This window comes from Chryseobacterium subflavum, assembly GCF_055762745.1.
Window position 1 is genome coordinate 113,660 of sequence record NZ_JBVTMR010000004.1, and the last position, 57,671, is coordinate 171,330.

At 36.2% G+C, this 57,671-nt stretch carries 57 protein-coding genes and 1 tRNA gene (2 of these 58 running past the window's edge); 33 read left to right on the forward strand and 25 right to left on the reverse strand.

What is annotated here, in order from left to right; translation table 11 throughout:
• From AC0INN_RS17875 to AC0INN_RS17885, 3 genes are all read left to right on the forward strand, one after another.
• Positions 1–458, forward strand: the 3' portion of a protein-coding gene (locus tag AC0INN_RS17875; RefSeq protein ID WP_172283973.1) for an LURP-one-related family protein. 148 nt of this gene lie to the left of the window's left edge; the window shows 458 of its 606 coding nt (coding positions 149–606); the start codon falls outside the window, past its left edge; the stop codon is at positions 456–458.
• Positions 459–478: 20 nt separating this feature from the next.
• On the forward strand, positions 479–967 hold the full coding sequence (locus AC0INN_RS17880) for a hypothetical protein (protein WP_306614387.1): 489 nt from the start codon (positions 479–481) through the stop codon (positions 965–967).
• 108 nt (positions 968–1,075) lie between these two features.
• Positions 1,076–2,521 (forward strand): aminoacyl-histidine dipeptidase, encoded by a 1,446-nt coding sequence (locus tag AC0INN_RS17885; RefSeq protein ID WP_273650807.1) that lies wholly within the window; start codon positions 1,076–1,078, stop codon positions 2,519–2,521.
• Positions 2,522–2,700: 179 nt separating this feature from the next.
• On the opposite strand, the gene AC0INN_RS17890 is transcribed toward AC0INN_RS17885, so the two are convergent.
• Both AC0INN_RS17890 and AC0INN_RS17895 read right to left on the reverse strand, forming a co-directional pair.
• Entirely contained in the window at positions 2,701–3,030 is a 330-nt protein-coding gene (locus AC0INN_RS17890) for a 2Fe-2S iron-sulfur cluster-binding family protein (RefSeq protein WP_172283967.1), read from the reverse strand.
• Positions 3,031–3,042: 12 nt separating this feature from the next.
• Positions 3,043–4,098 carry an NAD(P)/FAD-dependent oxidoreductase gene (locus AC0INN_RS17895; protein WP_306614389.1) on the reverse strand — a complete coding sequence of 352 codons (1,056 nt, stop codon included), beginning with the start codon at positions 4,096–4,098 and terminating at the stop codon, positions 3,043–3,045.
• 150 nt (positions 4,099–4,248) lie between these two features.
• On the opposite strand from AC0INN_RS17895, the gene AC0INN_RS17900 reads away from it, so the two are divergent.
• Entirely contained in the window at positions 4,249–5,019 is a 771-nt protein-coding gene (locus AC0INN_RS17900) for a DUF3108 domain-containing protein (RefSeq protein ID WP_306614391.1), read from the forward strand.
• Between the two features lie 45 nt (positions 5,020–5,064).
• Here the strand turns inward: AC0INN_RS17900 and pheS are convergent, their stop codons facing one another.
• Both pheS and AC0INN_RS17910 read right to left on the reverse strand, forming a co-directional pair.
• A complete protein-coding gene (gene pheS, locus AC0INN_RS17905) occupies positions 5,065–6,075 on the reverse strand; it encodes a phenylalanine--tRNA ligase subunit alpha (protein WP_306614393.1) in 1,011 nt (336 codons plus the stop codon).
• A 131-nt stretch (positions 6,076–6,206) separates the two neighbouring features.
• Complete coding sequence (locus AC0INN_RS17910) at positions 6,207–6,866, reverse strand: YceI family protein (RefSeq protein WP_172283961.1); 660 nt, start codon at positions 6,864–6,866, stop codon at positions 6,207–6,209.
• A 75-nt stretch (positions 6,867–6,941) separates the two neighbouring features.
• On the opposite strand from AC0INN_RS17910, the gene AC0INN_RS17915 reads away from it, so the two are divergent.
• Complete coding sequence (locus AC0INN_RS17915) at positions 6,942–7,877, forward strand: sulfate/molybdate ABC transporter ATP-binding protein (RefSeq protein ID WP_306614395.1); 936 nt, start codon at positions 6,942–6,944, stop codon at positions 7,875–7,877.
• A gap of 367 nt (positions 7,878–8,244) precedes the next feature.
• Here the strand turns inward: AC0INN_RS17915 and AC0INN_RS17920 are convergent, their stop codons facing one another.
• Positions 8,245–8,589: a zinc ribbon domain-containing protein YjdM gene (locus AC0INN_RS17920; RefSeq protein WP_273650805.1), complete on the reverse strand. Its 345-nt coding sequence runs from the start codon at positions 8,587–8,589 to the stop codon at positions 8,245–8,247.
• Between the two features lie 219 nt (positions 8,590–8,808).
• On the opposite strand from AC0INN_RS17920, the gene AC0INN_RS17925 reads away from it, so the two are divergent.
• The 18 genes from AC0INN_RS17925 to AC0INN_RS18010 all read left to right on the forward strand — a co-directional run bounded on the left by AC0INN_RS17925 (position 8,809) and on the right by AC0INN_RS18010 (position 26,253).
• Positions 8,809–10,014, forward strand: coding sequence for an RsmB/NOP family class I SAM-dependent RNA methyltransferase (locus tag AC0INN_RS17925; protein WP_306614593.1), 1,206 nt, complete (start codon positions 8,809–8,811; stop codon positions 10,012–10,014).
• Between the two features lie 193 nt (positions 10,015–10,207).
• A complete protein-coding gene (locus tag AC0INN_RS17930; RefSeq protein WP_306614397.1) occupies positions 10,208–11,872 on the forward strand; it encodes a GLPGLI family protein in 1,665 nt (554 codons plus the stop codon).
• A 322-nt stretch (positions 11,873–12,194) separates the two neighbouring features.
• Positions 12,195–13,868, forward strand: a complete 1,674-nt coding sequence (gene asnB / locus AC0INN_RS17935; RefSeq protein WP_306614399.1) for an asparagine synthase B — start codon at positions 12,195–12,197, stop codon at positions 13,866–13,868.
• A 216-nt stretch (positions 13,869–14,084) separates the two neighbouring features.
• A complete protein-coding gene (locus AC0INN_RS17940; protein ID WP_172283951.1) occupies positions 14,085–14,894 on the forward strand; it encodes a hypothetical protein in 810 nt (269 codons plus the stop codon).
• 236 nt (positions 14,895–15,130) lie between these two features.
• A complete protein-coding gene (locus AC0INN_RS17945) occupies positions 15,131–16,531 on the forward strand; it encodes an MFS transporter (RefSeq protein WP_172283949.1) in 1,401 nt (466 codons plus the stop codon).
• Between the two features lie 117 nt (positions 16,532–16,648).
• Positions 16,649–17,524, forward strand: a complete 876-nt coding sequence (locus AC0INN_RS17950) for a pirin family protein (protein WP_172284185.1) — start codon at positions 16,649–16,651, stop codon at positions 17,522–17,524.
• Positions 17,525–17,646: 122 nt separating this feature from the next.
• Positions 17,647–17,964 (forward strand): GNAT family N-acetyltransferase, encoded by a 318-nt coding sequence (locus AC0INN_RS17955; protein ID WP_172283947.1) that lies wholly within the window; start codon positions 17,647–17,649, stop codon positions 17,962–17,964.
• 62 nt (positions 17,965–18,026) lie between these two features.
• Positions 18,027–18,926: a pirin family protein gene (locus AC0INN_RS17960; protein ID WP_306614403.1), complete on the forward strand. Its 900-nt coding sequence runs from the start codon at positions 18,027–18,029 to the stop codon at positions 18,924–18,926.
• Positions 18,927–18,959: 33 nt separating this feature from the next.
• Entirely contained in the window at positions 18,960–19,493 is a 534-nt protein-coding gene (locus tag AC0INN_RS17965; RefSeq protein ID WP_306614405.1) for an NADPH-dependent FMN reductase, read from the forward strand.
• Complete coding sequence (locus AC0INN_RS17970; protein ID WP_306614406.1) at positions 19,493–20,071, forward strand: TMEM175 family protein; 579 nt, start codon at positions 19,493–19,495, stop codon at positions 20,069–20,071. The genes AC0INN_RS17965 and AC0INN_RS17970 overlap by 1 nt, the downstream gene beginning before the upstream one ends.
• Complete coding sequence (locus AC0INN_RS17975; RefSeq protein WP_273650800.1) at positions 20,071–20,289, forward strand: (4Fe-4S)-binding protein; 219 nt, start codon at positions 20,071–20,073, stop codon at positions 20,287–20,289. Before AC0INN_RS17970 ends, AC0INN_RS17975 begins: the two co-directional genes overlap by 1 nt.
• Positions 20,289–20,687, forward strand: coding sequence for an OsmC family protein (locus tag AC0INN_RS17980; protein ID WP_172283938.1), 399 nt, complete (start codon positions 20,289–20,291; stop codon positions 20,685–20,687). The genes AC0INN_RS17975 and AC0INN_RS17980 overlap by 1 nt, the downstream gene beginning before the upstream one ends.
• A 1-nt stretch (position 20,688) precedes the next feature.
• Positions 20,689–20,973: a GNAT family N-acetyltransferase gene (locus AC0INN_RS17985; RefSeq protein WP_306614409.1), complete on the forward strand. Its 285-nt coding sequence runs from the start codon at positions 20,689–20,691 to the stop codon at positions 20,971–20,973.
• Positions 20,974–21,082: 109 nt separating this feature from the next.
• On the forward strand, positions 21,083–22,582 hold the full coding sequence (locus tag AC0INN_RS17990) for a sodium:solute symporter (protein ID WP_306614411.1): 1,500 nt from the start codon (positions 21,083–21,085) through the stop codon (positions 22,580–22,582).
• Between the two features lie 36 nt (positions 22,583–22,618).
• A complete protein-coding gene (locus AC0INN_RS17995) occupies positions 22,619–23,140 on the forward strand; it encodes a hypothetical protein (RefSeq protein WP_172283933.1) in 522 nt (173 codons plus the stop codon).
• A gap of 104 nt (positions 23,141–23,244) precedes the next feature.
• Positions 23,245–24,099 (forward strand): transketolase, encoded by an 855-nt coding sequence (locus tag AC0INN_RS18000; RefSeq protein ID WP_273651083.1) that lies wholly within the window; start codon positions 23,245–23,247, stop codon positions 24,097–24,099.
• Between the two features lie 32 nt (positions 24,100–24,131).
• Positions 24,132–25,295: a hypothetical protein gene (locus AC0INN_RS18005; protein ID WP_306614418.1), complete on the forward strand. Its 1,164-nt coding sequence runs from the start codon at positions 24,132–24,134 to the stop codon at positions 25,293–25,295.
• A 10-nt stretch (positions 25,296–25,305) separates the two neighbouring features.
• Positions 25,306–26,253: a transketolase family protein gene (locus AC0INN_RS18010; protein WP_172283927.1), complete on the forward strand. Its 948-nt coding sequence runs from the start codon at positions 25,306–25,308 to the stop codon at positions 26,251–26,253.
• 81 nt (positions 26,254–26,334) lie between these two features.
• Here the strand turns inward: AC0INN_RS18010 and AC0INN_RS18015 are convergent, their stop codons facing one another.
• The 5 genes from AC0INN_RS18015 to AC0INN_RS18035 all read right to left on the reverse strand — a co-directional run bounded on the left by AC0INN_RS18015 (position 26,335) and on the right by AC0INN_RS18035 (position 33,240).
• The gene (locus AC0INN_RS18015; protein WP_172283926.1) at positions 26,335–26,748 is read right to left on the reverse strand and encodes a nuclear transport factor 2 family protein; all 414 of its coding nucleotides are present in this window, start codon (positions 26,746–26,748) and stop codon (positions 26,335–26,337) included.
• Positions 26,749–26,750: 2 nt separating this feature from the next.
• The gene (locus AC0INN_RS18020; RefSeq protein ID WP_306614419.1) at positions 26,751–27,278 is read right to left on the reverse strand and encodes a TetR/AcrR family transcriptional regulator; all 528 of its coding nucleotides are present in this window, start codon (positions 27,276–27,278) and stop codon (positions 26,751–26,753) included.
• Positions 27,279–27,386: 108 nt separating this feature from the next.
• Positions 27,387–27,794, reverse strand: a complete 408-nt coding sequence (locus AC0INN_RS18025; RefSeq protein WP_306614421.1) for a hypothetical protein — start codon at positions 27,792–27,794, stop codon at positions 27,387–27,389.
• A gap of 38 nt (positions 27,795–27,832) precedes the next feature.
• Entirely contained in the window at positions 27,833–28,303 is a 471-nt protein-coding gene (locus tag AC0INN_RS18030) for an Lrp/AsnC family transcriptional regulator (protein WP_089029148.1), read from the reverse strand.
• A 134-nt stretch (positions 28,304–28,437) separates the two neighbouring features.
• Positions 28,438–33,240 carry a translocation/assembly module TamB domain-containing protein gene (locus tag AC0INN_RS18035; RefSeq protein WP_306614424.1) on the reverse strand — a complete coding sequence of 1,601 codons (4,803 nt, stop codon included), beginning with the start codon at positions 33,238–33,240 and terminating at the stop codon, positions 28,438–28,440.
• 4 nt (positions 33,241–33,244) lie between these two features.
• On the opposite strand from AC0INN_RS18035, the gene tsaD reads away from it, so the two are divergent.
• From tsaD to AC0INN_RS18050, 3 genes are read left to right on the forward strand one after another with little or no spacing between them, the layout of a single operon-like run.
• Positions 33,245–34,261 (forward strand): tRNA (adenosine(37)-N6)-threonylcarbamoyltransferase complex transferase subunit TsaD, encoded by a 1,017-nt coding sequence (gene tsaD, locus AC0INN_RS18040; RefSeq protein ID WP_172283920.1) that lies wholly within the window; start codon positions 33,245–33,247, stop codon positions 34,259–34,261.
• Between the two features lie 44 nt (positions 34,262–34,305).
• Positions 34,306–34,671, forward strand: a complete 366-nt coding sequence (locus tag AC0INN_RS18045; protein WP_306614426.1) for a four helix bundle protein — start codon at positions 34,306–34,308, stop codon at positions 34,669–34,671.
• Positions 34,672–34,709: 38 nt separating this feature from the next.
• On the forward strand, positions 34,710–35,405 hold the full coding sequence (locus AC0INN_RS18050; protein ID WP_306614428.1) for an RsmE family RNA methyltransferase: 696 nt from the start codon (positions 34,710–34,712) through the stop codon (positions 35,403–35,405).
• A 27-nt stretch (positions 35,406–35,432) separates the two neighbouring features.
• Here AC0INN_RS18050 and AC0INN_RS18055 read toward each other — a convergent pair whose 3' ends face one another.
• From AC0INN_RS18055 to AC0INN_RS18065, 3 genes are read right to left on the reverse strand one after another with little or no spacing between them, the layout of a single operon-like run.
• Positions 35,433–36,281, reverse strand: a complete 849-nt coding sequence (locus AC0INN_RS18055) for a hypothetical protein (protein WP_306614430.1) — start codon at positions 36,279–36,281, stop codon at positions 35,433–35,435.
• Positions 36,278–36,709, reverse strand: a complete 432-nt coding sequence (locus AC0INN_RS18060; protein ID WP_306614433.1) for a hypothetical protein — start codon at positions 36,707–36,709, stop codon at positions 36,278–36,280. The genes AC0INN_RS18055 and AC0INN_RS18060 overlap by 4 nt, the downstream gene beginning before the upstream one ends.
• A gap of 17 nt (positions 36,710–36,726) precedes the next feature.
• Positions 36,727–37,383: a TrmH family RNA methyltransferase gene (locus AC0INN_RS18065; protein ID WP_306614435.1), complete on the reverse strand. Its 657-nt coding sequence runs from the start codon at positions 37,381–37,383 to the stop codon at positions 36,727–36,729.
• A 166-nt stretch (positions 37,384–37,549) separates the two neighbouring features.
• Here AC0INN_RS18065 and AC0INN_RS18070 point away from each other — a divergent pair, with 166 nt between their 5' ends.
• Both AC0INN_RS18070 and AC0INN_RS18075 read left to right on the forward strand, forming a co-directional pair.
• On the forward strand, positions 37,550–38,566 hold the full coding sequence (locus AC0INN_RS18070; protein ID WP_306614437.1) for an asparaginase: 1,017 nt from the start codon (positions 37,550–37,552) through the stop codon (positions 38,564–38,566).
• A 54-nt stretch (positions 38,567–38,620) separates the two neighbouring features.
• A tRNA-Ser gene (locus AC0INN_RS18075) sits at positions 38,621–38,707 on the forward strand.
• A 495-nt stretch (positions 38,708–39,202) separates the two neighbouring features.
• Here the strand turns inward: AC0INN_RS18075 and AC0INN_RS18080 are convergent.
• From AC0INN_RS18080 to AC0INN_RS18090, 3 genes are all read right to left on the reverse strand, one after another.
• A complete protein-coding gene (locus AC0INN_RS18080; protein ID WP_306614439.1) occupies positions 39,203–39,502 on the reverse strand; it encodes a hypothetical protein in 300 nt (99 codons plus the stop codon).
• Between the two features lie 204 nt (positions 39,503–39,706).
• Positions 39,707–40,441 carry a hypothetical protein gene (locus AC0INN_RS18085; RefSeq protein WP_306614441.1) on the reverse strand — a complete coding sequence of 245 codons (735 nt, stop codon included), beginning with the start codon at positions 40,439–40,441 and terminating at the stop codon, positions 39,707–39,709.
• 401 nt (positions 40,442–40,842) lie between these two features.
• Positions 40,843–41,574 (reverse strand): hypothetical protein, encoded by a 732-nt coding sequence (locus AC0INN_RS18090; RefSeq protein ID WP_273650787.1) that lies wholly within the window; start codon positions 41,572–41,574, stop codon positions 40,843–40,845.
• 309 nt (positions 41,575–41,883) lie between these two features.
• Between AC0INN_RS18090 and AC0INN_RS18095 the strand changes: the two genes are divergently transcribed.
• On the forward strand, positions 41,884–43,074 hold the full coding sequence (locus tag AC0INN_RS18095) for a glycoside hydrolase family 88 protein (RefSeq protein WP_306614443.1): 1,191 nt from the start codon (positions 41,884–41,886) through the stop codon (positions 43,072–43,074).
• Between the two features lie 11 nt (positions 43,075–43,085).
• Positions 43,086–44,189, forward strand: coding sequence for a DUF4861 family protein (locus tag AC0INN_RS18100; RefSeq protein ID WP_306614445.1), 1,104 nt, complete (start codon positions 43,086–43,088; stop codon positions 44,187–44,189).
• Positions 44,190–44,298: 109 nt separating this feature from the next.
• Here the strand turns inward: AC0INN_RS18100 and AC0INN_RS18105 are convergent, their stop codons facing one another.
• The 3 genes from AC0INN_RS18105 to AC0INN_RS18115 form a co-directional block, all read right to left on the reverse strand.
• On the reverse strand, positions 44,299–44,997 hold the full coding sequence (locus AC0INN_RS18105) for a hypothetical protein (protein WP_306614447.1): 699 nt from the start codon (positions 44,995–44,997) through the stop codon (positions 44,299–44,301).
• A gap of 121 nt (positions 44,998–45,118) precedes the next feature.
• On the reverse strand, positions 45,119–46,651 hold the full coding sequence (locus tag AC0INN_RS18110; protein WP_306614449.1) for a M20/M25/M40 family metallo-hydrolase: 1,533 nt from the start codon (positions 46,649–46,651) through the stop codon (positions 45,119–45,121).
• Positions 46,652–46,748: 97 nt separating this feature from the next.
• Complete coding sequence (locus AC0INN_RS18115) at positions 46,749–48,479, reverse strand: helix-turn-helix domain-containing protein (protein WP_306614451.1); 1,731 nt, start codon at positions 48,477–48,479, stop codon at positions 46,749–46,751.
• Positions 48,480–48,762: 283 nt separating this feature from the next.
• Here AC0INN_RS18115 and AC0INN_RS18120 point away from each other — a divergent pair, with 283 nt between their 5' ends.
• The gene (locus tag AC0INN_RS18120) at positions 48,763–48,993 is read left to right on the forward strand and encodes a hypothetical protein (protein ID WP_172283897.1); all 231 of its coding nucleotides are present in this window, start codon (positions 48,763–48,765) and stop codon (positions 48,991–48,993) included.
• A 205-nt stretch (positions 48,994–49,198) separates the two neighbouring features.
• Here AC0INN_RS18120 and AC0INN_RS18125 read toward each other — a convergent pair whose 3' ends face one another.
• From AC0INN_RS18125 to AC0INN_RS18140, 4 genes are all read right to left on the reverse strand, one after another.
• Positions 49,199–50,656, reverse strand: a complete 1,458-nt coding sequence (locus tag AC0INN_RS18125; RefSeq protein ID WP_172283896.1) for a TolC family protein — start codon at positions 50,654–50,656, stop codon at positions 49,199–49,201.
• Positions 50,628–53,819, reverse strand: coding sequence for an efflux RND transporter permease subunit (locus tag AC0INN_RS18130; RefSeq protein WP_273650782.1), 3,192 nt, complete (start codon positions 53,817–53,819; stop codon positions 50,628–50,630). The genes AC0INN_RS18125 and AC0INN_RS18130 overlap by 29 nt, the downstream gene beginning before the upstream one ends.
• A gap of 22 nt (positions 53,820–53,841) precedes the next feature.
• The gene (locus tag AC0INN_RS18135) at positions 53,842–54,924 is read right to left on the reverse strand and encodes an efflux RND transporter periplasmic adaptor subunit (RefSeq protein WP_172283892.1); all 1,083 of its coding nucleotides are present in this window, start codon (positions 54,922–54,924) and stop codon (positions 53,842–53,844) included.
• A 143-nt stretch (positions 54,925–55,067) separates the two neighbouring features.
• The gene (locus tag AC0INN_RS18140) at positions 55,068–55,451 is read right to left on the reverse strand and encodes a hypothetical protein (protein ID WP_172283890.1); all 384 of its coding nucleotides are present in this window, start codon (positions 55,449–55,451) and stop codon (positions 55,068–55,070) included.
• 377 nt (positions 55,452–55,828) lie between these two features.
• On the opposite strand from AC0INN_RS18140, the gene AC0INN_RS18145 reads away from it, so the two are divergent.
• Together AC0INN_RS18145 and AC0INN_RS18150 are read left to right on the forward strand one after the other, a co-directional pair.
• The gene (locus AC0INN_RS18145; protein WP_172283888.1) at positions 55,829–56,221 is read left to right on the forward strand and encodes a hypothetical protein; all 393 of its coding nucleotides are present in this window, start codon (positions 55,829–55,831) and stop codon (positions 56,219–56,221) included.
• Between the two features lie 45 nt (positions 56,222–56,266).
• The gene (locus tag AC0INN_RS18150; protein WP_273650781.1) at positions 56,267–56,701 is read left to right on the forward strand and encodes an META domain-containing protein; all 435 of its coding nucleotides are present in this window, start codon (positions 56,267–56,269) and stop codon (positions 56,699–56,701) included.
• 47 nt (positions 56,702–56,748) lie between these two features.
• On the opposite strand, the gene AC0INN_RS18155 is transcribed toward AC0INN_RS18150, so the two are convergent.
• Together AC0INN_RS18155 and AC0INN_RS18160 are read right to left on the reverse strand one after the other, a co-directional pair.
• Positions 56,749–57,006, reverse strand: a complete 258-nt coding sequence (locus AC0INN_RS18155; protein ID WP_172283885.1) for a SemiSWEET transporter — start codon at positions 57,004–57,006, stop codon at positions 56,749–56,751.
• A 66-nt stretch (positions 57,007–57,072) separates the two neighbouring features.
• Positions 57,073–57,671 carry the 3' portion of an NAD(P)/FAD-dependent oxidoreductase gene (locus tag AC0INN_RS18160; RefSeq protein ID WP_306614457.1) on the reverse strand. It continues 436 nt past the right edge of the window, so only the last 599 of its 1,035 coding nucleotides appear in the window; the start codon falls outside the window, past its right edge; its stop codon occupies positions 57,073–57,075.

Sequence of the window (57,671 nt, forward strand, 5' to 3'; positions counted from 1 at the left end):
TTAATGATGAAAGCAAATCTAAGGAGCTTTTCAGGATACAGGCCAATAAGTGGATCGATTTTAATGCATCCTACTCTTTAAATGATCTTGTTGATAAAAAAAACTTCGGAAGGCTGGCAAGAAAAGGAATGCGTTCACTCTGGAAGTCAACTTATAATATCCTGGACGCAAATGATCAGCCTAAATTTACAGTAACGGAAGATAATGCATGGACAAAATTCTTCGACGGGATGGTAAGTGAAATTCCGATCATCGGTATGTTTACCGGATATTTCTTAAATCCTGCTTACACGGTAAGAGGCGTGGATGGAAAAGAATATTTTAAATTAAAAAAGATGCCTTCATTTTTTGGCAGAAGATTCCAGCTAGACAGAATGATCGATATCGATGATGAGGACGAAAGTCTGGTTATACTTTCTTTATTAATGATGGTTCTGCTTGAAAGAGCCAGAGGATAAATGCATTAAAACCACAAACAATGAAATACCTTATCGTTATCTTTTCAGCACTCTTGGTAGTAGCTTGTAAAAAAGAACAACCAAACGTTTTAACAACCACTCCCAAAGATTCACTGAATATTGTTCAGGATTCTGCAAAAGTGGAGAGTTCAGGAAAAATCCTGGTTGAAACGATAGCCTTCCCGCAGGAGATTAAAGAATGCTCATGTTACTTTGCAAAAAGCAAAGCTGATTTCGAAGCGGAAAAGTACATCTATGCTGATGATGCAGGAAAAACAGCTTACATGAAACTGGACGGAAAAAGATTAGCCATGAACCTGATCTCATCCAGCGATATGGAAGCTGATGAACTTCTAACCAAAGAAATAGAAAATGACGATTATAAAATATCCGTAAAAGGTAAAAAAATCAAAGGGGAAGAAGCTCTATTATTTGAAGGGACCATAACCATTGAAAAACCTGACGGAACTGTCATCACATTGCCTATTTATGGAGAATGTGGATGCTAATCATCCTGCAATTACGCTTTTCAAAAATTTTCCTCTCCAAAATAAAAAAGACTGCTCCCGAATTTACGGGAGCATTTTTTATTCGTAATTTTGATAAAAATAAATTTTATGGAATTATCCAATATAGAACCGCAGATTATCTGGAAGAATTTCTCCAAATTAAATGCTGTTCCAAGACCTTCAAAAAAAGAAGAAAAAGTAATCGCATTTATTAAAGGATTTGGTGAAAGTCTGGGATTACCCACAACAGTAGATGAAGTAGGAAATGTTATTATTAAAAAACCTGCAACAGCAGGAATGGAAAACCGTAAATCGATTGTATTACAATCACATTTGGATATGGTTTGTCAGAAAAACAGTGATGTTAATTTTGATTTTGATACAGAAGGTATCAAAATGGAAGTTGACGGAGACTGGGTAAGAGCAAAAGGAACTACATTAGGAGCAGATAATGGTTTAGGTGTAGCTACGATCATGTCTATTTTAGAAAGTTCAGACATTCCGCATCCGGATTTAGAAGCACTTTTTACCATTGATGAAGAAACAGGAATGACCGGAGCTCTTGGGTTAAAGCCAGGACAGCTTACCGGACAGATCCTATTGAATCTTGACACCGAGGAAGATGATGAGATTGATATCGGCTGTGCAGGAGGAATAGATGTTACTATCACTCAAAACTATGAGCTTGAAGCAGCGAAAGGACAAATTGTAAGAATTGAAATCAAAGGACTACAGGGAGGTCACTCGGGAATGGATATCCATAAAGGTTTCGGGAATTCCAATATTATTTTGGGAAGATTGCTTTACAGCGGTTTACCAAAAGAAAATGTACAATTAATTTCAATTGATGGTGGTGGTTTAAGGAATGCGATCCCAAGAGAAGCAGTAGCTATTATCTCTGTAAGAAATGCCAATGAATTTATTGAGGAGCTAACCAATGGTCTTAAAAAAGAAATTTTAGAAGAATTTGCAACTGTTGAGCCAGGTCTTCAGATCAATATAGAAAATTCAACAAGCTCTGATAAAGCCCTGTCTGAAGAAGATTCTAAAAAGGTTATTTTAGTCCTAAAATCTCTTCACAATGGTGTTTACAGAATGAGTCCGGATGTAAAAGATCTTGTAGAAACGTCCAACAATGTGGCAAGAGTAGAACTTAAAGGTGGAAATTTAAAAATATTAAACCTGTCAAGATCTTCAGTTGACTCAACTAAATATGCTGTGGCAGAACAGTTAAAATCAGTTTCTGAACTGGCAGGAATGCAGGTAGAATTCAGTGGCTCTTATCCCGGATGGAAACCAAAACCCGGATCTGAAATCGTTCAGCTCATGGAAAAGATCTATACCGAAAAATTCACTGAAAAGCCTCATGTAGTAGCTTGCCATGCAGGTCTGGAATGTGGGATCATCGGTGCTAACTATCCGGAAATGGAAATGGTAAGCTTTGGACCTACCATCAGAGGAGCCCACTCTCCTGATGAGAAGGCCAATATCCCTTCAACACAAAAATTCTGGAGTTTCCTGAAAGAAATTTTAGCGAATATTCCTCAGAAATAATTATTCAAAGTAATAATCAGTCATGTGGAGTCCATAGGTTCCACATGATTTCATCAGCAGGAAAATACAATTCAAAGATACAGTATACGTATGCTATCCGGGAATTCTAAATTTTCCAATACATAAAAAAAGTCCTGAAAAAAAATTTCAGGACTTTTATATTTTAAGTTAAAAATTTTCTAAGGATAAGGAGCAATCTCTACTTCCAGCCCTTCCATGTCTTCCACGATGTGCAGCTGACATCCTAATCTGCTGTTTTCCTTCACATGGAAAGCTTCAGCTAACATAGCATCTTCTTCATCTCCCATTTCAGTTAAGCCCGGATCATTGATCACATACACCTGGCAGGAAGCACACATAGCCATTCCTCCACAAACACCGATTGTTCCTTCTTCTGCTAATTCATAAGAACGGATAACTTCCATTAAATTCATAGACATATCCGTTGGCGCAATAACATCGTGCGTTACACCTTCCCTATCGGTAATTTTTATATTGATATCTGACATAATTTTGCAAAATTAGTCAATTTTTTTCACAACTGCTTTTTCTGCTTCTTTACGGCTTCCGTCGAACCCGTCTACTCCACTCACAGTAGTATATTTAAGAACATATTTTTTCCCAGGGTTCAATCTGTTATAAACACTTTGACACATTAATGTTGCTTCATGGAAACCACATAAGATCAATTTTAATTTACCCGGATATGTATTAATATCACCAATAGCGTAAACTCCGTCAATATTTGTCTGATAATCCAGAGCATTGTTTACAACGATGGCATTCTTTTCAATATTCAGTCCCCAGTTGGCAATATCTCCTAACTTTGGAGTTAAACCGAATAAAGGAATAAAATAATCTGTTTCAATATCATGAGCTTCTTCACCATCTACCTGAACGGTGATCGCTGAAACTTTTCCTTCTCCTTTTATTGCAGTAACCTCGGCAGGGGTAATTAATTTTATTTTTCCCTGGTTCTTTAAATCCTGAACTTTTTCTACGGAATCCAAAGCTCCCCTAAACTCATTTCTTCTATGGATCAAAGTCACTTCACTGGCAACATTAGATAAGAAAATACTCCAATCCAATGCTGAATCTCCACCTCCTGCAATAACCACTTTTTTATTTCTGAAGTGTTCAGGCTCTTTAACAAAATATTCAACACCTTTTTCTTCGTAGTCTGCAATATTTTCGATGGTAGGCTTCCTTGGCTCAAAAGTTCCTAATCCACCGGCAATAGCAATCGCTTTTGCTCTGTGAACCGTTCCTTTATTCGTAACAACCTCAAACCATTCCTCATCTACTTTTGTAAGCGTAACCGCCGTTTCGCCTAAAGTAAACCCAGGTTGAAACTGCTTGATCTGCTCCATTAAATTATCTACCAGATCACCGGCATTTACCGAAGGATACCCCGGAATATCGAAAATAGGCTTTTTAGGATAAAGCTCGGCAAGCTGACCTCCCGGCTGTGGAAGTGCATCTATAATATGGCATTTCATTTTAAGCAAACCTGCTTCAAACACTGCGAAAAGTCCAGTTGGTCCGGCTCCTATAATCAATATGTCGGTAGTAATCATAATAAAATTTAATTTTACATATAACTGCAAATTTACTAATTTTAACGCGAAGCTGATTTAATTGAGTCTAAATAAAAACCTGAGATTTATCAAATAACGGGTAAAATAGAAAAATTTTAATTTTGGCAGCGTTTTTGTAAAAACCATATTATGAAGAAAATTGTCAATATCATTGCATTATTCGCATTCTTTCTCGGTTTTGGCCAGATTGATAATATAGCAGATGGCGAATCTATTACTTTCAGGATCCATTACGGAATACTAACAGCCGGAAATGCAACGCTTACAACTCAAAAAACAACTTACAAAGGAGCTCCCCACCTCTATGTAAAAGGAACTGGACAAACCTCCGGTGCTGTAAAAGCTTTTTTTAAAGTGGATGATCTTTATGAGAGTTTCATTGATATACAGACGGGACTTCCCAGTTTCTACGTTCGAAATGTAAAAGAAGGAAGCTATCGCCAACATTTTGAAACTGTGTTCAACCATGACAACAATACACTAATCCTGACGGATAAAAAAACACCGGCTAACGGCTCAAAAGTAATCAAATCTGTAAAAGGAATACAGGATATGCTTTCCTGTTTTTATTATCTCAGAAGCCAAAGCCAGACGGAGCTTAAAGTGGGTACGGTAATTAATATGAATGTTTGGATTGATGATGAAATGTTTCCTTTTCGTTTAAGGGTTGTAGGTACCGAAAATTTAAAGACAAAGTTCGGAGTCATCAATTGCTTAAAAATCGTTCCGTCAGTAATGAGTGGAAGAGTATTTAAAGATAAAGAGGGAGTAACCATGTGGGTTTCTAATGATGCTAATCACGTTCCTATGTTACTTAAAGCTGAATTAGCTGTCGGTTCTTTAAAAGCAAGTATCGACGATTTTAAAAATGTAAAATACCCCTTAAGGTTTTCTAAATAAAAAGTCACTAACAAACATAAAAAAGCCTCCTACCGGAGGCTTTTTCTATAGTGTCTTAAATTGTTCTAAAGTTCTGATATCGTTTTCAAAGAACATTCTGATATCGCTCATTTGATAAAGAAGCATTACAATCCTCTCAATACCCATTCCGAAAGCATACCCAGAATATTTTTCCGGGTCAATATTTACATTTTTTAAAACAGCCGGATCCACCATACCGCAACCCATAATTTCCAGCCAGCCTGTTCCTTTAGTAATTCTATAATCCGTTTCAGAGTTTAATCCCCAGTACACATCGATTTCAGCACTAGGTTCAGTGAAAGGGAAATAAGAAGGTCTCATTCTGATTTTGGACTTTCCAAAAAGTTCAGTAGTAAAAAACTGGATGGTTTGCTTCAAATCCGCAAAGCTTACATTTTCATCGATGTATAACCCTTCAATCTGATGGAAAATACAATGAGAACGGGAAGATACCGCTTCATTTCTGAAGACCCTTCCCGGAGATAAAATTCTTATTGGGGGTTGGTTTTCCTCCATATAACGAATCTGCACTGAAGAAGTATGCGTTCTCAAAAGAATATCAGGATTTTGTTCAATAAAGAAAGTATCCTGCATATCTCTTGCCGGATGATATTCAGGAAGGTTAAGTGCCGTAAAGTTATGCCAGTCGTCTTCAATTTCAGGTCCATCAGCTACCGCAAAACCAATAGATTTAAAGATCTCAATAATTCTGTTCTTCACCAGGTTGATAGGATGTCTCGATCCCAGCTCCAAGGGAAAAGCAGGTTTTGTAAGATCATCTTTCTCCAGTACGACGGAAGATTCAGAAGCGCTTTTCAGATCTTCTAATTTTATGGCAATAGCCTGTTTTAAAGAATTCACTTTCTGTCCGAATTCTTTCTTCTGATCGTTTGGAACTTCCTTTAATGTTTCGTAAAAATCGTTTAGAACTCCTTTCTTACCATTATACTTGATTCGGAAATTTTCGATCTCCTCTTTAGATGTAGTATTGAAGTTATTTACCTCAACGAGTAGTTCTTCTATCTTTTCTATCATTATTTTACCCTTTCAAAATGTTTTGCAAAAATACGATTTTTCAGTTTAAAAACTTTCTTATTTTATCATAAAAAAATCTGCCCCTTATTCAGAGGCAGACTTCAATCACTTATTTCACTTAAATAAAAAAATTATTTCTTTTCTAAAGCTTTAACGTTGATCTGAAGAGTTACCTCATCTTTAATCACTCCGTTTTCAGCAGGAGCCTGGAATTTCACGCCAAACTCTTCTCTTTTAATATCTTTAGGTTCAGTAGCTACGGTTACTTCACCTTCTTTTACAGACACATTAGCTTTAAGCTGAAGCGGCTTGGTAATTCCTTTAATGGTTAAATTACCATCCAATAAAGTATTATAATCACCTTCAGCTGCCGGTGTAACTTTAGTAATTTCATAAGAAGCAGTTGGAAATTTTTCAACTTCAAAGAAATCCCCGCTTTTCAAATGCCCGTTCAGTTTTCCTAATTGCTCTGCATCATCTTTTAAATCCACAGATGTTAATGAATTCATATCAGCAACGAACTTTCCACTTTCTAATTTTCCGTCTTTCACTGTAAGATCACCGCTTTCAAACTTAATTGTTCCGAAATGGCTTGTACTTTCAGATTTGAAGACTTTATACCCCTTCCACTCTATTTTACTATTTAAAGTATCCAATGCATATTGAGCACCTTCTTTTGTTGTCGTAACATCATTACTTTCACTTGTAAGCGGTTTGTCTTTTTTACAAGAAACAACAACAGCTGTAGCAAAAACGGCAGGGATAACGAAATAAAACAGTTTTTTTCTCATTTTTGATATTTTTTTATTACGTTCGCTAAGATAATAAAAAAAATAATTCTTTTTTAAAAATACTACATTTGTAATATGCTATTAGAGATAAACAATCTTTATTTTTCACATCGTAAAGACCAGCCTCTTTTTCAAAACCTCAATATACGATTTGAGGAAGGGAAAATCATTGCCCTGGCCGGTGAAAGCGGCTGTGGAAAATCTACATTATTAAATTTAATTTATGGACTTTTAGATTGGGAAAGCGGTGAAATTATTTTTGACGGCACTCCACTTATGGGCCCGAAAGGCAATCTTGTTCCCGGAGAACCTCAAATGAAATTTGTTGCTCAGAATTTTGACCTGATGCCTTATTCCACCGTTGCAGACAATGTGGGTAAGTTTATTTCAAATATCAATCTATCAAAAAAAAGAGAAACCGTTCATGAACTTCTTGAAGTAGTAGGCCTGCAGGAATATGCTGATGTTTTCCCAAAAAATTTAAGTGGCGGACAGCAGCAAAGAGTTGCTATTGCGCGTGCTTTGTCTATATTGCCTAAGCTCCTGATCCTGGACGAACCTTTTAGTAATATTGATTTTCCAAGAAAAATAGAACTTCGGGAAAGGCTTTTCAGGTATGTAAAGCAACATAACATTTCCTTAATCATCTCAACTCATGAACTTCAGGATATTATACCTTGGGTAGACCAGATCGTTGTTCTTCAAAGTGGAAGACTGATCCAAAACACCCATCCGGAAGAAACTTACAAAGAACCTTACAATCCTTATGTTGCTAAACTTTTTGGGGAAGTAAATATTTTCACCGATCATGAAATGAAGAATTTTGGGATCTCCAAATTTTCCTATTACCCGCATGAAATTAAAGTTTCGGAAAACGGCATGGATGCAGAAGTTCTGGAAAGCAGGTTTGCCGGTAACCATTATTGGAATAAAGTAAGAGCAAAGGAAAAGGATCTCGTTTTATATACCAACAGCAAAATTGAAGGCCCCGTAAAAATTGTCTTTGCATAAAGCCGAACTGCTAAATGGCGGAAAAAACAAAATTATTATACGTATAAAGTATAAAAGGTAAATTTGGGATTCGGTGATTTTTCCAAAAAAATTAACATATCCTTAATATGCTCATTGTTAGTTTGTGGATAAAAGTCCGGATTCCGGAAATTCATTTTTAAAACTTTTTATTACATTTGTAATTCTATAGCATAAGGAAACTTTTGGTTAATTCTCTTTCTGCCTCCTGGACGAACATTAGCAGAATCCTGCAATCTAGTCTTTGAAAGATTACACTGTCCAATCTTTTCCTTTTTTTGTTTCTTATAACTTCTTATATATCAAAAATGCGTCCCTTAAGACGCATTAATGAATATATTATCAGGTTTTATGCTTTCTTCACGAACTCTGATTTCAAAGCCATCGAACCAAAGCCATCAATTTTACAATCGATATTATGGTCACTATCAGGTCTCAGGCGGATATTTTTCACCTTTGTTCCCGCTTTTACAGGTTTTGGAGCTCCTTTTACCGGCAGGTCTTTGATAACCACTACAGAATCACCATCATGTAACTCATTTCCATTGGAATCAAGTATTTTACCTTCATTGGCTGTTTCCGCAGCTGCCTCATCAGCATTCCATTCATAAAAACACTGGGAACAAACCGTCATGTTGTCACTAGGATAAGTAAATTCGGAACCACACTTCGGACAAAGAACAATATCACTCATATTTTAATTTTTTGCAAAGGTAGAGTTTTTTAAAGGATCAAGTCAACAGAAATGTGTAGAGACAAAATCAGGTATCGGGAGAAAAGTCACCCACCCTATTTATCTATTTATGTATTAACTATCAGCATCTATCGTACCTCCTGTTTCCCATCTCCTACATCAATCTCAAATCTCAACTATAATTTGTACTTTTGCAGATTGAAAACAGCAGAAGCAATTATGGAACTTATTCACAGAAACCTGGCAATCGGAATTCACGATGCCCTACAGGAGACATTTTTTGAAAAAAACAAATACGCTGATAAAGTTATTGAAAGACTTTTAAAGGCTCACAGAAAATGGGGAAGTCAGGACAGAGCCGTTGTTTCTGAAATTTTTTACAATATCATCCGCTGGAAAAAGCGTTTGGAATATTATATGGGAGAAGGTGTAAAACCGAATAACATATACAAACTCATTCTTGCTTATTTGCTTTGGAGCAAAACAAGCTATAAAAAGTTTGAGGAGTTCGACGGGATAAAAATCGCTGATATCATTACAAAGCTAAAAAAAGATACTGTTCCTACAAAAGCTATTGAACACTCTATTCCTGAATGGCTGGCTGAAACCCTTGAAAAAGAATTAGGCGCTGGCTGGGAAAAGGAAATGAGAGCTTTAAATGAGCAGGCTCCTACTGTTTTGAGAGCAAATTCTCTTAAAACAACGCCCAGAGAACTGATCTCCGATCTATCTGATGAAGGTATCGCCTCTTTTACCGTGAGAAATTATCAGGACGCTGTACAGCTGGAAGAAAAAAAGAATGTTTTTTTAACAACAGCCTTTAAAGAAGGATTATTTGAAGTTCAGGATGCTTCCTCACAAAAAATAGGATATTTCCTTGATGTAAAAGAAGGACAAAGAGTAGTTGATGCATGTGCAGGAGCAGGAGGAAAAACACTCCACCTCGCAGCACTAATGCAAAATAAAGGACAGATCATCGCTTTGGATATCTTTGAATGGAAACTAGCAGAACTAAAACGCCGTGCCAAAAGAGCAGGCGCTCATAATATTGAAACCCGTATGATCGCGGACAATAAAGTGATCAAACGTCTTCACGAAAAAGCAGACAGGCTTCTTATTGATGCTCCCTGCTCAGGCTTAGGAGTTTTAAAAAGAAATCCTGACAGTAAATGGAAAATCGACCAGGATTTCATTGATAGAATCAAACTGGAACAACAACAAATCCTTCAGGATTATTCTAAAATCCTTAAAAAAGGTGGAAAAATGGTGTATGCCACATGCTCTATTTTGCCTTCTGAAAACACCGGACAGGTTAAGGAATTTCTTAAAAACAACCCGGACTTCAAACTTATTAAAGACGAAAAAGTAATGCCTAGCGAAGGATATGACGGATTCTATATGGCTCTTATAGAAAGGTTAGCCTAACCAGCCTTACATTATAAATATACTAACTACTCCATTTTCTGGAGTAGTTTTTTTACAATACATCATTAATCAAAAAAAAATTCTCAATATTCGTAACATTTCGGTATCCTTGGAATACCTATTCATGAAATGCCATAGAATTTACAGGTAGACATTTGTAAGACATTGTATATTTGTGATAAACCACCCGCACATGTGTAAACGATTTTTATTTACTTTCTTTGCTTTTCTGTATTATGTTTCATCGGCCCAAACCTATGAAATACAGTATACCAATTCTTACAACGGGAAAATACAGACAGAGCAGTCACCGACTTTTATATGGGTTAACGGCAGTGAAAACTTTATCCTTAATAACTCTATCAGGGAACAAAAGAGCGAATATCCGTTTGAAATTACAAAAATTGAAAAACCTTCAAATACAATTGTATCATACGGGTTTTTAAAGCCTGATGAGATTATTTCTACTGCCGATAAAGAATCAGTAGCCAAACAGACCTTTGAATTAACCAATGAAACAAAAAAAATTCTCGGCTACACCTGCCGGAAGGCTGTCACTAAAATCAACTCCAACACCATAGAAATCTGGTACACAGGAGATTTAAAGATAAGTGGCGGACCTTCAGCGCTAGGACAAAACCTGGGATTGGTTCTGGAAATTGAAAGAAATAAAAATTCTCTAATTACTGCCACTTCTATTAAAAAAGTAAAAAAAACCAATATTGCGGATATCATTAAAGGATCCATTACCTCTACAGATCTTTTAGGTTACAAAGATCAGCTTTGGAAAAGCCGCTTTACTACTTTGAAAGTTTTTGAAAACGAAACGATCAACTTCTCGGACGAATCCAAATCCGACGAAAAGATAAAAAGATTTGCAAATGGAACAATTATCTTAAAAAAGGTAAAGTTTCCAAAGATATCTGAAGGAGAAAATATTTTCATTGAATTAAAACAGCAATCCAATGGTGATGCTTATGACAGAACAGGAACCGTTTTCTTTATTCCTCAGAATAAATCGCAATCCTTTTTTGATGGCCTGGAAAAAGGTGCTAAAACACTTCCGGTATACGAAAACGGAAATGGAAAGCAATATTATGGCATTATCCCTACAGATAATTATGATCCGAGCATTGAAATGATGCGCTTCTTTACCGCATTTGGGATTCAAAAATTCAACCACATCCAGCTAAAAGGAAAAGACTGGCAAACAATCAGTCCATACCGTCAGGATATTACAGAACTAAAGCCTTCTTTATCTGATAAAGAATTATGGATTGGAACCTTTATAGGAAACTATGATAAAGGCGGACATACAATAAATCTGGAAATCACGATTCATAAAAGTGATCAGACTGTTTACAAAAACAATACTGTAATTCCGTTGTTCAATACCGTCAACATCATGGAAATGGCGGGACAGGATTATTCCACGATGTTTAATGCCGAAAAAGGACTCTTCGTAGAATTCACTCTAAAAAAAGATCTGAAAAATGCGCAGTTACGTTATATAACGACAGGCCATGGCGGATGGGAAAACGGAGATGAGTTCGTTCCGAAAGTCAATTCCATATTTGTGGATGGAAAAATGATTTTCTCTTTTACACCATGGAGAACAGACTGTGGTTCATACCGTTTATATAACCCTGCATCAGGAAATTTTCCGGATGGACTCTCTTCATCAGATTTAAGCAGATCAAACTGGTGTCCCGGGACTATTACGAATCCAGAATTTATTTCATTGGGAGATTTTAAGGCCGGAAAACACAGTATCCAGATCAAAATTCCTCAAGGCCCTACAGAGGGCACAAGTTTCAGTTCATGGAATGTTTCCGGGGTTTTATTAGGAATTCAATAAAAAACAAAACCTTCTCGTGATATTAATCACAAGAAGGTAAAAACACAAATGATGAAAAAAAATTATTTCGAGCCACAAAGTAAAAGTAAAAATTCATATAATTAATTACCATATATTAATAAATATCCCATTTTAATTTCGTATAGCTACGCATAGTATTCTTCTGTAAGAAAAATATTAACCAAAATCATATTTATCATTCAATTTAATTAATTAAATTCTTTAAAACAGACTATTTAATTAAAAATATTAACTTATATTTAATTAATGTTTTCTTTTTTAAATTACAAGTCTATTTTTGCTCCTAAATAAATGATAAAAAATGTGTGGAATCGTATGTTTGTTTGACGCAAAACAAAAAACAGAAATATTAAGACCTCAGGTCTTGGAAATGTCAAAAAAAATCCGTCATAGAGGTCCGGATTGGAGTGGAGTTTTTCAGAACGAAAAAGTGGTGTTTTCTCACGAAAGATTAGCCATTGTAGATCCTACATCCGGAAAGCAGCCTTTATTTTCTAAAGATGGGAATATTGTCTTAGCCGTAAATGGAGAAATATATAACCATAGAGAATTGAAGGAAGAATTTCCCAACTATGAATTTCAAACCCAATCCGATTGCGAAGTTATTTTAGCACTTTACGAAAAGTATGGTAAAGACTTTCTGGAAAAGCTTAATGGTATTTTCGCATTTTCGTTGTATGATATCAAAAATGATATTTATCTCATCGCGCGGGATCATATGGGGATCTGCCCGCTTTATCAAGGATGGGACAGAAACGGCAACTTCTATATAGCTTCAGAATTAAAAGCACTGGAAGGAATTTGTAAAACCATTGAAACCTTTTTACCGGGACACCTTATTTACAGTAAAGATGGTATGGAGCTACAACAATGGTATACAAGAGACTGGACCGATTTTGATCATGTAAAGAATAATGAGAGCGATATACAAAAACTGAGACAAGGATTAGAAGATGCAGTTCACAGACAGCTTATGAGTGACGTTCCTTATGGAGTACTATTATCGGGAGGATTGGATTCTTCTGTAATTTCAGCGATCACTGCAAAATTTGCCCGTCAAAGAATTGAAAGCGGAGATACCCAGGAAGCATGGTATCCGAGACTGCATAGCTTCGCAGTAGGGTTAGTAGGATCTCCTGATCTTGCAGCCGCACAAAAAGCAGCAGAACATATCGGCTCTGTCCATCATGAAGTTAATTTTACCGTTCAGGAAGGACTAGATGCTATACGCGATGTAATTTATCATCTGGAGACCTATGACGTAACAACCGTAAGAGCTTCTACTCCCATGTATCTTTTAGCAAGAGTAATCAAATCCATGGGGATTAAAATGGTACTATCAGGTGAAGGTTCTGATGAACTTTTCGGTGGATATCTATATTTCCATAAAGCTCCGAATGCCAAAGAGTTTCACGATGAAACAGTAAGAAAATTAAGAAAACTTCACCTTTATGATTGTTTAAGAGCCAACAAAGCATTGATGAGCTGGGGAATTGAAGGACGTGTTCCCTTTCTTGACAAAGAATTCATGGACATTGCTATGAATATTAACCCTAAAGATAAAATGATTGATACCGCTGATGGCAAAATAGAAAAATGGATTTTAAGAAAAGCTTTTGAAGATATCCTACCGGAATCTATTGTCTGGAGACAAAAGGAGCAATTCTCCGATGGCGTAGGCTATTCATGGATTGATACCTTGCGTGAAGTGGCAGAGAAAGAGGTTACGGACGAAATGATGGCGAATGCAAAATTCAGATTTCCATTGAACACTCCTCAGAATAAAGAAGAATACAGATACAGAACGATCTTTGAAGAACATTTCCCAAGTGAAACGGCGGCAGCAACAGTTCCGTCTGTACCATCTGTGGCATGTTCCACTCCTATTGCACTGGAATGGGATGAAGCTTTTAAGAAAATGAACGATCCAAGCGGAAGGGCTGTAAAAGTACACGAAACTTCTTATGAGGGATAATATTGGGGGAATAATCAAAGGAGTTTTTGAACACCCTGATAAAAAATTTTCCAACTCACCTTTCAACCCCCCGGAAACTAAAATTTATTAATCCTGTAGCAATACAGGATTTTCTTTTGAATAAACATCAATAATATTAACAGATTTTAACTAACAATCAAAAATAGTATCTAATAAATAATTATATTTGGAAAACGAAAAAATCAATATTATAAAATGAGAAGAACCGTTACTATCTTTTTTGCTTTATTATCTATAAATTTTGCTTTTGGCCAGGGTAAATTTGGTAAATATCTTAACTCAAAGAAACTTGCACTTACTTATAAGACTGTAAAGGACAACGAAAAAGAAAATTATTATCAACAATATTACTGGCTTGCGAAAGCTGAACAATTAAAAACCTATCCGCACCTTAAGGATGTAAAGCCAGTTGTTCTCTATGAATTTGTGAAAAAAGTAAACCCACAGAATCCAACCAAAAAGCTGGATGCAAGAGGAAAAGAACTACGCGAAACAGCTGAATTATCTTTAAATCAATACTTTAAGAATAAGAATTTTGAAAACAATGCCGTTTTAATGTATAATCTTGAAACGTATGTTGATCCTTCTCAGGGTGAATACTTCACAAAGGTAGATCCCGAAAAAATCAAGGAATTGGTGCCTAAAGAACTTTTTGCCTTCAATTCCCTGAATAGAAAAACTCAGGAGGAAAAGACTTATTACCTTTGGATAGACAAGAAAAAAGATGATTTTAAAATTGTAGATATTATTCCGAGTGAAGAAGATAAAAAGTTTTATGCTTCACTAAAACAATATCTTCCCAACTATAAGTTTTCAAAATATGTTCCTTCTGTAAAAAAAGGGAACAAAACCGATAAAACAGATGTGGATTACTATTACATCATGCCGTTTGAGCAAAATACAGATAACATCGAGTATAAAACAACAGATTTTAAAACTTTCATTTTAAGCCAGTACAGAAAAGCCGGCGATGAATGGAAAGGAGTAGAAAAAACTAAAAAATAAATCAAAAAGTCCTGTGAAATCTCACAGGACTTTTTTAATTTTATACATATTTCTTTATCTAAGAAACAAGTCTTTTAAGTTTCAAAATACATTACATTAGATAATGGCCGGAAGAGAGGGAAAAAACCTGTTCAATCCATTTATTTTTATTCCAGAATGATCTCTTCAATTTGCCTTGATCGAAATAGCAAACTTATCGAAAGACTACATTATATAAAGATCCTAGCTGATATAACATGTCTGAAACCAATTCATCTCTAACGTCGATTAAAAAAATCCTTCCACTGATTCTTGCTACCGCTATTTTCATGCAGATGCTTGATTCTACAATTCTGAACACTTCTTTACCTTCTATTGCCAAAGATCTAAAAGAGTCTCCGCTCAATATGCAAAACGCCATAATCAGCTACGTTCTGACTCTGGCAGTTTTCATGCCTGCGAGCGGCTTTTTGGCAGACAGATTCGGAACAAAAAGAGTTTTCATCTTCTCCCTGGTTCTCTTCAGCCTGGGTTCCTTATTCTGTGCATTATCGCAAAACCTCACTCACCTTGTTATTTCAAGAGTTATCCAGGGAGTGGGCGGCAGTTTAATGACACCCGTTGGAAAATTAGCCCTCATTAAAACCTTTGATAAAAGTGAATTATTAAAAGCTATGAATTTCGCTATCATTCCCGCTCTTATCGGTCCTGTATTGGGGCCGTTGGTTGGTGGTTATATGGTGGATTATTTATCCTGGCACTGGATATTCCTTATTAATATCCCAATTGGCTTTTTAGGGATTATTCTGGGAATTAAGTACATGCCTAATTACAAATCGAAGGACGTTGATTTCGATCTCAAAGGTTTTATGATTTTTGCCGCAGCCTCCCTCCTGCTATCCATTTCTCTTGAACTTTTTGGAGATCTTCAGAATATAACACCAGTTCTTCTGATCTTTATCTTAGGATTTCTCTTTCTATATTATTACTATAAACATGCAAAAAAGGAAGGAAATCCTATATTTCCTTTAAATCTTTTCCAGGTGCGAACTTTCCGTGTGGGAATTGTAGGAAATCTGGCTACCCGTCTAGGAATCAGTGCTGTTCCTTTGCTACTTCCCCTGATGATACAAATCGCCTATAAACAAACAGCAGTTACGTCTGGCTGGATCGTTGCTCCCATGGCTCTGACAGCTATACTCGGAAAATCATCAGTCATTAAAATCCTGGATAGATTTGGTTACCGTCAGACGTTAATGGTTAATACATTCGTCATTGGAACATTAATATGCATGCTGGCCATTCCTGATATTCATACGAATCTTCTATGGTTCATCCCGATCATAGCGGTTTTAGGCTTTTTCAATTCTATCCAATTCACCTCCATGAATACCATTTCGATTGCTGATTTAAGAAATTTCCAGACCAGCAGCGGTAATTCATTAATATCTGTAAATCAACAGCTCGCCATTGGTTTTGGAATTGCTTTTGGTCTTATTGTTCTAAAAATATTTGAAAGTACCGATCTTATTAAAGGAGAAATCCATAATGCTTTCCGCTATACTTTTCTTACAGTTGGTTTTCTCACAATATTATCCGGATTGGTATTCCGAAGACTTCATATTTCAGATGGCAAGAATATGAAATCAAAGGAGTAACCCTATTATTTCGACTATAATAAGTCATGAAAATCAATCTAATCCGAACTTAACACAGATCAATGCAATTGATTCTTATCTACTCTATTTTTGTTATTATAAAAAATCAACATTATGATGACAACTAAAAAAGTAGAAATCGTAGTATCTCCAAAGCCTGCCCATTTTGTAGGTGATGGGTTCAGAGTTCATAATTTTATACCCGGTGCATCAGGATTAGATATGAAAAGAATGGATCCTTTTATTATGCTCGATTATAATTCAAAATTCCATTTTAACGGATCTGAGAAACCAAGAGGAGTTGGAGTACATCCGCACCGAGGTTTTGAAACCGTAACCATAGCGTATCAGGGAAAAGTAGAACATCACGATAGTTCGGGAGGTGGTGGTATAATTGGTCAGGGAGACGTTCAGTGGATGACCGCTGCAAGAGGTGTCTTACATAAAGAATACCACGAAAGAGAATGGTCTAAAACCGGTGGAATCTTTCAGATGGTTCAGCTTTGGGTGAATCTTCCAGCGCAGGATAAAATGAGCAAACCTAAATATCAGGCCATCAAAAACTCCGATATGAAGATCGTTGATCTGAAAGAAAACGGGTTTATTGAGGTGATCGCCGGAGAATATGCAGGAAATAAAGGACCTGCAAATACCTTCACTCCGGTACACATGATGAACGCAAAATTAAAATCCGGCGGAAAAGCTGATTTTAATTTTCCTGCTCACTTTAATACTGCTGCCCTTATCATTGAAGGGAGTATTATTGTGAATGGAAATGAAAAAGCAAAAACCGATCAATTGGTATTATTTGAAAACAAAGGAGAGGAATTTAGCATTGAAGCCAGTGAAGACGCAGTGGTACTGATCATTAGTGGAGAGCCAATCAATGAACCCATTGTTCCGCATGGCCCTTTTGTAATGAATACAAGAGAGGAAATCATGCAGGCTTTTGAAGATTTCAATACCGGAAAATTCGGATATTTAGAAGATTAACCATACAGAATTTGGCAATAATTAAATAATCTTAATCTTAAGTCGGTTATTTAATTATTGCTTTTTTATTACCTTTAACATAATACTTTTACTTTTTAAGTATACAGCCAAAAATTTAAACAATGAAACCAGAATTTGAAAATATTCCACTTGTAAAAAATGAATCAAAAAAGAGATTCGAAATTGAAGTAAATGGCCATTTTGCTTTCATTGATTACCGTGAAACCGACAGTCAGATCATCTTAATTCATACGGAGGCTGACCCAGAATTGGCAGGTACCGGAGCCGCCGTAGCAGTTGTAGAGAAAACATTGGTTTACATTGAAGAAAGTCTTAAAAAATTACTCCCGTTTTGTCCTTATGTTTTTGCTTACATTAAAAAGCATCCGGAATGGAAACGCATTGTGGACGTAACGTTTGAAAGATATGACCAGCTTTAATATCTAAAAAAAGCTAAATAATTTAATTAAATAACCACCAGCAATCGTAAAGAATCATAATTATGTCAAATATTGGACTTATCATAGAAGAAAAAGCCGCAGATATAGGAAACTTTTTAGTCGGAAGACTTTTACCTTTCCGTGAAAAAAGAGCGGTAGGCCCATTTGTTTTTATAGATCACATGGGACCGTCAGAATTAAAAGATTATCAAAACCTGGATGTACCACCTCATCCCCATATCGGATTATCCACTTTAACTTATCTTCTGGAGGGATCTATTTTTCACCGTGACAGTATCAGAAGTGCCATGGAAATAAAACCGGGAGCCGTCAACTGGATGACAGCAGGAAAGGGAGTGGTACATTCCGAAAGAACTCCGGAATATTTAAGAGAAACTGATAAAAAATTACATGGTTTTCAAATCTGGGTAGGCCTTCCAAAACATCTGGAGCAAAGTGAACCGACGTTCCATCATACGGAGGCAGATGAACTTCCGGTTTGGGAAAATGGAGACATCCACTACAAACTAATTGCCGGAGAAGCCTTTGGAAAAAAATCTCCCGTTCCCGTTCATAGTAAGCTTTTTTTCATTGAGATAAAAACAAAATCGGCACAAAAAATCAGCATCGGACAGGACTTGTACGGTGAAGCGGCCATGTATGTTCTGGATGGCACTGTAAATATCGAAGGAAACACCTATGGCTCGAAACAATTGCTTATTGCAAAGGATACCAAGCTATGTGAGTTTGAAATGAGCGAAAATGCAACCGTCTATCTTTTCGGAGGCGAACCCTTTGAAGAAGAGCGCTTTATATTCTGGAATTTCGTAAATTCGGATAGAGAAGTAATTGATCAGGCTAAAGTAAACTGGAATGACCAGAACCACGATGCCTTTCCTTTAGTTCCAGGAGATGAGGACGAATTTGTTCCGCTTCCTAAAGCAATTCTGAACAGAAAATAATTCCGGACAGAAATTTTATAACGACAAGACACCATGAAAATATTAGCATTTGCGGGAAGTAGCTCTTCCACCTCTATCAACAAAGAACTGGTTAAATTTGTTTTGAAGGATTTTCAAAATGAAGATATTAATTTAATTGACCTTAACGATTATACAATGCCTGTTTTTTCTGTAGATCTTGAAAAAAAAGGATTCCCGGATGCCGCACATCAATTCTTAAAAAGAATCGAAGACTGTGATGTTATTATTTGTTCCCTGGCCGAACATAACAGATCATACAGCGCTGCTTTTAAAAATATATTTGACTGGGCTTCAAGGATTAATGTAAAGGTTTTTCAAAACAAGCCCATGCTTCTCATGAGCACCTCACCGGGTGGTTATGGTGGTGGAAATGTAATGAATACAGCCAAAACGTTCTTCCCCCAGTTCGCAGCGGATATTAAGGAAACATTCTCCTTACCGAAATTCTATGAAAACTTTGATCTGGAAAGTGGTGTCATAAATCCGGATATGCTCAAAGAGCTGAATGAAAAAATCAAAAATTTTAAAACAGAGATTACAAACTGATGACCAAAGGAAGACTGGAAGCGTTCAGTGATGGTGTTTTAGCCATTATCATTACCATTATGGTACTGGAACTTAAAGTACCGGAAGGTGACAGCTGGGCAAGTCTCAAACCGATTATCCCAAAAGTTCTGGCTTATGTCTTTAGTTTTATCTATGTGGGAATTTATTGGAACAATCATCATCACTTGTTCCAGGCAGCCCAAAAGATCAACGGAACTATTCTTTGGGCAAATTTGCATTTGCTGTTCTGGCTCTCTTTAATGCCGATTGCTACGGAATGGATAGGTACTACACATTTCGCTAAAAACCCGGTTGCTGCCTATGGAATCGGATTGTTCATGTGCGCCATAGCCTATACAATTATGGAAAACTTAATTGTCCGCTGTGAGGGAGAGAATTCAAAACTAAAAGAAGCTATCCATTCCAGGTTTAAGGAATATATTTCAATTGTATTTTATATATCCGGAATCGCGACTTCATTTTTTTATCCTTATATTGCTCTATGTTTTTATTACATTGTTGCTCTTATATGGCTGATTCCGGACAGAAGAATCGAAAAATTACTAAAAGAAGAATAATGGAAACACACGAATATACCAACGGAGATCTTACCGTAGTCTGGATGCCTAAGAAATGTATCCACTCTGCAGTTTGTGTAAAAATGTTACCCCAGGTTTATAATCCAAAGGACAGACCATGGATCAAGGTAGAAAACGCAACAACTCAGGAACTCATCAATCAAATAGAACAATGTCCTTCCGGGGCATTGAGTTACAAAATTAATACTGAAAAATAATGGGCGTAACAGTAAAAGCAAGTTTAGGAAAAACAAAATACTATACAGAAGTAGTAGCCGGTGAAAATAAAATCATCACGGATGAACCTTTAGATAAAGGAGGGCAAAACAAAGGATTCAACCCCTTTGAGATTCTTGCCACTTCTTTGGCAAGCTGTACTGCTGCAACCTTAAGAATGTATATTGAAAGGAAGGAATGGGATGTGGAAAAAATCAACGTAGAGGTTGATCTGGAAAATTTCCCCCTTACCAAAAGAGCTGTTTTTAAAAGAGATATCAGCTTTGAAGGAACCAACCTCGATGACGAACAATTGAAAAGGCTGCATACGATTGCTGATGCGTGTCCGATACATAAGATACTAACAAACGATATAGAAATATTAACCAAATTTTCATAATATGATAGAGGTAAAACAAAACAACGACGAAAAACACGGAAGTTTTGAGGCTTTCATAGACGGAAACCGCGCAGGGCTAATGACATACACCTGGGCAGGAGAAGAAAGATTCATTATTGATCATACGGAAGTAGAGGAAGCTTACAACGGAAAAGGCGTTGGCAAAGAAATGGTTTTAGCGGCGGTAGATTTCGCAAGAAAACAAGGCAAAAAAATAATTGCACTTTGTCCTTTTGCGAAAGCTACTTTCCAGAAAAACGAAGATCTTCAGGACGTCGTAGTCTAGTTAACAGGAAAAGGCAGATGAAAAACCTTTCAGGACAGATCCCTGAAAGGTTTTTCTTTTTTATCAGAACATAAAAAAACTATATTTGTAAAATTTTAATTACAAAAATATGTCTCCAATTATATTACTGTCCATTATCGTTGTATACTTTGCGCTGCTTCTCTGGGTAGCTTATAAAACCGGTAAAGGAAGTGACAACGAGAGTTTCTTCATTGGAAACCGTAAAAGTAATTGGATGCTTGTTGCCTTTGGAATGATAGGAACTTCACTTTCCGGAGTAACTTTTGTGAGTGTTCCGGGAGCTGTGGGTAAAGACAGTTTCTCCTATCTGCAGATAACCCTGGGCTATCTTATCGGGTATATTACCGTTGCATATGTATTGCTTCCTTTGTATTACCGCCTTAAACTCACTTCCATCTACGGCTATCTTCAGCAGAGAATGGGACAGCTTTCTTACAAATCTGGAGCCTGGATATTTATTGTTTCAAGGTTGGTAGGAGCTACAGCAAGATTGTACCTGGTTGTCAATATCCTACAGGTAACCATATTGGACAGCTTAGGAGTTCCGTTCATTGTGACCACTCTCATCATTCTGGCTATGATTATTTTATATACCTATGAAGGAGGAGTAAAGACCATTGTGTGGACCGATACCCTGCAGACTTCCTGTATGCTTCTGGGACTGATTATCTGCACCATCTACATGCTGAACCACCTGGATCTTAGCGTTGGACAAAGTTTGAGTGCCATGAGCAGTAAAGGTTATACGAAAATATTTGAAATGGATTTTAATTCTCCGGGGTTCTTTATCAAACAGATTCTTGCGGGAGCATTTATTACCATCACCATGACCGGAATCGATCAGGAAATGATGCAGAAAAGCCTTTCCGTAACGAAACTGAAGGATTCTCAGAAAAATATGGTAACCTTAGGATTTATTTTGTTAGGAGTAATATCATTGTTCCTGTATATGGGAGGCCTTCTTTATCTTTTTGGAGAAAGCCAGGGAGGTCACCTTACAGAGGTCATTGTAGATGGTATCCCCAAAAAGGAGTTTATACTGAACGGGAAAGATATTTTTGGAGATAAGATTTTCCCTGAAGTGGCATTAAACCATATGCCCGGGTTTATTTCAATTATCTTCATCATTGCTTTAATTTCAGCTTTATTTCCAAGTGCAGACGGAGCCATGACAGCACTTACCTCCTCTTTGTGTATTGATATCTTTGGAATGAAGGAAAAGAAAGAATGGACAGATCATAAAAAGGAGAAATTCCGTAAAAATGTTCACCTTCTGGTAGCGCTTTCTTTCCTGGTTATGGTAATTATTTTCAAGATCATCAATGATAATTCCATGATCGGATTGATCCTGAAATTAGCAGGATTTACATACGGACCTCTTTTAGGACTTTTCGCTTTTGGTATTTTTACTACATACAAGGTTAAAGACAAACTTGTTCCTTATGTTTGTATTGCAGCACCTATTATATCCTACTTTATTGATAAGTATCAGACGTCTATTTTTGGAGACTTTAAAATAGGACTGGAATTACTGATCATTAACGGACTATTAACATTCCTGGGGCTTTTAATCATCAGAAAAAAATAAAATCAATAACCAAACTCAAAATAATTAATACATACCATGAAAAAAATCTTTCAGCTTTTATTGGGTCTTTTGGCTTTCAGCTTTGTGTCAGCACAGGAAAACTTTGAAGTTTCAACCCTAAGAATAGGCCCTTATAAAGTATTTATGAAAAGTGCGGAGATAGAAAAAATTTCAGGAACAAAACTGAAAATAACCGACGGAGAATATAAAAACTCTGTAAAATACAATGGTGAAATCCTTATGATCAGCACCAGCCAGGAATATGATAATGATGGAAAAGAAACTAATGGATATAGTATATATGGCATTTCCACAACCAGCAAGAAATTCAGAACCAAAAGTGGTATTGGTGTAGGCAGTACAAAAGATGAGATTATTAATGCTTACAAAAATTATCCAAGCTATAGTGCATATCCGGGATGGGATGATAAGGGCAAGCCCATTAAAAATCAAAGTTATTTCATTCTGAACGACAGTGATGCCTCAACCATATTGTCTTTTAAATTGGTTGATAATATTGTTACCGAGATTTCAGTATCGCTTAATGAAGGCTGCTAAAAGCTTCAAATCTTTAAATAATTCAAAATCCGGGCATTCCGTCCGGATTTTGAATTTCCATAAGCCAGTAAAAAATCGTAAATTCGCGTGCAAATAAATCAGATATAATGAGTAAAAGTATCGAAGAGTTGAAATCTCTTACTACACAAATCAGAAGAGACATTTTAAGAATGGTTCACGCTGTTAATTCAGGACACCCTGGTGGAAGCTTAGGATGTACGGAATTCTTTACAGCGCTTTATGGAAAAGTATTGAACTATCATCTTCCTTTCACTATGGAAGGTAAAAATGAGGATCATTTCTATCTTTCCAATGGCCACATTTCACCTGTTTTTTATTCTACTTTGGCTAGATTTGGCTTTTTCCCGGTTGAGGAATTAAAGACTTTCAGAAAGCTTGATTCAAGATTACAGGGACACCCGACTACTCATGAGGGATTACCTGGAATCCGTATTGCTTCAGGTTCTTTGGGACAAGGACTTTCTGTAGCTTTAGGTGCTGCCTTAGGTAAAAAATTAGACGGAGATAAATCATTGGTTTACTCACTTCATGGTGATGGTGAATTACAGGAAGGACAAATCTGGGAAGCTTTAATGTTTGCTGCAGCGAAGAAAGTAGATAATATTATTTCTACGATCGATTACAATGGTCGTCAGATCGATGGTGATACTGATGATGTATTGAGTTTAGGTGATCTGCATGCTAAACTGGAAGCATTTGGATGGACTGTATTAGAAGAGAAAAACGGGAACGACCTTGAAGCGGTGATTGCTATTCTTGAAAAAGCAAAAACAGAAACAGGTAAACAAAAACCGGTAGCGATCCTTCTTCATACTGAAATGGGTTATGGAGTGGATTATATGATGGGAAGTCATGCTTGGCATGGTAAAGCGCCTAATGACGAGCAATTAGACACAGCATTTAAGCAACTTTACCTGGAAGCTCCTGCAGATTACTAATATCTTTGATTGTCACAATTATCAAGTATTCCATGAAAAAATTCATCATAATCTGCTTGCTTACAAGCTTTATTTTAGGAGTCGCTCAAGAGAAGAAAATTTCTTTCTCTAAAGTGTTTAATTATCAAATGATTGATAAGAAAGCTTCTTTACCTACCCTAAAGATGTATGCAAGTAAGAATAGTGAATTTCTCACCCGTCTGAACATCAAAGAGATTCCCATGTATTATTATACCGACGCATTGGGAACAAGCACGGTTTCATTAGAAATGAACAGCCGTCTTGCAGGTTCAGGTTTGAGTGCTTTGATGTATTTGGGCTACAGTGGCTATGATTATGGAGAAAAGGAAGAGTATACTTTGGAAGCCAGAAAACTGGATACAAAAGAAACTATTCTGGGAATGCCCTGCTCACATTATCTGGTCAACTACCGTTCAAAAGATGGAACGAAAAAGGAAAATGAAGATTTAAAATTGTGTATTGATGATCAATCGTCTATCAATAACATGTCTGTATTTAACGGACTTTTGAATCAGTATCTTCCGGGCGTAAAAATGAAAAGCTCCGGCCTGAAAGGCCTTATTTTAAAAGTGGGTCCTGAAAAAACGTATGATAAAGAATACTTTGTACTGGAATCGGTAAAAGATTCTCAAGATCAGGTATTTTTTGATCATAGAAAAGCAATGATGGACAGACAAAAAAAACAGGACTCTCTGATGATTGCCTACAAAAAGCAGGAAGAAGAATATGCAAAGGCTGATTCCGTATATGCAACAACTGATTCTACCGCTATCGTAGCTGATTCTGCTGCTACAGCCGCAGTTCCATATGCTGATGAGACTTATTATTATATTCCCGACTATGTTTCTTCATATAAGGAGAACCAGGATGAAGACGGAAGTTTGGCTATTGCAAACATTCCGGCTGAAACTCTTTGGAAAGGACTGCCTAAGCATTGTAAAAATTTCGAAAAAGATCTTCCAACCTTTAAGCTTAAAGAAGTAAAAGGACATTTGAGAAATTATGTGGGTCAGATGTGTGATATGTATCTTACACAATCGACAGGACACAATGTAGGTATCAAACTTACTTTGGATGAAATAAGAAGAGAAGTTCTTTACCTTAATACTATTCAGGAAAAACTTGATCAATCTGATAAAAAGAAATTAAATAATTATTTAAAAACTCTAGATTAAAAAAATAAAAATGAAATATACATATACAGAAAAAAAGGACACACGTTCAGGATTCGGAGCCGGATTAGCTGAGCTTGCAGATAAAAATCCAAATGTAGTAGCACTTTGTGCAGACCTTATCGGATCTTTAAAAATGGAGAAATTCATTGAAAAGGCACCGGAAAGATTTTTCCAGGTAGGAATTGCTGAAGCCAATATGATCGGTATCGCTGCAGGTCTTAGTATTACAGGAAAAATTCCTTTTACCGGAACGTTTGCCAATTTCTCTACTTCCAGAGTATATGACCAGATCCGTCAATCTGTTGCCTATTCAGGAAAAAATGTAAAAATCTGTGCTTCACATGCTGGGCTTACATTAGGAGAAGACGGGGCTACTCACCAGGTTCTTGAAGACATTGGTATGATGAAAATGCTTCCTGGAATGACGGTAATCAATCCGTGTGATTACAACCAGACAAAAGCAGCTACTATTGCTATCGCTGATTTTGAGGGTCCTGTATACTTAAGATTTGGAAGACCTACCGTTCCTGTATTCATTCCTGAAGATATGCCTTTCGAAATCGGAAAAGGAATTATGTTGCAGGAAGGAACAGATGTAACAATCGTGGCAACCGGACATCTTGTTTGGGAGTCTCTTGTAGCTGCAGATGAGCTTGAAAAAGAAGGTATCTCTTGTGAGGTGATCAATATCCACACTATTAAGCCGCTTGACGAGGAAATCATCTTAAAATCAGTTGAAAAAACCGGCAAAATAGTAACTGCTGAAGAGCACAATTATTTAGGAGGTTTAGGAGAGTCAGTTGCGGGAATGTTGGCGAGAAAAAGACCAACAAGACAAGAATTTGTGGCAGTAAATGACACTTTCGGAGAGTCTGCTACTCCTGCTGAATTGATGAAGAAATACAAGATTGATGCTGCTGCTGTAAAAGAAGCCGTAAAAAGAATTTTAGAGAAATAATTTCTCTGACAATTTTTATATACATACATAAAAGCATCCCATCTGGGATGCTTTTATTTTTTACAGAATCGCGTTCTGCTGTTATTTAAATTTCCGTTCTTCTTCCTTAATCGCTAAATCATTGATGCTGGCATATCTCTTTTTCATAAGTCCGTTTTCATCAAACTCCCAGTTCTCATTTCCATACGCTCTGAACCACTCTCCATTTTTTGTCTGATATTCATATTCAAAACGTACGGCTATACGATTATCGGTATGTGCCCAGTATTCTTTCTTAAGCCTATAATTGAGCTCCTTTTCCCATTTATGACGGAGAAATTCAATGATCTCTTCTCTCCCGTTCACAAACTGGTCTCTGTTTCTCCATTCACTGTCTTGAGTATACGCTTTAGAAACCCTTTCAGGATCCTGACTGTTCCAGGCATCTTCTGCTAACTGGATTTTTTCTTTTGCCGTTTCAAGGGTAAAAGGTGGAAGTGGGTGTTTCTGTTCCATTTTTATGGTATTAAATTGGTGATTATCTTTTTTGATTTTTCTATCAGTTCATTGGATCTAAACAACTGGCTTTCTATAATACTGCTCTCAAAAAGCATGTAAATATGATCACTGATCTCAGCATCATCCACTATTTTCATAAAGTAATTACGGAGATCTGTTTTATGATGTTGAATTACATTAAGAATCTTGGTATTATCAGTTGGAATTTCAGATAAGATATTGAGAAAGCTGCAGCCCCTGAAATTCTCTTTTCGATTCATGTCAATCAGGAAGTCAAAAGCAGCCATTACTTTCGATTTAGCACCTCTTTTCCCCGCCGTAAAGGTTTCAAGTTCATTGAACCAGTAAGTATGCCTGGTATTCAAAAACTCAACACACAAATCTTCTTTGGACTTAAAATACTGATAAAAACTCGCTTTGGCTACACTCGCTTCTGAAATGATCTGATTGATCCCTGTAGAGTTGTATCCCTGGGTGGAAAATAATTTCATTGTCGTTGCTACGATCCTTTCTTTTGGAGATATCATAAACCAATATATTATTTAAACAAAGGTAGAAAAAAATAGTAACATACAGACAGGTCTGTCTGTTAATTTTCAAATAAAAAAAACCTTCATTACGAAGGCTTCTTATTTTTATTTGAAAAATTTCCATTTAGGAATTATTGCAAGCATCCCAAATCCTGTGAAGAGGAAAAGATTGGTAACATCCGTGTACAGGAATGTTGAAAGATAATAGTTGTGCATAAAAAAATGCAGAACCAGCAAAGCAGGAAAAGTAAATATGCCCATCTTCCTATAAAAAAACATCAGTATGAGACTTATCACCATAAGAATGTCTATAGAAAAGATGACATAAAAATACCATCTGGGAATATTAAGGTATTCGTGCTGCAGGTATTCATCTACATCTATCCCCAATCCCATGATTGTAAATAACATTAAAGATGCAAATGCTAAAATAAAACCCCATCCCTTCTTTGGGTCCTCATCAAAGTAACTGTATTCTTCCATAGGTACAAAAATAAAGAACTTATGAATCATATCATAAGTTCTTCTATAATTATTCGTTTAGAATTTGATTAAATAGAAATAGCGTTGATTAGTCTATTTTTATCACTTAAGTATTCTTCCATGGAAATCATACTTTCTGTTCTCATAACATCCTGAATATCGTCTATCTGATAGATAATTCTTTTCGCGTCTTCAGTATTCTTCGCTCTTACTTTACAGAAAATATTATATTTTCCAGAGATCACACTTGCCTCGATTACGTTTGGAAGAGTTGATAACTCTTTTAAAACTTCCTGAGTACGGTTTGATTTAGTTAAAAGAATTCCGATAAAAGCAGTAAAGTGATAATCCAACTTACCATAATCGATATTAAGGGATGATCCCAAAATAATACCTGCATCTTCCATTTTTTTCACTCTTACGTGAATTGTACCCGCAGACACATCCATCTGTTTAGCAATTTCAGTAAAAGGCATTCTTGTGTTTTCTACTAAGAAATCAAGAATCTTTTTGTCTATTTCGTCCAGTTGATAGTTCATATTAGTTAAATTACAATTTTTTTAAAAAATCTATGTATTTTTTGCAAATCTATAAAAAATAATTTAACTAAAAAAATTATAACAATAATTAACAATAATTAACACGGATGATAAAAATCATTAAAATATTCAAATTATTTACCCATTGCTTTTAGGGAATCTGTTTTTATTTCTTTTCCAGTCTCTACAGGTTTTTTGTCTTTTTTCTTTCTTTTAAACAAAGAATTGAAGCTTTTACTCCACACAACACCGCCTCCATAGGCTTGATTTGCAGATCCGTTAGTGCCTGCACCTACCACACCCATTCCGATATTCGTAGGTTTAGAGTAACCTCTTAAAACTAAACTTCCGTCATTTTTCTTAGAAATATCGTATTCAATAGATCCCTCTCCGGAGAGATAATTAGCTTCCGTACTCTCTGTTTTTGTTAAAGGAATACCCAAACCTGTCTTCACTTTAATCCTTGGAGAAAGTGCAAAGCTTACACCGGCGTTCGCCCGGTCTCCTGTATTGGAGTTCTGGTCTCCTTTCACATAATTCAGGTCAATCTGAAATTCGTTACTCATTGTATTAAGAACAGATCCCAATTGCTTTAAAAGCATATTATACCCGGATGATTCCGCTACACCGGCAACATCTACACCCACACCTCCGGTATTTGAAATATTAAAACTATTCAATAGTAATATAGATCCGAACTGCAGTACTTTTTCTCCCTCCTGGCTCATTTTTGCTGCTAAGGTTTCTTTTACCTGGCTGGAAACGTCCAAAGCAGAAACATCGAGGTCAATTTTAGGATCCGTCAATGACTGTGTAATATTTGCCTGTAATAAGATACTGATTGGCTGAAGGCTACCCATATTCAAATATTGCCCTGCATTTGAAACCATCCTTACATAATTCGCCGTAATATTAAGTGCAGGCCTCATTGCATCACCATCCCAACGGATACTGCTTCCTTTTTCTATCTGGAATGTTTTATTAAGAATAGCTTTTGAGACGAAAGTACCATTTTCTACCTTATAAGTTCCTCCCATTGCAATAGCCCCTTGTCTGTTCATGAGGAATTTTAAGTTTTGAGCCTCCCCTTTTACCGTAATATTACCTACATCATCTCCTACCAGTACATTTACAGTCGTTCCCTTATCTACATCAAGAGAAAAGTCTATATTCATATTGGCTCCCGTCTTTTTCTTTTCTTCAAGAGTTACCAATCCGTCTTTTCCTTCTTTTAGGAACCTCAGCATTTTGAACTCCTCAACATTGGAAGTTGAACCTGAGTTAAAAGTAAATGTACTTCCGCTAAGAGCCTTCATATTTGGCGTGGATATACTGAGACCAGACACAGGACCATCAATATAGAGATCCCCTTGTCCATATACTCTACCCCAGAAAAGATCTAGATCTTTTTGAGTGCTGTTCAGGACTAAAAGATTATCAGCCCTCATTACAAGGTTGACTCCCATTGAAGAAAGGGTTTCAAACTGGATTGCCCCGGAAATATTACCTTTAGAATTGGATCGCCCGTCATGAACTTCAATATTATTTAAAATTGCCAATCCTTTTGATAATGGAATGACTGTATCGTCAAACGAATAGTCTACTCCTGTAAACAAAAGTTTTAATCCAAAATCTTTTAAAGCTATATCACCACTGTAGTCAAGATTCTTTAAGGTACCGTTTATTTTAAGGTCCCCAGTTGCCTTACCTCTCAGGTTTCCGAAGATAGACTGCACAAACTGCTGAGCAAATGAAATATTAAAATCCCTCATTTCCGCTACCAGATCAATCGTTGGAGAAGCAGTGTTGTTATTTACAGTTCCGGTAAGATTCAAATTATTATTTCCCAGCACTCCTGCTGATGTTACTTTTACATCAATATCGTAAACATTAAGCGAGAAGCCATTGGTTGCAGAGATGGTAAGATCTCCCATATCCGTTCCGTTCATCTTGATATCATCAACCGTTAAATCCACCAAAGGTTGTAAGGTGCTCTTATCCATCCTTATTTTCACACTTCCGTTTGCCAGCCCTTTGATGTCCATGGAATTCCCACCAGACTGCATTTCCAGGAGCTTTTCAATAGCAAAATCATTGATATCTGCATCTACATAAAAATCTTTAGCAGATTTGAAGGTAGATTCTTTAATAAACAGAACACTTTTATCCGAATATATTTTCAAATTACTGATTTCAAAGTCACTGGTCTTCTTCCTGTAAGTAATTGAGTGATTCAATTCAGGACTTGTATCTATGGCCCAGGTTACATCATTGAATTTTACTTCAGTAGGATCAAATTTAAAAACAAAATCACCTCCGGCATTGGTAGATTGATTAACGTTAATCGCATATTCTTTAAGATTATCATCCAGTTCATCTGCCGGACTGCCATGTTTAAATTTGGTCGCTAAATGTAATATGGAATTGTTTTCATTTTTACCACTAAGCGTGATATCTTTAAGGATATTATTATTGTATTGTACCTTATTTATTTTAGCGTACAATTGTTCATCCAGGTTAGCCGTATTTATTCTTACCATTACACTATCCACTAAAGCACTGTCTCTGGTAATATTTCCCCTCTCGTTTATTTTATAAGCAGGATTAGCTTCTGCCAATGCCTTATCGGCTTCTGTAATCTCCGCTTCTTTGGTCATTATATACTTTAGGGAAGCAGCATCTACATTCAACCTAAGATTGTTGGCATTTCCATCATATTCCCCTTCTACTACAGCACCTTGAGGCAGCTTAAGATCCGGCAGGAAATAGCTTACCAATCCTTGCTGAACATCAAAATTCATGGCAAAATTTTGTCCGCGATACAACTTTCTGGGTAGCGGTCCCACAAGGATTTTCCCCAAGCCGTTTTCTACCATTCCGGTAAGATCAGCCAGGTTATACTTCCCTGATATTTTTCCATTTACAGCTCCCGGAGCATCAACGGAAATAATCCTGCTACCCGATTCTATAAATGTTTTGAGTTTAGCATTGGGAATGATATATTTTTGCGTTGCTGTAGCAAAATTAATGTTATTAGCTTCTACATCCATCGCCAGGTCATTAATGGTGGCCATGGACATTTTTCCGATTACCTGTCCGCTTACCACCTGACTTCCGGGCTTATCTGTAAAATAATTCATGTTCAGGTAATTCACATCAGCATTTACATCCATAGCGATTCGCGAAGTGCTGAAGTCAATAAGACCTTTTACAGTAGCCTTAGCCTGCTCATCATTGACAGTAATGGTTCCGTTATACTTCTTGTGATCCAGTAAGCCATCCAGATAGAGGTTATTAATTTCCTTATTCATGATTTCAACCTTCGAAATCTGAGATTTTGTGGTCAACCTCATGGTATTAACATCAAAGCTTTGTCCGGTAATATCAAATTTCCCGGAAATTAAACCTACAGCCTTATTTTTTGTAATTACGGAAACATTCAGATCTGTTGCTTCTACATATCCTGCATATTTTGGCATGGCTGTACTATAGCCGGACAAAGTAAGTTTTGTAATCCTGGCCTGTCCGATTCCGGTCATCAGATTTCCGTTCGGAATAAAGATCTGATCAGGGTTTACTCTTGCCGCTCCGTTATACTTCAGCCTTCCGAAATCATCTGCAAAATTCTTCATCTTTTTTGAAATGAATGAAGGCATCATGGCCTTTAGATCCACGTAGGTAAAATCAGTAGAAAGATTGTTGGTTTCGATCTGGAAGTTTCCTTTCAGAAGGTTATTGACCTTCATCGTCTGCGTAGCTATATTGACATCAGGGTTTCTGATAAGGAAATTTTCAAGATAAAATTTATTCAGCGGGCCATTCATTTTCCCGGAGACATTGAAAGCTTTAAAGTTATCCCAGTTGGTGACAAAATAACTGATATCGTATCCGCTCAACTGGCTTCCCTGTTTAAGATTCATGTCCCATCGTACCCGGTCTGCAAAATCCGCCCATGATCCGTTATTGAGGTTAAATTTAATATCTCCCTGCAAAAGGGTATGATCTGTATTTATCGTTAAATCTTTAAGAGAAAGATGTTTATGGGTTAAAGATAATTCCGTCGAGAAGGTGTCCACAAAATGAGATTTTCCCCATCGTGTTGTAACGAAGGACATATTATTGATCAACGCAGAAACATCAGGACCACTCACTTTAAGATTGGGAGCCTTCAGGTTGAACTTAGTCGCAGTAAGCCACTTCCCTGCTTCTCCCGGAGAGTTTTGGTTAACGATAGAAACTTTAGAGTCAATGATTTGTATGCGCGAATTCAATTCAAAAGCCGGCTTTTTTGGATCCCTTTTCTTACCGTTATCAAATAATTGGGTAAATCGAATAAAATTTGAAATGCTATCTCCTTTATATGTAATTACTTTAACATCGGCATTAATCATCGTAAGAGAATTAAAGCTCAAAGAATTGCTTTTCCCGGAAATAGCCCCTGCTGCCAGCGATAACCAGTCCGAATTTGCGCGGAACTCACGTGCCTTAATAAACTCTAATCCTTTATAATCTTTAACTTTTAATCCTTTGATGGTAACATTTCCAAAATAATTTACTTCCACACTTTCAGTGGACATATCTGCTTTAAAATCCTTATTGACAATCTGCAACGCCTGATCTGCAGCCCATTGTTTGGTAACAGGAAGATTAATAATAATGACAATAGCAACAACAACAGAAACGACCAACCAGAATAAAACAAGTAAAAGTCTCGCCCACCATGAATAGCTGGTAACATCTTTAGCGGCCTGTTTCCCAAATTCCTGAACAGTTTCTACCGGATGATGAACAGCATCGGAAGCAAGTTCAGAGGCTTCTTTTACCGTTTCTTTTACTTTTTCCTCAACATTTTCTACAGTCTTTTGTACCTGATCACTTAAGTTTTCAGTTACAGATTTTTTATTCTCATTTTCGTTATTATTCTCTAACTTTGCCATTATTATGAGCGAGTCTATAATTTTAGGTATCGAGTCGTCTTGTGACGACACATCAGCAGCTATCATCAAAGGGAACACTATTCTTTCTAATATTGCTGCCAATCAGGCTATTCACAAAGAATATGGAGGCGTTGTTCCTGAGCTGGCCTCAAGGGCCCATCAGCAAAACATCATTCCCGTTGTTGAAAAATCTCTCACCAAAGCAAATATACAACAAAATGCGATCTCTGCTATAGGATTTACACGCGGACCAGGACTTTTAGGTTCTCTTCTTGTGGGGACGTCTTTTGCTAAATCCCTGGCTATGAGTTTAGATGTCCCATTGATCGAGGTAAACCATCTCCAGGCTCACATTTTAGCGCATTTTATTGACGATGCAAATCCTATGCCGCCAAAATTCCCATTTTTATGCCTTACGGTGAGTGGAGGACACACCATGATCGTTTTGGTAAAAGACTATTTCGATATGGAAATTATTGGTAAAACCACAGACGATGCAGCGGGAGAAGCATTTGATAAAATCGGAAAAATATTTGATCTTGATTATCCTGCAGGTCCTATTATCGACAAATTAGCGAGAGAAGGAAATCCCGACGCATTCAAATTCAACAAACCCAAACTGGAAAATTACGATTATTCCTTCAGTGGGATAAAAACTTCAGTACTCTACTTTATCCAGAAAGAGGTAAAAAAGAATCCTGACTTTATAAAGGAAAACCTCAACGATCTATGTGCTTCCGTACAGAAAGCCATCATTGAGATATTAATGAACAAGCTTGAAAAAGCCGCAAAAGAACTTAACATCACTGAAGTAGCCATTGCCGGCGGTGTATCAGCCAACTCAGAATTAAGAAAAGTAATGCAGGATAACCATCAAAAACTTGGGTGGAACATCTACATTCCAAAATTTGAATACACAACGGACAATGCAGCCATGATCGCTATGGTAGCACAGCTCAAGTTCGAAAGAGGAGAATTTACAGATTTGAGAACGAGTGCAACATCGAAATATGATTTGTAATTTTTTGCTAAATTGTAAAGTTGCAAATTTGAAAATCGTAAAAGATGGATCAGTTTTACTTTGAAAAATTAGAAGTCTGGCAAAATGCCCGGCAATTGGTTAAGGAAATTTATATTGCAACTCAATCTTTTCCAGAAATTGAGAGGTTTGGAATCACCGATCAAATCCGAAAAGCAAGTGTAAACATTACTGCTCATATAGCAAAAGGGGTGTTAAGAAAATCAAAGAAAGATAAATCCCGTTTTTTGGATACCGCTTTTGGCTCAACAATAGAAGTAATTAATTTTTTAATTCTTTCGTACGATCTCCAACTTTTAAATTATGAAGATTACCTTCATTTAAGAGGTCAGTCGGAATTCATTTCTAATCAAATTAATTCATTAAAGAAGTCCATCCATAATGAATCTTAGCCCTAATTAACAATTCAGCGATCAAAAGCTACCCACTTATGAAATTATTTCACGGAAATATAGAAAACAATACCGTAACAATCCATGATGAGGAACAACAGCATATTGTAAAAGTTCTTCGCATGAAAAACGGAGAGGAAGTCCATGTAACAGATGGAAATGGAAATCTTGCCTTTGGAAAATTGATTTTGGAAGGTAAAAAAGCTCTTTTGGAGGTGTCCGACATCAAAACCGGACTTCCGGATTTCAATCCTAAACTCCATATCGCGATTGCTCCTACCAAAAATATTGACCGGATAGAGTTTTTTGTAGAAAAAGCTGTAGAAATGGGTATTTCCGAAATCAGTTTTTTAATAACTGAAAAGACAGAACGTAAAAATATCAACATTGATAAGATAAGAAAACAAGCTATTGCAGCTTCAAAACAAAGTCTGAGATTTCACTTTCCTGTCATTCATGATCCCGTAAAGTTTTCAGATTTTATAAAAGGTATATCCCCGGAAAGTACTTTTGTTGCTCATTGCCATGAAAACCTGGAGAGAATTGAGCTTAATCAAATTCCCAAACTGGACCATTTCACTTTTCTTATTGGTCCTGAGGGTGATTTTTCTGAAAAGGAAATTCAAACTCTTGCAGATCAAAAAGTAAGAGCCGTGTCCCTTGGAAATCAGAGACTCAGAACCGAAACAGCAGGCATATTTGTCGCATCATGGAATTACCTTCATCTAAAATAGCTGCATAACATTACAAGCTTATCCTTTTTAAGCAACCGAATATTTTTTTCTAAACAGAGGTCTCAAAAGATGATAAGGGAAAAAGATGACAATCAGGAAATAATTTGCATTTTCAAATTCAGCTAAAACAAATATAGCTGTGTAAACATGAAAAATGTAAAGGAATATTAAAAAGAAGGTAAGCAGTTTCCGATTACCCCCCCCAAGAAAACAAAGGAATTGCGTCAAAATTCCTAATACAGTTATTACAATCCAAATATGATCATAGGCATAAATACTTTTAAATACAGGAGGTATTTGCATATCTGCCATCCAATAATTATCATAGGTATTAAGCTTTGCAGCATCTTTGCTAACCCAGGTGAGCTTATCCGTATTTTTAATCAAATTCTTTACCGTACCCAGGATTTTACTCATTCCCGCAAGGGTATAGGTCATTAGTATTCCCAAATAAAAGTATTGTACAAGTTTATAATCCTTGTCTTCTAATTCCTTTGGGAGTAAAAAAATACTAAGAAAAAATCCCAGAACGATGATGTGCCCATCGTGATGGACTCCAAAGTTGGCCGCAATAGGGAGATTAATAATAGCGACTAACAGAAAAATAAAAAAATTAAGAAGATAAGATGGTTTGAAAACCGTAATAATCAAAAGAGCAGCACAGACGATCAAAAGTCCGGCAAAAACAAATGTCCCCGGAAATTCAGGAAAGATCAGCTTTTCAAGCTGAAAAACAGGTTCATAGATTGCCGCAGGTCTTTCTTTCAATCTGATAAATTCCAGATACTGCGCTACCAGCCAGTACAATCCGAAAAACCTTACCATGTAGTAGGCAACCTTATAATTGAATACAGTAAGCTGAGGATAGTTCATCACAGTTTTACAATCAGTTTTTTGTTGATATTCATCTTTGCTTCTCCTATTTCCTTCGGACGATAAGTCTCTTTATAAAGAAGATAACCTTTATATTGAGGTTCAGTATCTTTTGCGAAAATCAGTAGCTTCCTCTTATTTTCTTCCTTGTTCACATTATCTTCTATTCTTTTACCATATGTTCCCACGATAACAGCTTTGTCATTGGCATCATAGCTGCGGACGGATTTATTTACAATTCTAATGGTATCACTATCGGTGATTCCATAGAGTTTATATTGGTCTTCCGTAGCCTCTCCTCCGCTAGGCACTGTAAAAAGCTTCCAACTGAAAAACGGATATAATTCTTTATACCCTTTTTCCATGATAACTAAACTGATAAGGGACATTACAAAAGAAAAGATAAATAATTGTAGGGTATATTTTTTCATCAGATTAACAATCGGAATTATGTTTTTAAATAATGTTCGAGGATTTCATGGCCGCTTCTTATAGAATTCACAGCCCATCGTATTTTCATTTGCAGGAGTTTCTCTTCATTAAGTTTGTATTCTATTCCTGATCTGAGAAGTTTTTGTTTTAATTCATACATACAGATTCCTGCAGCAACGGAAACATTAAAACTCTTTGTGAAGCCATACATGGGAATAGCCAGTGTTTCATCTGCAAAGTCAAGAACTTCTTCTGACACACCTTCCAGCTCAGTTCCGAATACCAAGGCAATAGGCTTCGTAATGTGGTAATCAGGAAGCATCACAGCATTTTTTTCTGGTGAAACGGCTAAAATTTTGTAACCTTCATTTTTAATTTCCTGAAGTGACGAAATATCTTTAGCCATTTTCTTTACTTCAACCCATGTTTCAGCACCTTTTGTAACGGTAAGATTGGGATTAAAAACATTTTCTTCTTCCATAGCTACCACTTTATGAAACCCACAGGCTTCCACAGATCTAACAATAGCTGCTGCATTTCTGAACTGATAAATATCTTCCATTACGGGAAGTACAAAGTCAGAACTCTCTTGAGAAAAATGTTCGATCTTCCTTAATCTCTCATCCGTTAAAAATTGTTTTAAATATTCAAAAGTTTGTGCTAAATCTTTCATCTGCATTCAATTTCTTTTTAATAACAAGATGGAACGCAACTCATTATAAAATGATTTTATAAAATTTATCATGAAGCGTTTCATTCATTTTCAAATCTTTGCAAATTAACGTAATTTTGAGTTTATAAACCTGCACAAGGTTCAACTTCTTAATAAAAAGTAATACATGAAACGAAAAGTCCTGTTGATATACACTGGTGGAACTATTGGAATGGAAAAAGATTATGAAACCGGAAGCCTTAGAGCATTTGATTTCGGAAATATCTTTGAAAAAATGCCGGAAATGAAACTTATGGAATGTGAAGTTTTCGTCCATCCTTTTGCAAAACCTCTGGACTCTTCAGATATGGGACCGGAAGAATGGAAAATCATTGCCCATTATATTCATAAAAATTATGATCATTATGATGGCTTTCTGGTTCTTCACGGAACAGATACCATGTCTTATACGGCTTCTGCACTAAGTTTTATGTTGAAAGGACTGAGAAAACCGGTTATTTTTACCGGTTCACAACTTCCTATTGGAGATCTCAGGACCGATGCTAAAGAAAATCTGCTTACAAGTTTATATTACGCCAGTTTATATGAAAACAACGAACCTGTTATTCAGGAAGTTGCCATCTATTTTGAGTATAAACTATTGAGAGGAAACAGGACATTAAAATACTCCGCAGAATATTTTGATGCATACGCAAGTCCAAACTACCCTATTCTGGGTCAATCCGGGGTTCACCTTAATATCATCAAAGATAACCTTCACCGCTGTGATCAGAATATGGAGTTTCACGTTGATGATCATATTTCCGAGGATATTTTATTCTGGAGAATTTTTCCGGGAATGCACTTAAGCCATTTCAAGGAAATTCCCAAAATGAAAGTCCTTATTCTTCAGGTTTTTGGTTCCGGAACTATTTTCAGCAGCGAAAAAACACAACAGACACTTGAGGAAATCCGAAATAACGGAACTGAAATCGTAGTGGTAAGTCAGTGTATTTCAGGAGGAATCTCGTTTGGAAAATACGAAAACAGCAATATTTTCTCGAGGATTGGTGCTATAAGCGGAAAAGATATGACCGCAGAAACTGCAATAACAAAAGCGATGCATTTAGTCGGCAATCCTAAATATCAGGGAAGCTTTGCAGAAAACTTTTCAAAGAGTTTATGTGGAGAAATTACAGACTAATTGCTTTAATTATTTGTAAATTCAAGAAAATACATTACTTTTGCAATCTCAAACAGAAAGGTGTCCGAGTGGTTGAAGGAGCTACCCTGGAAAGGTAGTATACGGGTAACTGTATCGAGGGTTCGAATCCCTTCCTTTCTGCAAAATAACGTACTGAAAATCAGTGCGTTATTTTTTTTCATACAACATCATTATTTTTCTATAGTTTTGTTTTCAGAGCTTTATATATACAAAACAGATACTTAATACTTCGTTTTTACATAATTTTTACACAACAGATATTACTATCAAAATACAACTAATATTATGATCACGATCATAAAAAAGCTTGTTCACACTTAGTATATTCGAATATTAGTTTTCCAACTGATAAATTTCATCAAGTTAAATTAGCTTCCCTGCCCCGGGAAGCTTTTACGCAAAAAACACTTTTTAAAATTTTTTTAAATACTGGATTGGAGCCTTTCAATTGAAAGGCTCCTTTTTTGTAATAATTTCTAGCCTAAATAAAATATTAATCCGGGATGAACCAACAACTACACGCCCTTAACAAAGAGAATTAATTCAAAAGATATAGATCATAAAAAAAACGACTATCATTACTGATAGTCGTTTTTCTTATTTTTTCAGAAAAAATTATTTCTTTAAATCTGCTTTCACATCTTTATAACCATCTGAAACCGCATCGGCTCCCTTCGTGGCTGTTTTACCAACCCATTTTGTACCTTTTTTAACTCCTTTTTTAGTAGCTTTTGCACCTTTGGTCGCTGTTTTACCTACCCAATTAGCACCATCTTTCACACCCTCCCCAGTTGCTTTTGCTCCTTTCTCAATGGCTTTACCTACATTTTTAACTTCTTTTTTTACAATCTCTTGGGCATTAATAGCTGTAGCGAACAACACAAAAGCTAATAAGCCAAATAATTTCTTTTTCATTTTTTTATTTTTTAAACTGTGGTATATATTACATAAAACAAGCCAAATTTATTCAGCCTAAAAAGATTAGTAAAAATAATTTAATCAAAATAAAGCAAAAAGTTAAAAACTCTTGTGAATGCCGAACCGAAAGCTTGGTTATCTTTTTAAAATAAAAAAACACTGAAATTCAATGTTTTTTTGGGTACTCTATGCATACTTATCTTATAAGCGGCTAACCGTTAATTGGTATGTTCTGGATACATTACCATTATTAGTAATCGTATAAGAGTTAGCTGTTGTTTTCACAACAGTAAAATCAAATTGTGTCCCTGTTCCCCCATCTCCATTACAATTGGTAACATTAGGGAAAGTTACTGTCCATGTTCCTGAAATATTAGAAGACGCAGGAATAGGAGCAATACTCGCAGTTCCAATCTTATCTCTTGCTACACCTGATATATATCCAAGAGATAAACCATTATATACAAAACTTGTAATCATAGCTCTTGAGCACCCATTTGTAGCTTTTACAATAAAAAGCCCGCTAGCTATACTAACTGTTGAAGGCACTGTCACAGTTGCACTTGCGCCTGAAGCTACCGTTACCTCATCAGTATAACTATAGGACGTTGCAACAACATCATCAGTAGTCAGATCTCTTGTCAGAATATCATAACTCGAGGGTACCTGTCTGATCAGGTTTCGCACCCGAAGACTTTGATTTTTGGCATCCACGTCCAGTGATCTTTGTGGGTTTGCATTGCCGATACCTACATTGCCTGTCGCAGTCACAACGAAGTCATTGGCTTGCTGGGCTGTGGTTGGAACTCCGGTAGCAGCGTTGTCTTTTGCCCCATCTACATGTAAAATAGCCTGAGGGTTTTTAGTACCAATACCAACCTGCGCATAATAAGCTGTTAATAAACATAAACAGAAGGGAATAATTGATTTTTCCATAATTTGATTGTGTTTTTAGAATTAAAATATGTTTGTATCTAAGGACAAATATATATTTTTAAATCCATAAAAAACCTGATTCAACTTCTCCTTTTTCTAAATAAGAATAATACCAATAATATAGCTAAAATTAAGGAAAAACTTACAGCATAGTTATCATTATAGTTAATAATAATTCACCAACAAGATTAGTGTATTTTCTGTAATAAAATAATCTAAATCAGCTATACTTTTACAAAGATTGATAAACCACTGTAGCCACGCCTAAAAAACGGATTGACATAAGCTCTTTGAATACATGACCATAAACCTGGCAATACCGGGAAACATCCAATCTTAAAAAACAAAAAAACATTGAAATTCAATGTTTTTTTTGTTTTGGGATTTTATGCAAACTTATCTTATAAGCGACTAACCGTTAATTGGTATGTTCTGGATACATTACCATTATTAGTAATCGTGTAAGAGTCAGTTGTAGCCTTCATAACAGTAAAGTCGAATTGCGTTCCCGTCCCTCCATCAGCACAATTGGTTACATTGGGAAATACTACACTCCATGTTCCCGAAGTATTGGCAGAAGGAGCAATCGGAGCAATAGTGGGATTTCCAATTTTATCTCTTGCTACTCCTGATACATATCCGAGAGATAAGCCATTATATACAAAGGTTGTAATCATAGCTCTTGCACATCCATTTGTAGATTTTACAATGAAAAGACCGGTAGCAATATTCACCGTAGAGGGTACTGTAACTGTTGCACTGGCTCCAGCCGCCACAGTTACAGCTTCGGTATAACTATAAGACGTAGCTACAACATCACTGGTAGCCAAATCCCTTGTAAGTATATCGAAACTTGAAGGTACTTGTCTGATTAAATTCCGGATTCTAAGGCTTTGATTTTTGGCATCTACATCCAATGACCTTTGTGGGCTTGCGTTTCCTATTCCCACATTTCCCGCTGCGGTAACAACAAAGTCATTTGCTTCCTGAGCTGCAGTCGGGGCGCCTGTGACCGCATTGTCTTTTGCTCCGTCAACATGTAAAACTGCCTGAGGGTTAGTTGTACCGATACCAACCTGTGAAAAATAAAGCATTGGTAGGCATAAACAGTAAAATAAAATAGTTTTTCTCATAACTTGATTGGTTTTAAAAGATTAGATATAAATAATTCAATTTTAAGAACCTGATAAAAAACATGATACAATCTTAATCTGTCTGCCTAATGTACTCTTATAAGAATATTCCACTATCGCTAACTCAAAGTTAAAAAAATAAATCAAATGTTTTCAAAATAAATAAGTTATAAATTATTTCAAATAAAATAACCCATCATTTTCACTGCAATTAATCTTATAAAATATTTTTCAAACATCATCCATAATGCGGATTTTAAATATTTTCTATAAATTTTAATTAAATTGTACTTCGAATATGCATAATCTATGATTTTACAAAACATAACAACAGGCTTATTTCTGACCATCACCAGCTTAGCATTTGCACAGAATAGTAAGCAAATGTCTAAGCTAATTCAGAATGAATTTCAGCTCGCAGATAAGCAATACAAGAAGCTAATGAAAAGCATACCACAGGATAAAATGCCTCAATCTTATAATGCGTCTATTGATAAAGTAACCACAAAAGATATTACATGGTGGTGTTCAGGTTTCTATCCCGGATCATTATGGATGATTTATGAACAGACAGGAGATCCTGAGATCAGAAAAGAAGCAGAAAAGAGATTACAGCTGATTGAGCCTAATAAAACATTTACACGAGATCATGATTTAGGCTTTATGATGTTCACCAGCTTCGGCAATGCATACAGAATCACTAAAAACCCTATATATAAAGACATCATTCTTACTTCAGCGGAATCATTATCCACAAGATTCCGGCCGGGAATGCAGGCTATTTTGTCCTGGGATAAGATGGCAGACTTTAAAGGTCCCGTTATTATTGACAATATGATGAACCTGGAAATGCTCAATTGGGCAGCCCAAAATGGAGGTAATAAAAAGTTAGAAGAGATTGCAATCGCCCATGCTAATACAACCATGAAAAATCACTTTCGTTCCGATTACAGCTCATATCATGTAATTGATTATAATGTCAATACAGGTGAAGTTTTCGGTAAAAAAACCTTTCAGGGCTATTCAGATTCTTCTGCCTGGGCAAGAGGTCAAGGGTGGGCCTTATATGGCTATACCATGATGTACCGCTTTACTAAAAATAAAGCATATCTTGACCAGGCCAGGCATACCGCAAAATTTATTCTGAATAATCCAAATTTACCGGAGGACAAGATTCCTTTTTGGGATTTCAATGATCCAAAAATTCCTGAAGTTCCCCGTGATGCTTCTGCCGCTGCAATTATGGCATCTGCCTTACTGGAATTAGGACAGTATGTAAAAGCAGATGAAAGAAAAAACTATGTCGACAATGCACGGCAAATGATAGTAAGCTTATCAGGAGATCATTATCAGGCAAAAGCCGGAACGAATGGTGGCTTTCTCCTCATGCACAGTACAGGTGGGCTACCACTCCATTCAGAAATCGATGTCCCGTTAATCTATGCTGATTATTATTTTCTGGAAGCATTGAAACGATATAAAGATTGGTATTTACAATAAACCGGAAATTCATGAAATCAACATTATGGGGCTTAGTAATGATACATTGTGTATCTTTCATGCATGCCCAACAATCCATATTATTAAAATTAGAGCTAAAAAACAGTCTTACGATTCCCCGAAATATGGAGTCCGTCGAAATTCCTTTAAAAAAAGTCAGGATTCTCGCCGGTCAAAACTTTACCATTAATGATGCATCTTCCAAAAAGGAGCTCCCCTATCAGTGGTTGGCCAACGGCGACCTTCTTATTCAAAGCGACTTTAGGGCTGGCGAAATAAAAAAAATAGAATTTTATAAATCTTCACCACAGCATTTTGAGCCTAAAGTGTACGGAAGATTTGTACCCGAACGTCTTGGAGATTTTGCATGGGAAAACGAGAAGATCGCTTTCCGTATGTATGGAAAAGAACTGGAAAAAGTTCCTGAACAAAACGGTTGGGGAATGGACGCCTGGACAAAAAGAACCAACAAAATGATTATCAACCAATGGTATCAACTCAATAATTACCATCAGGATAATGGAGATGGGTTGGACTTTTTTCAGGTGGGCCATACTTTGGGAGCGGGTGATGTTCTTCCTTTTATAAATAATAATTTTGCCTATCTTGGAAATTATACTTCCTACAAAATCATTGAAGAAGGTCCTCTTCGATTTACATTTGAACTCACTTATCCCCAAGTAAAAATTGACGGCTATGAAATTTCCGCACTCAAAAGGATCAGTCTGGATGCAGGCTCACAACTTAACAAATCTGTCATTAGGTATGACTTTAAAGGAAAAAAGACCCTTCCTGTTTTTACCGGTATTGTTCATTGGGATGGTAAGGGGCAAAAAATCATCGACCAGGATAATCAGCTGGCTGCTTACTGGCCTGAGAACTCAAAAAACGGAACTGTAGGTAGCGCCATTCTATACCCTCACAGCAATAACCTTATTATTGATAAGAATAAACATCTGGGCTCGGAAACTAATGTAAAAAGCAATCAGGCCGTTACCTTTTATACGGGTGCTGTCTGGGATAAAGCAGGTGAAATTACTTCCGGTAAAAACTGGCTGTATTACCTTCAGGAATTTTCTCTCAGATTAAAACATCCTATACAGATAACCCAATAATAAAAACAAAATCCTGATCATGTAATCAGGATTTGTTTGTTTGATCAGTATCAAATACCAATAAAACCATAATTGAGTTATAATGAATGTTTTGATGTCGGTTGTATAATTAGTTACACATGGTAAGAAACTGATGGCTCATTTGCACCTTGAATCTTGCATCTGATTTCAGCTTATTATAAATAGTCATTTCTGTAGCCTGTACAGCTCTTAATTTCCGATCGATAAATTGAGCGATCTGAACAACAGAAAAAATAAAATCACGATAAACTCCAATATTTACAGTTTGCCCATGGCAAGGAAGGTAAGCCTTTAAAAAAGAAATAGTTTTCTGATGTTGATTGTAATTCACACAATATCCCGCTCCCTCTTTAAAAGTAATGATTTCACGACTGTTAATATAATCTAGAACATTTTTATCTTTAGGAGAGATCTCGTTTTTAGCAAAATACCGGTTTATTTTATCAAGAATATGTTGCGCATATTCCATCATTGTTATTGTTCTCCATTCAAATACATGGTTCATTTGCTTTTTATGCTTCTTCTCTGTATCATTTTCACAGTTGGTACAAAAAGATAAGCCAATTTTTTCATGGTATGGGAAAAAACAATCTTTGATTTGAATAGATGCATCAGCCTGAATCCTGTCATGAGTGAAGTTGTAATACAGATATGGACAATACATATCCACAAGACTTTTCAAAAAATCAGTTTCACTGGTATTCAGATGCTCTTCAAACCACTTTTCAAGATTATTGTAATAATTATTTTCAAACTCTTTATAGCTTAAATAAAAAGGCAATTCCATAGCTTTATATTTTGATAAGACAAAGCTATTTCAGTAAAGCGTCAAAACTTGACGTTTAATATTTTTTTAGTAAAAATTTAAATTTGAAGCAGGATCAATTACAGGCTATAATACGTATGAATCACTTATCATAATTCTTCATGATATACTCAAAATAATGAATCATTTTCATGTAATTTTCAATACTGATATACTCATTAGTACTATGAATGCTTTGTTTTTCAGCATCAGTAATCTTAATAGGCATAAACCTGTAAATATTTTTACTTACAATCTGATATTTATAAGCATCTGTTCCGGCAATGGTAAGATAAGGAGTGACTAAAGAATTAGGATAAACCTCCTTAATCCCCTGTTCAATCACTTTATATGCCCTAACATTCGTCGGTGATATCGCAGAAGCCTCTCTGGTATTGTCAATCTCTTCCACTTCTACATCAAAACCTTTGGTCGCCTGAGCAATATGATCTCTTATATCTTTTACAGAATTGCCTGAAAGTAATCTGAAATTAACCACAAACTCAACTTCGGGGGAAAGTACATTAGTTCCGTCACTCCCTTTCATCATGGTAAGAGCTGTTGTAGAGCGTATCAAAGCATTGGTGGAATTGTTTTTAGCCAACTGTGAAAGCAACACGGATTTTAAAAGCCATTGATTAGAAATAGCCAATCTATTTGCAAATGGCATTGTTCCGCCAATATTATCAAAAAACTCTTTAATAAGAGGAGTGATGGTTGGCTTCATCTGATCTTTTTCCAATCTTTGCATGATAACAGCAGCTTTACCGATGGCACTTTCCATAGGTGGCATTGAGGAATGCCCTCCCAATCCTTTCACTTTTATTTTTGCAGAAAAAAATCCTTTTTCAGCACAACCGATTACGGCAACATCAGAATCTATTCCTTTAATCCCTCCTTTTTCCAGGATCAATCCACCTTCATCATAAACCGCATCAAACGTCAATCCTTTTTTCTTAAAATCCTCGGCGATCTGTTTTGCTCCTTTTCGTCCTCCTACTTCTTCATCAAACCCAAAAGCTAGATAAATGTCGCGTTGAGGAACTGTTCCGCTTTTAATCATATTGGTAAGAGATTCCATCAGGGAAAACAGCATTCCTTTCATATCGATCGCTCCTCTTCCATAAATTCTTCCATTCGCAACCGCCCCGGAAAAAGGAGAAAAATCCCAATCTTCTGCTACTTTGGTTACAGCGGGTAAAGCTTTATCATCGGGTCTGAAAACATTTTGTTCATTATTTTTGATATCAGCATCGCCCGGAGGCACTACATCCATGTGTGATAAAAAAAGGATAGGTTCCAGATTAGGTTTGCTTCCTTTTAATTTAAAAACTAATCCATAGGTATTAACTTCATAGTTTTCTGTGTTTTGATAAACTAAAGGATATGATTTTTTCAAATATTCTTTGAATTGTCCAAATGGAGCATAATCAAAAACATCCAGATCACCCGCTGACACTGTAGGTATTTTAATTCCACCTGAGAACCTTTGGATGGCAGAATCATTTTTAACCCATTTTGTTTCCGGAACAGAACTTAGATTATTTTTTTTAAACGGATACGTAAATGTCTTGATCAGCAATATCGCAACGATCACCACAACAATGACTGCAATTGCTAAAAGGAATTTTTTCATGATCTTTTGTTTTGTGATAGCTTTTTCATTAAATATAACAAAGATATTCCTATTAAAAAAACTCAAAACAGAATATGGATATGAAGTAAATGTTTTTTTACGCAGGATTAAATGCCGAGAAACTATTTTTACTATCTAGTTCCTGTTTTCTTTTGCGGATAAAATCCGTTGGTCGGATCCCGTTAATTTCATAAAATAAATCTGAAAAATTCTGTCTGGATGCGATACCACACTCCTTTGCTAAAGTTTCTATGCGGTACTTAAGATATTCTTTATTCTCAAATAGAAGTGCTGTTATGTAATTGATCCGGAGCTCACTTAGATATTTATTGAAATTAACTCCTTTACAATCATTGATCACCTGAGAAAGATAATTTGAATTGGTTCCCAACTGCCCGGCCAGTTTGTGAATGGTAAGACCTTTTTGAGTATATTCTTTTTTTGCTTCAAATATTTTCAGCTTAGTGAGAAGCTCTTCTACCTTATTTTCATCTAATCCGGTTTTCTTTTCCTCAGCATCTATATTCAACAATGATTTTTCAGGTACTGAATTTTGATGTAAACTGAATTTTTCCTCCAAAAGGATATATTTCTGCTGAATATCCTTTTCTCTTCTATATCTTATGACAAGAAGGATGGTAAGTATAATCGCCAGAACAATTAAACTTACTATAATAATATTGCCCCAGGAATTGGCTTTCTCCAGTTTACTTTTTTCTTCAAGCAAAGTCTTGGTATCAAATTCTTTATGAATTTTACTCGACAAATAAATAAAATCCTTCGAAATAATACTGTCTGCTTTTAAAAGCTGACCGGTAAAATATAATTGCTCGCCTTGATTCCCTTCTTCCTTATAATGCTTGATCAGGATTTCATAATTTTCTCTAAGATCAGGAAGAATAAATTGATGTTTTTGAAATATAGAATCAACTTTCCTAAAATACACAATAGATTCCGTATCCTTTTTTAATCCGGCAAAACTTTTCCCTATATAAAAATATCCTACGGATAGTCGTGCAAAATCACCGCTTTTCTTCATAGGAAAAACCGACTGTTTCAAATCATCGACAGCCGTTATATAATCTTTTTTATCAAATTCCGATATTCCTTTTGCAAGCTGAAAATAGCCTTTCTCCTGCGAGTATTCACCATTGGCACCTACCTGTTCTAATCCAGTGTGGATAGCCTTATCTGCCTGATCCGTCTTATGTAAATTACGGTAGCAGATAATCAATTGATGTAAGCTGTTGAGATAACCTTTTTTATTGTTATACACTTCATTAGGATGCAATCCGGATTTTGATTTCGGTCCGTAATAGGCGATACATTGTTCAAATAATTTTGAGGCCTCCTCATAATATCCTAAATAACTTTTTACAACACCTATATGATACAGATTCTGATATTTCAGGAAATCATTTTTCGTATCCTTCGAATATTCGTAAGCGAGCAGATATTCATTCAATGCTGCCTGGAACCTTTTGTAATGATAGTAATAAACAACCCCTTTTTCTAGATAAGCAGTACTTATGAGATCTTTATCTCCGGATTGCTGAGCAGCCCATACCGTGCTGTCTGCATAAATAAGCTTCTGTTCGTTGGAAGAGGAATAGAATACTCCATCCTTATATCCCTGAACAAGCTTTTCAAAATTCTTTTCCTTTTTAGCTTTATTAATATAAGGTTGAATATATGGAAACGCCTGAGTGTTATTTTCTTCGAAGTTTTCGTATTTCAACCGGAGTTTATAATAGTCACTGTATCCTTCCTGAGAAAAGGATAATTTAAAAATTACTAAGACGAGTATAAAAAGCAGTTTTTTTATCACTTCGAATATTTAACAAACCATATTTATAAACCAAAAATACATAAAATCATTTAATTCCTATTAAACAATTATGATTTAATCCCCTTGGTTTTCGACACATTAAAAATTTGAATAAACAATTGAAAATCAAATATTTAACATTGTCCTTATTTATGAATTAGGACGTCTTAATTGCCGAATAGAGACAACAAGTACTTTTTTTTATCATTTTATGCCTATAATTTCGGACTCAGAATTCTGAATGATAAACCTGGCCGGGATAACCTTTTAACTCTGAAATTTTATGAAAAAGATTATCTCATTAAAAACCTTTCCATTAATAATTGCTATGGCAGTTTGTATGACTTTAGGAGCTTGCAGACAGGATGATGAAAACGACTTTCAAATGGCAAAGAATAATGCCACTGGGCTTAAAATTGCTAGTGACAAGCAATCAAAGACGGTAGAAGGAAAACTGGTTGCAAAAACAGATCCTCCTGTAAAAAACGGAACACACTGGAAAACACAACCATAACAGGAAGAAAGCATTCCTGAATGTTGATTATAACGAACTAACAACCATGTTTATATATAATTTAGTTGCAAATTGCAGGTAAATTCCAAAGGGCCCGGCATATTACAGGGCCTTTTTTAATGGAAATTTAATTGATATTTTAAACAAAAAAGAGGCTGTCTGACGACAGCCCCCTTCTATTAAAAAAAACATTAAAGATTTATAATCACTTCCAGCCTCCGCCTAAGCTCTTATAAATATCAACAACTGTACTCAGCTGTTTTTCTTTTGCTTCTACCAATTCCATTTTGGCATCTAAAGCATCTCTTTGATTTAATAATACTTCAAGATAGTCTGCTCTTGAATTTCTGAACAATTGATTGGCAATATCAATAGATTGATCTAGTGCATGAGTTTCCTCAGACTTCAGCTTATAATACTGATCAATATTCTTAACTTTCGACATCAGATTAGCAACATCCAGATATGCATTCAGAATAGTTTTATCATATTCATACAATGCTTGTATCTGTTTTGCATCAGCAGTCTGGAAATTAGCTTTAATCGCAGTTTTATTAATCAGAGGCCCTGCTACTTCTCCTACCAGATTATAAGCGATAGACTCGGGCATTTTTACCAGATAAGAAGGTTTGAAAGCTTCCAGTCCAAGCGCTGCAGAGATCTCAAGGGAAGGATAAAATTCTTTTCGCGCAGCTTCCACATCCAGTTTTGCAGATTTTAATTCCAATTCAGCCTGTTTGATATCTGGACGATTGGCTAATAATTGCGATGGGATACCGGTGTAAACGGTCTGAGGAATTGTAGACATAAAGCTTTCCTTAGTTCTTACAATCGGCTGTGGAAATCTTCCTAAAAGAGCATTAATCTCATTTTCCTTTTCAGTGATCTGCTGACGGATTGTATATTCCGTTGCCTTAGACTTCGCTAATTCTGCCTCAAATTTCTTTACGGCCAGTTCTGTTGCTGCAGCAGCCTCCTTCTGGATTTTAGAAATCTCCAACGCCTTATCCTGTAGCTTGATGTACTGCTGAATAATATCCAACTGGTTGTCAAGTGAAAGCAATTCATAATAATTGTCCGCCACTTCTTCAATAAGGCTGGAAAGAACAAAATTCTTTCCTTCTACTGTAGACAGATAATGGGCTACAGCAGATTCTTTTTCTGTTCTGAGTTTTTTCCAGATATCAATCTCCCAGTTTGCCATTAACCCTCCTTCAAAATTACCCAGTGGATCAGGCATTTCTCTTCCGGGTTCAATCTCCGTAGTTGCATCTCCTGCTCCTTCACTGGTATAACGTCCGGATTTTTTCAACCCCGCTCCCAGTTTTGCCTCTACTGTAGGACTCAATTTACCCTTCTTGTAAAGAACTCCGCTTTTTGCGATTTCAATTTCCTGTAAGGTAATCATCAGCTCCTGATTATTTTTCAGGGCGGTTTCAATCAGCACTACAAGATTTGGGTCAGTAAAAAACTGCCTCCATGGAGTTGTTCCACTGTTGGTATTAGCATCCTGCTGATCATTTTCTCCAAAGTTCTGAGGTACATTTTCTTTTACCTCGTCTTTTATAACAGTTGCCATAGGTGCTTTACAACTTGATAAAACAAGGGATAATGCTATGGCTGTAAGTATTGATTTAGTCTTCAAATTTTCCATCATGTTCATAAGGTTCAGTTTGTTCTGTTAAAGGATTTTCTTCCTCATATCTTGCCAGCCTGGACTTTTCAGCAATCGTTCCGAAAATATAGTATAATCCAGGAATGATCATTAATCCAAAAATGGTCCCTATCAGCATTCCTCCTGCTGCTGCAGTTCCGATTGTTCTGTTTCCGACTGCTCCCGGTCCCGTTGCCATTACCAACGGAATCAATCCGGCAATAAACGCAAATGAGGTCATCAGGATAGGACGGAAACGGATTGTTGCTCCCTCGATAGCAGCTTTCACTACAGAAATTCCTTCTTCTGCCTTTTTCTGTACGGCAAATTCAACAATCAATACGGCATTTTTTCCTAAGAGACCAATAAGCATTACCATCGCCACCTGAGCATAGATGTTATTTTCCAACCCTAAAAGTTTCAGGCATAAAAATGCTCCAAATATCCCTGTAGGAAGAGAAAGAATTACTGGCAAAGGAAGAATGAAACTTTCATATTGTGCAGAAAGAATAAGATATACAAATCCAAGACATACAAGGAAAATAAATATGGCTTCATTTCCACGGCTTACTTCATCTTTGGAAATACCAGCCCAGTCGATTCCAAATCCTCTCGGTAGAGTTTTATCTGCAACCTCCTGAATGGCTTTGATCGCCTGTCCACTACTGTATCCCGGTGCTGGGGTTCCACTTACCTCTGAGGAATTATACATATTATGTCTTGTAATCTCAGATAATCCATATACTTTTTCAAGCCTCATGAAATCTGAATATGGAACCATTTGCTCCTTATCGTTTTTAACATATAGCTTCAATAAATCAGTTGGTAATGCACGATATTGCGGCCCTGCCTGAACGATTACCTTATAAGGTCTGTCAAAACGAATAAAACTGGTTTCATAGTTCGAACCAATCAATGTTGATAAATTATCCATTGCATTGGCAATAGTCACTCCTTTTTGCTCCGCCAGGTCATTATCAACTCTCAACATATATTGCGGGAAACTTGCTGAATAAAAGGTAAACGCTGATCCAAGTTCAGGACGTTTTTTTAGCTCTTTAACGAAGTCATTACTTACTTGCTCCATTTTATGGTAATCCCCGCTACCCGCTTTATCTAAGAGACGAAGCTCAAAACCTCCGGCAGCACCATATCCCGGAATAGAAGGCGGTTGAAAAAACTCAATATTGGCACCCGGAATATTTTTGGCTTTTTCTTCTAGTTTCTCAATGATTTCTGCGGCAGATTCTTTACGATCTTCCCAGCTTTTGAGGTTGATAAGACAGGTTCCGGAGTTAGATCCTGTTCCTTCTGTTAGAATTTCATAACCAGCAAGGGAAGAAACAGACTGTACTCCATCAATATCTTCCGATTCTCTTAAAAGTTCTTTTGCTATCTGATTTGTTCTTTCCAAAGTAGATCCCGGAGGAGTCTGAATAATAGCATAGATCATCCCCTGGTCTTCACTAGGAATAAACCCTGATGGAAGTGAATTGCTTAAAAAGAATGTACATAAACAAAAAGCTAACAACAAAGGAAGCGTAAACATCTTTTTCGTTACGGTCTTATTCAGTAACTTTTCATATTTCCCGGCTCCTTTAGTAAATAACCCATTAAATTTATCCAGGAATATCGTAATCGGAGTTCTTCTTTTTGCCTTTCCGTGATTATTCTTTAAAATTAAAGCACATAAAGCCGGAGTCAGTGTCAATGCCACAACCCCTGAAAGTATAATTGCAGAAGCCATCGTAATAGAGAACTGACGATAGAAAACACCTACAGGTCCTGACATGAATGCAATAGGAATAAATACAGACGCCATTACCAAAGTGATTGCTATAATCGCTCCACTGATCTCATGCATCGCCTCTTCCGTTGCTTTTAATGGTGAAAGATTTTTTTCTTCCATTTTGGCGTGGACGGCTTCAATAACCACAATGGCATCATCCACAACTACACCGATCGCCATTACAAGCGCAAAAAGTGAAATCATATTCAATGTGATCCCAAATGCAGACATTACGGCAAATGTTCCTACCAATGACACCGGAACCGCTAAGGCCGGAATCAATGTTGAACGCCAATCACCAAGAAAAAGAAACACCACAATCGCCACAAGGATAAAAGCTTCAAATAAGGTATGAACCACTTTTTCAATCGAAGCATCCAGGAACCTGGATACGTCATAACTGATGTCATAATGCATTCCTTTAGGGAAAGAAGTTTTCTGAAGATCAGCCATCAGGTTTTTTACATTCTTAATAACATCACTTGCGTTGGATCCGTAAGATTGCTTCACTGTAATTGCCGCGGAAGGTTTACCATTCAATGTTGAATAAATATCATACATTGAACTTCCGAATTCAATATCGGCTACATCTTTCAGTCTTACAAACTCCCCGGCTGACTTTGCCTTAAGGATAATGTTTCCATAGTCTTTTTCACTATTAAAACGACCAGGATATTTTAGAATATATTCAAATGATTGAGAACGTTTTCCCGAACTTTCTCCGGTTTTCCCCGGTGAAGCCTCTAAACTCTGCTCATTCAAAGCTTCCATTACTTCGTCTGCTGAAATATCGTAGGCTGTTAATCTGTCCGGTTTTAGCCAGACACGCATCGCATATTCCCGGGTTCCCAGGATATCAGCGAAACCAACGCCACTTACCCTTCTCAATTCAGACATTACATTGATGTCCGCATAGTTAAACAGAAACTTCTGGTCAGCTTTGGGATCATCACTATAGAGGTTGATATACATCAACATGTTAGGCTCTTCACGTGTGATCTTCACCCCCTCTCGGACAACCAATGGAGGAAGTTTGTTAACCACTGAAGATACCCGGTTCTGAACGTTTACTGCTGCAACGTTCGGATCAGTTCCCAAATCAAATACAACCTGGATGGAGGCTTCTCCGTCGTTTCCAGCGTCAGAAGTCATATACTTCATCCCCGGAACACCATTGAGTCCTCTTTCCAGTGGAATAACTACAGATTTAATTAACAGTTCATTGTTTGCTCCCGGATATTCCGCAGTAATATTTACTTTAGGCGGAGAAATGGACGGGAACTGTGTTATGGGCAGCTTAACAAGTGATAAAACTCCCATAAACACAATAATCAATGAGATTACGATAGACAGAACAGGTCTGCGAATGAATTTCTTAAACATACAGCTTCATTTTACGAGTACACTACTCTGCTTTTAATTTCAATGATTGAATTACTTTCCGCGGATCCTGGAATTTCACTTTTACTTTTTGGTCGTCCTTCACTTTCTGAACGCCCTCTAAGAGAAATTGCTCTCCTGCTGCCAGGCCTGAAGCCACAACATACAGATCAGGTAATTCATAAGCCACTTTTATATTCCGGGATTTTAATACGCCATTTTTGCCAACGACAAACACATATTTCTGATCCTGAATTTCATAAGTAGCCTTTTGTGGAATAATTAAAGCATTTCTGAGCGGTAGGGTCATTCTTACCTTTCCTGTTTCTCCATTTCTCAAAAGTTTATCAGGATTGGGAAACTTTGCCCGGAAGGCTATATTCCCCGTTTCATTATCAAATTCCCCTTCTATAGTCTGGATCTCTCCTTTTTGAGGAAGTGCATCTCCATTAGCCATAATAAGAGTTACTTCTTTACTTCCTCTATCTGCGGCATGAGTCTGATAATTCAGATATTCGGGTTCTGATACATTAAAATAAGTGTAAACATTGGTATTATCAGACAAACTGGTCAACAGATCTCCTTCATCGACAAGACTTCCGAGTTTCAATGGAATCCTGTTAATAATTCCTGAGAACGGAGCTTTTATATCGGTGAATGATAAATGAATCTGGGCAAGTCTCATTTCTGCATTAGCAGCATCAAGCTTAGCTTTTGCCATTGCTCGTTCGTTCTTTGAAACAATATTATTACTGGCTAATGTACTTGCATTTTTTAATTCAATATTGGCCTGTTCCACTTCAGCTTTGGATTTCATTAATTCAGCCTGATACAATTGAGGCATAATACGGAATAAAGTCTGTCCCGCGTGAACAAACTGACCTTCGTCCACGTAGATCTTTTCAAGAAATCCTTTCTCCTGTGCACGGACTTCGATATTTTTTACAGATTGGATTTGCGTAACATATTCTTTGTTGATTACAGTATCCATTTTTACCGGAGACGTAACCGGAAAGGTTGTTACTTCTTCTTTTTCTTCTTTTTTGTTGTGACAGCCAACAAATAACAAGAGGGTGCTTAGCGCAATGCCCGAGGCAGCTCTTTTCATAATTTTGAAATTATATAAATCGTTAATGTTTTAATAGAATAGAAATGGTAATTGAGAGAGAACGCTATGCCCACTACCAACAAGCACAACGCATACTGCTCCACTCTGTAATCAGAGTAGAATCATACATTGAAAAATGAATTTTAAATTCTGATAGATCGGATCAGAATAAACTTTTTTACAGAGGAATAATTGGAAACAAATCCTTGAATACGGGCTTTTAATTTTTTATAATTAAATAGTCCGAAGAAATATACCAAACCGAAAACGCCCACAAAAAGAATAGCATCCTGAACACTATCCGACCATTGAAAATCTTCTTCTGTAAGCTCTAAAGAAGAATTATCAACACCATCCGGCATTTGCTGGATCGATAATTTATCGTAGGTCTGATTTAAACGATTGGCTTTTTTAGGTAAATGATGAGAAACAGGTAGATGGTTATGTAATGTTTTGACATTGATTTTGCTTTCCACTATGAAAAGCAGAAATAGACTCGTCAAAAAATACACAATATAGTTTCTCATTTTGAAGTGGCAAAGGTAAGCTTAGATTTGAATATTTTTATACAGATTAACAAAATTTAACTCACTCACAAATATCAATCATCGGAATTGATTTATTTTCTTTCGATTCCCGGCATCCAGATACCTGAGATTACAACAGGTTTTTTCATCATTTCTAATGGGAAATACAGTGTAGATTGCCAATACAAATAATTCCGTAAAACAGAAACAATCGTTAAAAAAAATAAAAATAACCATTTCCGAAACAAAGATGCATTCCATACTATTGATATGAATATTTAATTAATTTATTAAAAATTAACAAATACACCGTAAATATTTTGTAATTTTACAGTTCACAAACAAGTAACCAATGAAACACCTAATCACAAATACTTATGAAAAAAATAGTTCACATTATTATCCTTGTTCTCGCTGTAGTTTCCGTAGCAGCATGTAAAAGCTCAGCCAAAGAAGAACCCGAAGTTATCGCCTCTCAACCTGTAGAAACAGATGATATTACCAAAGAAGTTTTTACAGACAATTATGGAGATAAAATAGAAGTCGCAATTAATAATACAGATAATACGGCTGTTATTCACCTTGATGGTAAATCTTACGAACTTAAAAAGAACAAAGATCTGCCAGATTATACTGCATCCAATCCAGAGTATCAGTATTCTAATATCAGAGGAAATATAACTTTTCTAAAAAGAAATGTTGACATGGTCTTGTTCCACCACAAACAGGAAAAGAAAGGTGCCACTGCCAGCAAAATGGCATCATATTAGTTTTGTCAAACTAAAAATCAGATGCTTTAATTAAAAACAATACCCATGAAAAAACTACACAACTATGTCTTAATACTTTCTGTACTTATCCTGGCGATATGCTGTACTGCAAAAACAGCCGATAAGAACAGTAATGATATTACCGGAAAAACTTGGAAACTGATTGAAATTAACGGTCAGCCTATACAGCTAAAAAACCCGAAAAATAATCCTTATTTCAAATTGAATATGACTGACATGCGGTACGAAGGAAACGCTGGATGTAATGGTCTGGGAGGTACTTTTGAAATCAAACAGGACATTATGCGTATCAAGTTCAATCAGGGGATTTCTACCATGATGGCTTGTGATGATCTGGAAATAGAACAACGTTTTACCAAGGCTTTATTGGCTGCAGATAATTATTCTGTAAATGGCAAAATCCTGAGTCTTAATAAAGCTAAAATGGCACCCTTGGCAAAATTTTCCCTACAAGAATAAATAGAAATGTATACAGATAAGAAGGCACTTTCATGAGAAAGTGCCTTTTATTTTTTTTTATAGATCATATAACAGATTAAAAGTACCACATTCAGCACGACAGCAAATGCATTGGATAAAATAATGGGAAGTTCATCCTTCAGCAATCCATACCACACCCATAAAGACAAACCGGAAATAAGAACCAGAAGCATGATCCATGAAATATCTTCAACATTCTTTTCTTTAAGAACTTTTATAAGCTGAGGAACCATCGATACAGAAGTGAGCACACCTGCCACAATACCAAGAATATTTTCATTCATTTTTATAGAATTCACATATCCTGAATATACTAATTTTTTAATTAGGTAACGAAAAACATACACGTATTATGTAAACCTTTTAAGGGCAACTTCATCAGGTAAAGGAATTCCTTTCTCTATAAGCTGATACAAACTTCCGGAAAAATAACATCCGTTTAATATTCCCCTCGCCCCCAATCCGTTGAAAACATACATATTGGAATATTCACTATGACTCCCAATAATAGGTCTCCTATCCTTCACAGTCGGCCTGAAACCAAAATTAACTTCCTGTATCTTAAAATCGTAAGGATATACTTCAGATAACCCTCTTAACAGCTGGTCTACCGCAGAATCATCAATTTCGTGATGCAATTGCTCACGATCGTATGTGCCACCATAAAAATAAAGTCCATTATCAATGGGAAATAAAAAATGTTTCTTCTTTATGGTATCGGCAGTTGAAATTTTTTCTGATAATTTGACCCTAATATGATGCCCTTTGTTTGGAATTACAGCAATGTCTGAAAAGTACGGGTTTTTCATTACCCCCATTCCTTCACAAAAAACAATATTCTTAAAACGAATTCCTTCATATTCGGATCCAGACACATCTAAACTATCATAATCAAACTTCTCATTGATAAGATTTCCTTTGTCCTCAAAATAATTGAAAAAATCGTTAA

Bases quoted from the DNA above. Each gene is read 5' to 3' on its own strand.
- AC0INN_RS18070 (WP_306614437.1), top strand. From the start codon at position 37,550: ATGAAACGAAAAGTCCTGTTGATATACACTGGTGGAACTATTGGAATG.
- AC0INN_RS18020 (WP_306614419.1), bottom strand. From the start codon at position 27,278: ATGATATCTCCAAAAGAAAGGATCGTAGCAACGACAATGAAATTATTT.
- AC0INN_RS18155 (WP_172283885.1), bottom strand. From the start codon at position 57,006: ATGAATGAAAATATTCTTGGTATTGTGGCAGGTGTGCTCACTTCTGTA.
- AC0INN_RS17980 (WP_172283938.1), top strand. From the start codon at position 20,289: ATGGGCGTAACAGTAAAAGCAAGTTTAGGAAAAACAAAATACTATACA.
- AC0INN_RS18090 (WP_273650787.1), bottom strand. From the start codon at position 41,574: ATGAGAAAAACTATTTTATTTTACTGTTTATGCCTACCAATGCTTTAT.
- AC0INN_RS18140 (WP_172283890.1), bottom strand. From the start codon at position 55,451: ATGAGAAACTATATTGTGTATTTTTTGACGAGTCTATTTCTGCTTTTC.
- AC0INN_RS18035 (WP_306614424.1), bottom strand. From the start codon at position 33,240: ATGGCAAAGTTAGAGAATAATAACGAAAATGAGAATAAAAAATCTGTA.
- AC0INN_RS17965 (WP_306614405.1), top strand. From the start codon at position 18,960: ATGAAAATATTAGCATTTGCGGGAAGTAGCTCTTCCACCTCTATCAAC.
- pheS (WP_306614393.1), bottom strand. From the start codon at position 6,075: ATGATAGAAAAGATAGAAGAACTACTCGTTGAGGTAAATAACTTCAAT.
- AC0INN_RS17950 (WP_172284185.1), top strand. From the start codon at position 16,649: ATGACAACTAAAAAAGTAGAAATCGTAGTATCTCCAAAGCCTGCCCAT.
- AC0INN_RS18150 (WP_273650781.1), top strand. From the start codon at position 56,267: ATGAAAAAACTACACAACTATGTCTTAATACTTTCTGTACTTATCCTG.
- AC0INN_RS18110 (WP_306614449.1), bottom strand. From the start codon at position 46,651: ATGAAAAAATTCCTTTTAGCAATTGCAGTCATTGTTGTGGTGATCGTT.
- AC0INN_RS17970 (WP_306614406.1), top strand. From the start codon at position 19,493: ATGACCAAAGGAAGACTGGAAGCGTTCAGTGATGGTGTTTTAGCCATT.
- AC0INN_RS18080 (WP_306614439.1), bottom strand. From the start codon at position 39,502: ATGAAAAAGAAATTATTTGGCTTATTAGCTTTTGTGTTGTTCGCTACA.
- AC0INN_RS18060 (WP_306614433.1), bottom strand. From the start codon at position 36,709: ATGAAAAAATATACCCTACAATTATTTATCTTTTCTTTTGTAATGTCC.
- AC0INN_RS18130 (WP_273650782.1), bottom strand. From the start codon at position 53,819: ATGTTTAAGAAATTCATTCGCAGACCTGTTCTGTCTATCGTAATCTCA.
- AC0INN_RS17920 (WP_273650805.1), bottom strand. From the start codon at position 8,589: ATGAGTGATATTGTTCTTTGTCCGAAGTGTGGTTCCGAATTTACTTAT.
- AC0INN_RS18065 (WP_306614435.1), bottom strand. From the start codon at position 37,383: ATGAAAGATTTAGCACAAACTTTTGAATATTTAAAACAATTTTTAACG.
- AC0INN_RS17995 (WP_172283933.1), top strand. From the start codon at position 22,619: ATGAAAAAAATCTTTCAGCTTTTATTGGGTCTTTTGGCTTTCAGCTTT.
- AC0INN_RS18120 (WP_172283897.1), top strand. From the start codon at position 48,763: ATGAAAAAGATTATCTCATTAAAAACCTTTCCATTAATAATTGCTATG.
- AC0INN_RS18135 (WP_172283892.1), bottom strand. From the start codon at position 54,924: ATGAAAAGAGCTGCCTCGGGCATTGCGCTAAGCACCCTCTTGTTATTT.
- AC0INN_RS18145 (WP_172283888.1), top strand. From the start codon at position 55,829: ATGAAAAAAATAGTTCACATTATTATCCTTGTTCTCGCTGTAGTTTCC.
- AC0INN_RS18105 (WP_306614447.1), bottom strand. From the start codon at position 44,997: ATGGAATTGCCTTTTTATTTAAGCTATAAAGAGTTTGAAAATAATTAT.
- AC0INN_RS18030 (WP_089029148.1), bottom strand. From the start codon at position 28,303: ATGAACTATCAACTGGACGAAATAGACAAAAAGATTCTTGATTTCTTA.
- AC0INN_RS17940 (WP_172283951.1), top strand. From the start codon at position 14,085: ATGAGAAGAACCGTTACTATCTTTTTTGCTTTATTATCTATAAATTTT.
- AC0INN_RS17910 (WP_172283961.1), bottom strand. From the start codon at position 6,866: ATGAGAAAAAAACTGTTTTATTTCGTTATCCCTGCCGTTTTTGCTACA.
- asnB (WP_306614399.1), top strand. From the start codon at position 12,195: ATGTGTGGAATCGTATGTTTGTTTGACGCAAAACAAAAAACAGAAATA.
- AC0INN_RS17960 (WP_306614403.1), top strand. From the start codon at position 18,027: ATGTCAAATATTGGACTTATCATAGAAGAAAAAGCCGCAGATATAGGA.
- AC0INN_RS17895 (WP_306614389.1), bottom strand. From the start codon at position 4,098: ATGATTACTACCGACATATTGATTATAGGAGCCGGACCAACTGGACTT.
- AC0INN_RS17930 (WP_306614397.1), top strand. From the start codon at position 10,208: ATGTGTAAACGATTTTTATTTACTTTCTTTGCTTTTCTGTATTATGTT.
- AC0INN_RS17880 (WP_306614387.1), top strand. From the start codon at position 479: ATGAAATACCTTATCGTTATCTTTTCAGCACTCTTGGTAGTAGCTTGT.
- AC0INN_RS18100 (WP_306614445.1), top strand. From the start codon at position 43,086: ATGAAATCAACATTATGGGGCTTAGTAATGATACATTGTGTATCTTTC.
- AC0INN_RS18050 (WP_306614428.1), top strand. From the start codon at position 34,710: ATGAAATTATTTCACGGAAATATAGAAAACAATACCGTAACAATCCAT.
- AC0INN_RS17885 (WP_273650807.1), top strand. From the start codon at position 1,076: ATGGAATTATCCAATATAGAACCGCAGATTATCTGGAAGAATTTCTCC.
- AC0INN_RS17990 (WP_306614411.1), top strand. From the start codon at position 21,083: ATGTCTCCAATTATATTACTGTCCATTATCGTTGTATACTTTGCGCTG.
- AC0INN_RS17955 (WP_172283947.1), top strand. From the start codon at position 17,647: ATGAAACCAGAATTTGAAAATATTCCACTTGTAAAAAATGAATCAAAA.
- AC0INN_RS17925 (WP_306614593.1), top strand. From the start codon at position 8,809: ATGGAACTTATTCACAGAAACCTGGCAATCGGAATTCACGATGCCCTA.
- AC0INN_RS18010 (WP_172283927.1), top strand. From the start codon at position 25,306: ATGAAATATACATATACAGAAAAAAAGGACACACGTTCAGGATTCGGA.
- AC0INN_RS17890 (WP_172283967.1), bottom strand. From the start codon at position 3,030: ATGTCAGATATCAATATAAAAATTACCGATAGGGAAGGTGTAACGCAC.
- AC0INN_RS18085 (WP_306614441.1), bottom strand. From the start codon at position 40,441: ATGGAAAAATCAATTATTCCCTTCTGTTTATGTTTATTAACAGCTTAT.
- AC0INN_RS18005 (WP_306614418.1), top strand. From the start codon at position 24,132: ATGAAAAAATTCATCATAATCTGCTTGCTTACAAGCTTTATTTTAGGA.
- AC0INN_RS18045 (WP_306614426.1), top strand. From the start codon at position 34,306: ATGGATCAGTTTTACTTTGAAAAATTAGAAGTCTGGCAAAATGCCCGG.
- AC0INN_RS17985 (WP_306614409.1), top strand. From the start codon at position 20,689: ATGATAGAGGTAAAACAAAACAACGACGAAAAACACGGAAGTTTTGAG.
- AC0INN_RS18095 (WP_306614443.1), top strand. From the start codon at position 41,884: ATGATTTTACAAAACATAACAACAGGCTTATTTCTGACCATCACCAGC.
- AC0INN_RS18015 (WP_172283926.1), bottom strand. From the start codon at position 26,748: ATGGAACAGAAACACCCACTTCCACCTTTTACCCTTGAAACGGCAAAA.
- AC0INN_RS17975 (WP_273650800.1), top strand. From the start codon at position 20,071: ATGGAAACACACGAATATACCAACGGAGATCTTACCGTAGTCTGGATG.
- AC0INN_RS17915 (WP_306614395.1), top strand. From the start codon at position 6,942: ATGCTATTAGAGATAAACAATCTTTATTTTTCACATCGTAAAGACCAG.
- AC0INN_RS18025 (WP_306614421.1), bottom strand. From the start codon at position 27,794: ATGATTCATAAGTTCTTTATTTTTGTACCTATGGAAGAATACAGTTAC.
- AC0INN_RS17900 (WP_306614391.1), top strand. From the start codon at position 4,249: ATGAAGAAAATTGTCAATATCATTGCATTATTCGCATTCTTTCTCGGT.
- tsaD (WP_172283920.1), top strand. From the start codon at position 33,245: ATGAGCGAGTCTATAATTTTAGGTATCGAGTCGTCTTGTGACGACACA.
- AC0INN_RS17945 (WP_172283949.1), top strand. From the start codon at position 15,131: ATGTCTGAAACCAATTCATCTCTAACGTCGATTAAAAAAATCCTTCCA.
- AC0INN_RS18125 (WP_172283896.1), bottom strand. From the start codon at position 50,656: ATGAACATGATGGAAAATTTGAAGACTAAATCAATACTTACAGCCATA.